General features: G+C 44.9%; 50 protein-coding genes and 1 tRNA gene (2 of these 51 only partly in view). 30 read left to right on the forward strand and 21 right to left on the reverse strand.

The window, feature by feature from the left end:
• The 6 genes from RTJ53_RS03475 to RTJ53_RS03500 form a co-directional block, all read left to right on the forward strand.
• Positions 1-177 carry the final stretch of an alpha,alpha-trehalose-phosphate synthase (UDP-forming) gene (locus RTJ53_RS03475; RefSeq protein WP_312275846.1) on the forward strand. Its footprint begins 1,239 nt before the window's first position, so 177 of the gene's 1,416 nt are visible here — the last part of the coding sequence; its start codon lies beyond the left edge, outside the window; it ends in the stop codon at positions 175-177.
• A gap of 54 nt (positions 178-231) precedes the next feature.
• Positions 232-1,329 (forward strand): acyl-CoA dehydrogenase, encoded by a 1,098-nt coding sequence (locus RTJ53_RS03480; RefSeq protein ID WP_312275847.1) that lies wholly within the window; start codon positions 232-234, stop codon positions 1,327-1,329.
• On the forward strand, positions 1,317-2,138 hold the full coding sequence (locus RTJ53_RS03485; protein WP_312275848.1) for a PIG-L deacetylase family protein: 822 nt from the start codon (positions 1,317-1,319) through the stop codon (positions 2,136-2,138). The genes RTJ53_RS03480 and RTJ53_RS03485 overlap by 13 nt, the downstream gene beginning before the upstream one ends.
• Positions 2,131-2,733, forward strand: coding sequence for a class I SAM-dependent DNA methyltransferase (locus RTJ53_RS03490; protein ID WP_312275849.1), 603 nt, complete (start codon positions 2,131-2,133; stop codon positions 2,731-2,733). The genes RTJ53_RS03485 and RTJ53_RS03490 overlap by 8 nt, the downstream gene beginning before the upstream one ends.
• A 14-nt stretch (positions 2,734-2,747) precedes the next feature.
• Complete coding sequence (locus tag RTJ53_RS03495) at positions 2,748-3,455, forward strand: glycosyltransferase family 2 protein (protein WP_312275850.1); 708 nt, start codon at positions 2,748-2,750, stop codon at positions 3,453-3,455.
• Between the two features lie 298 nt (positions 3,456-3,753).
• Positions 3,754-3,966 (forward strand): cold-shock protein, encoded by a 213-nt coding sequence (locus tag RTJ53_RS03500; RefSeq protein ID WP_050324216.1) that lies wholly within the window; start codon positions 3,754-3,756, stop codon positions 3,964-3,966.
• A 198-nt stretch (positions 3,967-4,164) separates the two neighbouring features.
• On the opposite strand, the gene RTJ53_RS03505 is transcribed toward RTJ53_RS03500, so the two are convergent.
• Entirely contained in the window at positions 4,165-4,725 is a 561-nt protein-coding gene (locus RTJ53_RS03505) for a response regulator transcription factor (protein ID WP_312275851.1), read from the reverse strand.
• A gap of 9 nt (positions 4,726-4,734) precedes the next feature.
• Entirely contained in the window at positions 4,735-6,042 is a 1,308-nt protein-coding gene (locus RTJ53_RS03510) for a sensor histidine kinase (RefSeq protein ID WP_312275852.1), read from the reverse strand.
• Between the two features lie 315 nt (positions 6,043-6,357).
• On the opposite strand from RTJ53_RS03510, the gene msrAB reads away from it, so the two are divergent.
• Positions 6,358-8,091, forward strand: coding sequence for a bifunctional peptide-methionine (S)-S-oxide reductase MsrA/peptide-methionine (R)-S-oxide reductase MsrB (gene msrAB, locus RTJ53_RS03515; RefSeq protein ID WP_312275929.1), 1,734 nt, complete (start codon positions 6,358-6,360; stop codon positions 8,089-8,091).
• A gap of 102 nt (positions 8,092-8,193) precedes the next feature.
• Here msrAB and RTJ53_RS03520 read toward each other — a convergent pair whose 3' ends face one another.
• From RTJ53_RS03520 to RTJ53_RS03540, 5 genes are all read right to left on the reverse strand, one after another.
• Positions 8,194-9,006: an SDR family oxidoreductase gene (locus RTJ53_RS03520; protein WP_312275930.1), complete on the reverse strand. Its 813-nt coding sequence runs from the start codon at positions 9,004-9,006 to the stop codon at positions 8,194-8,196.
• A gap of 413 nt (positions 9,007-9,419) precedes the next feature.
• Positions 9,420-10,223: an SDR family oxidoreductase gene (locus RTJ53_RS03525; protein WP_312275931.1), complete on the reverse strand. Its 804-nt coding sequence runs from the start codon at positions 10,221-10,223 to the stop codon at positions 9,420-9,422.
• A gap of 100 nt (positions 10,224-10,323) precedes the next feature.
• Positions 10,324-11,088 (reverse strand): histidine phosphatase family protein, encoded by a 765-nt coding sequence (locus RTJ53_RS03530; RefSeq protein WP_312275853.1) that lies wholly within the window; start codon positions 11,086-11,088, stop codon positions 10,324-10,326.
• Between the two features lie 8 nt (positions 11,089-11,096).
• Positions 11,097-12,164, reverse strand: a complete 1,068-nt coding sequence (locus RTJ53_RS03535) for a phosphotransferase family protein (protein ID WP_312275854.1) — start codon at positions 12,162-12,164, stop codon at positions 11,097-11,099.
• A 139-nt stretch (positions 12,165-12,303) separates the two neighbouring features.
• The gene (locus tag RTJ53_RS03540; RefSeq protein ID WP_312275855.1) at positions 12,304-13,542 is read right to left on the reverse strand and encodes an acyl-CoA dehydrogenase family protein; all 1,239 of its coding nucleotides are present in this window, start codon (positions 13,540-13,542) and stop codon (positions 12,304-12,306) included.
• A 173-nt stretch (positions 13,543-13,715) separates the two neighbouring features.
• Between RTJ53_RS03540 and RTJ53_RS03545 the strand changes: the two genes are divergently transcribed.
• Positions 13,716-14,663, forward strand: a complete 948-nt coding sequence (locus RTJ53_RS03545) for a LysR family transcriptional regulator (RefSeq protein ID WP_312275856.1) — start codon at positions 13,716-13,718, stop codon at positions 14,661-14,663.
• Between the two features lie 39 nt (positions 14,664-14,702).
• Here the strand turns inward: RTJ53_RS03545 and gmk are convergent, their stop codons facing one another.
• Positions 14,703-15,320 carry a guanylate kinase gene (gmk, locus tag RTJ53_RS03550; RefSeq protein ID WP_007116269.1) on the reverse strand — a complete coding sequence of 206 codons (618 nt, stop codon included), beginning with the start codon at positions 15,318-15,320 and terminating at the stop codon, positions 14,703-14,705.
• 196 nt (positions 15,321-15,516) lie between these two features.
• On the opposite strand from gmk, the gene ispH reads away from it, so the two are divergent.
• Together ispH and htpG are read left to right on the forward strand one after the other, a co-directional pair.
• Positions 15,517-16,485 (forward strand): 4-hydroxy-3-methylbut-2-enyl diphosphate reductase, encoded by a 969-nt coding sequence (gene ispH / locus RTJ53_RS03555; RefSeq protein ID WP_312275857.1) that lies wholly within the window; start codon positions 15,517-15,519, stop codon positions 16,483-16,485.
• Positions 16,486-16,722: 237 nt separating this feature from the next.
• Positions 16,723-18,693: a molecular chaperone HtpG gene (htpG, locus tag RTJ53_RS03560; protein WP_312275858.1), complete on the forward strand. Its 1,971-nt coding sequence runs from the start codon at positions 16,723-16,725 to the stop codon at positions 18,691-18,693.
• Positions 18,694-18,834: 141 nt separating this feature from the next.
• On the opposite strand, the gene RTJ53_RS03565 is transcribed toward htpG, so the two are convergent.
• Entirely contained in the window at positions 18,835-19,782 is a 948-nt protein-coding gene (locus tag RTJ53_RS03565; protein WP_312275859.1) for a pilin, read from the reverse strand.
• Positions 19,783-19,906: 124 nt separating this feature from the next.
• Here RTJ53_RS03565 and trmB point away from each other — a divergent pair, with 124 nt between their 5' ends.
• Entirely contained in the window at positions 19,907-20,746 is an 840-nt protein-coding gene (gene trmB, locus RTJ53_RS03570) for a tRNA (guanosine(46)-N7)-methyltransferase TrmB (RefSeq protein ID WP_312275860.1), read from the forward strand.
• 209 nt (positions 20,747-20,955) lie between these two features.
• Positions 20,956-22,443, forward strand: coding sequence for a sodium/proline symporter PutP (gene putP / locus RTJ53_RS03575; RefSeq protein ID WP_312275861.1), 1,488 nt, complete (start codon positions 20,956-20,958; stop codon positions 22,441-22,443).
• A gap of 205 nt (positions 22,444-22,648) precedes the next feature.
• On the opposite strand, the gene RTJ53_RS03580 is transcribed toward putP, so the two are convergent.
• Positions 22,649-22,725 (reverse strand) — tRNA-Met (locus RTJ53_RS03580).
• Positions 22,726-23,071: 346 nt separating this feature from the next.
• Between RTJ53_RS03580 and RTJ53_RS03585 the strand changes: the two genes are divergently transcribed.
• The 6 genes from RTJ53_RS03585 to RTJ53_RS03610 all read left to right on the forward strand — a co-directional run bounded on the left by RTJ53_RS03585 (position 23,072) and on the right by RTJ53_RS03610 (position 28,936).
• Positions 23,072-24,241: a PhoH family protein gene (locus RTJ53_RS03585; protein ID WP_312275862.1), complete on the forward strand. Its 1,170-nt coding sequence runs from the start codon at positions 23,072-23,074 to the stop codon at positions 24,239-24,241.
• A 3-nt stretch (positions 24,242-24,244) separates the two neighbouring features.
• Positions 24,245-24,856 carry an rRNA maturation RNase YbeY gene (ybeY, locus tag RTJ53_RS03590; RefSeq protein ID WP_312275863.1) on the forward strand — a complete coding sequence of 204 codons (612 nt, stop codon included), beginning with the start codon at positions 24,245-24,247 and terminating at the stop codon, positions 24,854-24,856.
• 8 nt (positions 24,857-24,864) lie between these two features.
• Positions 24,865-25,959 (forward strand): asparaginase, encoded by a 1,095-nt coding sequence (locus RTJ53_RS03595; protein WP_312275864.1) that lies wholly within the window; start codon positions 24,865-24,867, stop codon positions 25,957-25,959.
• Between the two features lie 60 nt (positions 25,960-26,019).
• Positions 26,020-26,826: a tRNA pseudouridine(38-40) synthase TruA gene (gene truA / locus RTJ53_RS03600; RefSeq protein WP_312275865.1), complete on the forward strand. Its 807-nt coding sequence runs from the start codon at positions 26,020-26,022 to the stop codon at positions 26,824-26,826.
• 128 nt (positions 26,827-26,954) lie between these two features.
• Positions 26,955-27,176, forward strand: a complete 222-nt coding sequence (infA, locus tag RTJ53_RS03605; RefSeq protein ID WP_007116282.1) for a translation initiation factor IF-1 — start codon at positions 26,955-26,957, stop codon at positions 27,174-27,176.
• Positions 27,177-27,421: 245 nt separating this feature from the next.
• The gene (locus RTJ53_RS03610) at positions 27,422-28,936 is read left to right on the forward strand and encodes an outer membrane protein transport protein (protein ID WP_312275866.1); all 1,515 of its coding nucleotides are present in this window, start codon (positions 27,422-27,424) and stop codon (positions 28,934-28,936) included.
• A gap of 133 nt (positions 28,937-29,069) precedes the next feature.
• On the opposite strand, the gene RTJ53_RS03615 is transcribed toward RTJ53_RS03610, so the two are convergent.
• On the reverse strand, positions 29,070-30,161 hold the full coding sequence (locus tag RTJ53_RS03615) for an energy transducer TonB (protein ID WP_312275867.1): 1,092 nt from the start codon (positions 30,159-30,161) through the stop codon (positions 29,070-29,072).
• Between the two features lie 133 nt (positions 30,162-30,294).
• Entirely contained in the window at positions 30,295-30,465 is a 171-nt protein-coding gene (locus RTJ53_RS03620) for a DUF2256 domain-containing protein (RefSeq protein ID WP_007116285.1), read from the reverse strand.
• 233 nt (positions 30,466-30,698) lie between these two features.
• Here RTJ53_RS03620 and RTJ53_RS03625 point away from each other — a divergent pair, with 233 nt between their 5' ends.
• Entirely contained in the window at positions 30,699-32,258 is a 1,560-nt protein-coding gene (locus tag RTJ53_RS03625; protein WP_312275868.1) for a cryptochrome/photolyase family protein, read from the forward strand.
• 191 nt (positions 32,259-32,449) lie between these two features.
• Here RTJ53_RS03625 and RTJ53_RS03630 read toward each other — a convergent pair whose 3' ends face one another.
• Positions 32,450-34,939: a glucose/quinate/shikimate family membrane-bound PQQ-dependent dehydrogenase gene (locus tag RTJ53_RS03630; protein ID WP_409418130.1), complete on the reverse strand. Its 2,490-nt coding sequence runs from the start codon at positions 34,937-34,939 to the stop codon at positions 32,450-32,452.
• 508 nt (positions 34,940-35,447) lie between these two features.
• Here RTJ53_RS03630 and RTJ53_RS03635 point away from each other — a divergent pair.
• The 4 genes from RTJ53_RS03635 (at position 35,448) to pncB (ending at position 39,342) form a co-directional block, all read left to right on the forward strand.
• Positions 35,448-36,425 carry a DUF1852 domain-containing protein gene (locus RTJ53_RS03635; protein ID WP_312275869.1) on the forward strand — a complete coding sequence of 326 codons (978 nt, stop codon included), beginning with the start codon at positions 35,448-35,450 and terminating at the stop codon, positions 36,423-36,425.
• Between the two features lie 49 nt (positions 36,426-36,474).
• Entirely contained in the window at positions 36,475-37,530 is a 1,056-nt protein-coding gene (locus RTJ53_RS03640; protein ID WP_312275870.1) for a methionine synthase, read from the forward strand.
• A gap of 20 nt (positions 37,531-37,550) precedes the next feature.
• Positions 37,551-38,057 carry a flavin reductase gene (locus RTJ53_RS03645; RefSeq protein WP_007116291.1) on the forward strand — a complete coding sequence of 169 codons (507 nt, stop codon included), beginning with the start codon at positions 37,551-37,553 and terminating at the stop codon, positions 38,055-38,057.
• A gap of 88 nt (positions 38,058-38,145) precedes the next feature.
• Entirely contained in the window at positions 38,146-39,342 is a 1,197-nt protein-coding gene (gene pncB, locus RTJ53_RS03650) for a nicotinate phosphoribosyltransferase (RefSeq protein ID WP_312275871.1), read from the forward strand.
• 103 nt (positions 39,343-39,445) lie between these two features.
• Here pncB and RTJ53_RS03655 read toward each other — a convergent pair whose 3' ends face one another.
• On the reverse strand, positions 39,446-40,900 hold the full coding sequence (locus RTJ53_RS03655; protein WP_312275872.1) for an NAD-dependent succinate-semialdehyde dehydrogenase: 1,455 nt from the start codon (positions 40,898-40,900) through the stop codon (positions 39,446-39,448).
• 339 nt (positions 40,901-41,239) lie between these two features.
• The gene (locus RTJ53_RS03660) at positions 41,240-42,184 is read right to left on the reverse strand and encodes an alpha/beta hydrolase (protein WP_312275873.1); all 945 of its coding nucleotides are present in this window, start codon (positions 42,182-42,184) and stop codon (positions 41,240-41,242) included.
• Positions 42,185-42,340: 156 nt separating this feature from the next.
• On the opposite strand from RTJ53_RS03660, the gene RTJ53_RS03665 reads away from it, so the two are divergent.
• Positions 42,341-42,787: a BLUF domain-containing protein gene (locus tag RTJ53_RS03665; RefSeq protein WP_312275874.1), complete on the forward strand. Its 447-nt coding sequence runs from the start codon at positions 42,341-42,343 to the stop codon at positions 42,785-42,787.
• Positions 42,788-42,948: 161 nt separating this feature from the next.
• On the forward strand, positions 42,949-43,524 hold the full coding sequence (locus RTJ53_RS03670) for a BLUF domain-containing protein (protein WP_312275875.1): 576 nt from the start codon (positions 42,949-42,951) through the stop codon (positions 43,522-43,524).
• Between the two features lie 154 nt (positions 43,525-43,678).
• On the opposite strand, the gene RTJ53_RS03675 is transcribed toward RTJ53_RS03670, so the two are convergent.
• The 6 genes from RTJ53_RS03675 to RTJ53_RS03700 form a co-directional block, all read right to left on the reverse strand.
• Complete coding sequence (locus RTJ53_RS03675; protein WP_312275876.1) at positions 43,679-44,251, reverse strand: BLUF domain-containing protein; 573 nt, start codon at positions 44,249-44,251, stop codon at positions 43,679-43,681.
• Between the two features lie 252 nt (positions 44,252-44,503).
• Entirely contained in the window at positions 44,504-45,244 is a 741-nt protein-coding gene (locus RTJ53_RS03680) for a hypothetical protein (protein ID WP_312275877.1), read from the reverse strand.
• Between the two features lie 107 nt (positions 45,245-45,351).
• Complete coding sequence (locus RTJ53_RS03685) at positions 45,352-46,638, reverse strand: ammonium transporter (RefSeq protein ID WP_312275933.1); 1,287 nt, start codon at positions 46,636-46,638, stop codon at positions 45,352-45,354.
• Positions 46,639-46,900: 262 nt separating this feature from the next.
• Positions 46,901-47,113 (reverse strand): cytochrome bd-I oxidase subunit CydX, encoded by a 213-nt coding sequence (gene cydX / locus RTJ53_RS11875; protein WP_144917410.1) that lies wholly within the window; start codon positions 47,111-47,113, stop codon positions 46,901-46,903.
• 32 nt (positions 47,114-47,145) lie between these two features.
• Positions 47,146-48,282, reverse strand: a complete 1,137-nt coding sequence (gene cydB, locus RTJ53_RS03695) for a cytochrome d ubiquinol oxidase subunit II (RefSeq protein ID WP_312275934.1) — start codon at positions 48,280-48,282, stop codon at positions 47,146-47,148.
• On the reverse strand, positions 48,275-49,903 hold the full coding sequence (locus RTJ53_RS03700; RefSeq protein ID WP_312275878.1) for a cytochrome ubiquinol oxidase subunit I: 1,629 nt from the start codon (positions 49,901-49,903) through the stop codon (positions 48,275-48,277). The genes cydB and RTJ53_RS03700 overlap by 8 nt, the downstream gene beginning before the upstream one ends.
• Positions 49,904-50,359: 456 nt before the next feature.
• Here RTJ53_RS03700 and cydD point away from each other — a divergent pair, with 456 nt between their 5' ends.
• From cydD to RTJ53_RS03725, 5 genes are all read left to right on the forward strand, one after another.
• Complete coding sequence (gene cydD, locus RTJ53_RS03705) at positions 50,360-52,057, forward strand: thiol reductant ABC exporter subunit CydD (protein WP_312275879.1); 1,698 nt, start codon at positions 50,360-50,362, stop codon at positions 52,055-52,057.
• 4 nt (positions 52,058-52,061) lie between these two features.
• Positions 52,062-53,873, forward strand: coding sequence for an amino acid ABC transporter ATP-binding/permease protein (locus RTJ53_RS03710; RefSeq protein WP_312275880.1), 1,812 nt, complete (start codon positions 52,062-52,064; stop codon positions 53,871-53,873).
• A gap of 221 nt (positions 53,874-54,094) precedes the next feature.
• The gene (locus RTJ53_RS03715; protein ID WP_312275881.1) at positions 54,095-54,970 is read left to right on the forward strand and encodes a PepSY domain-containing protein; all 876 of its coding nucleotides are present in this window, start codon (positions 54,095-54,097) and stop codon (positions 54,968-54,970) included.
• Positions 54,971-55,081: 111 nt separating this feature from the next.
• Positions 55,082-55,750 carry a response regulator gene (locus RTJ53_RS03720; RefSeq protein ID WP_312275882.1) on the forward strand — a complete coding sequence of 223 codons (669 nt, stop codon included), beginning with the start codon at positions 55,082-55,084 and terminating at the stop codon, positions 55,748-55,750.
• 68 nt (positions 55,751-55,818) lie between these two features.
• Positions 55,819-57,671, forward strand: the 5' portion of a protein-coding gene (locus RTJ53_RS03725; protein WP_312275883.1) for a sensor histidine kinase. 10 nt of this gene lie beyond the right edge of the window; only the first 1,853 of its 1,863 coding nucleotides appear in the window; it begins with the start codon at positions 55,819-55,821; its stop codon lies beyond the right edge, outside the window.

Raw genomic sequence — 57,671 nt, forward strand, 5'->3', positions numbered from 1 at the left:
GTCGACCCTACGAACAACGACAGCATGATAGAGGGCTTATACCAAGCATTGACCATGACCAAACAACAACGGGAACAACGTCACCAATCGCTACTAAAGAGCATCTATGAAACCGATATTGACACGTGGCGAGCGCATTTTTTGGCAGATTTAACCCACATGGACAAAACCAAATAAGTCAATAAAACAGATAATAAAATAGACAACAAAACAGCCAATGAGAAACTTATAATGACACTAGTGTTGGATTATGCTTTACCTACCGACTACCACCAATCGGACTTGGGCAAATTAATCACCGCTATTTTGCAAGACTTTCGCAGAACGGTTGATACATCACCTAAACTAAGCGATGCTGCTTATGTCACACAATTAAAGCAAACTTTGTCGCAGTTGGTGCTTTTGTCCGCTCAAATTGCCTTGCCTGCTGACGGTCGTACTTTACAGCGCTGGCAAGTATTGGCACAGGTTGCGGCTTGTGATTTGAACTTGGTCAAATTTTTTGAGTCGCATCTTGATGCATTGGCGATTCTGGCAGAATTGGGCGTGGACGACATCGCTGAAGGCCTATGGGCAGTATGGGCAGCAGAAGGCGGTGATGACCCACTGCGTTTTGATGGCGAAAAATGCACGGGACAAAAACTGTGGTGTTCGGGTGCGACATTTGTCGATCATGGCTTGGTTAGTTTCCGAGATGCCCATAATAACGCCCAATTGCTGATGTTAGCCATGAACCAACCGCAAGTGACCATTGATGACAGCGGTTGGTATGCGGTAGGTATGCCCTACACGGCGACAGCCACGCTCCATCTAAAAGGCGCTAACGCCACCCAAGTCATATCAAATGCGATTGCTAAAGGAAGTAGCCCTTATCTCGACCGCCCAGGATTTTGGCAGGGTGCAGCAGGGGTAGCGGCTTGTTGGTATGGCGCGGCAGCCCAGTTGTCACAGTTTTTATTGGATAGTTATCAGCAAAAACCCCAAGCCTTTAAAGCACTTTATCTTGGCGAAGTGTCGCAAGCACTCAGTGTCACCCAAGCGTACTTTTATCAAGTTGCGCAATTAATCGATAGTGAACCTAGCCAAAGTCATGCACTCGCCATCCGTATCTTAAGAGCACAAGTGGAGACTACCGCCATGCTAGTGCTTGAAAAAGTTGGTAAAGCGTTGGGCGCAACGCCTTATTGTAAAAACGCCCATTTCGCACGGCTGTCGGCAGATTTATCGGTATTTATCCGTCAAACCCATGGCGCATTTGACAGTGAAGCGATTGGCAAATTGACTGCCGAACAGCTTGGCGATTCACAGGGGGCATTATGGCAACTGTAGATTCTAAGCCATCCCCATTGCATCCGATTGTGGGTGACCGTTTAATTGCAGGCGACGGCACATCTGCACAAGACTGGCAAGCGTGGCAAGGGTTGGACAGTCTCACCAGACTCGATATATCGACCCATTTTCCCGCCCATCGGCGTGTGTGTATTTTTGCGCCGCACCCAGATGATGAGATTTTGGGCTGCGGTGGGCTGCTGCAAGCGTTGGTGGCTCAAGGCAATCAAATATTGATTGTTAGTGTCACCCAAGGCGAGAAAAGCCACCCCAACTCAGCGCTGTATCCGACCGACAAACTGGCAAAAATCCGAGCACTTGAAAGCCAACTTGCGCTTGAAACGCTCGATAGCAGTTTGGATTTGCCCAATGTGTCGATGGCGAGCTTAAATTTTCCTGATGGCGAAGTTTTTGGGCGACAAGCGGATTTTTTTGACAAGTTAACATCGCTGATTCAGCCCGCTGATATTTTAATCACCCCATTTGCGTACGATGGTCATCCCGACCATGAAGGCACTGGGCAAGTGGTACAGCGTTTTGCCCATGAATTTAAAAGTCGCTTAAATTTAACCTGCTATCAAGTGCTGATTTGGGCATGGCATTGGGCAAAGCCTGGCGATAGCCGTATTCCTTGGCACAAGGCATGGCGATTTGATCTAAGCGAATTGCAGGCTCGGCGAAAAAGTTATGCCATGCGCTGTTTTAGCAGTCAAATCTATGCTGACCCAACAACGGGAACAGCGCCTATTTTGTCAGATACTACATTAACCAGGCTTAGCCAACCGTTTGAGGTATATCTTCATGACTGATGTGTCAGCGTATTTTGCCCAAATTTATGCCGATAGTAGCGACCCCTGGCAATATGAAAAACGCTGGTATGAAGTACGAAAACGCGCGATTTGCTTGTCATTGTTGCCCTACCCGCATTTTGCCAAGGCGATTGAACTGGGCTGTAGCAATGGTGTATTTAGTGAGCAGTTAGCCCAGCGCTGCGATTATTTGAGGTGTGTGGATGGGCAACTTGAGGCAGTCAAACTTGCCAGTGAGCGTCTGCAGAACCAGGCGCATGTGCAAGTTGTGCAAGGCTTGATACCGCAGGATTTGCCCAGTGAGCGATTTGATTTGATTGTAGTCAGTGAGATTTTATACTACTTGGCGCCTGACGCACTGGCCGAAGTCATCGCTTGGCTCAACACTACATTGACCGACAATGGCGTGATTTTAGCCTGTCATTGGCGCTATCCGATTGACGGGTTTCAACTGACAGGCGAAACAGTCCACGACTGTTTGCAACAACAGCTGCACTACCTTCAGCAAAGCCATGTAATTGACCAAGATTTTTTGTTGACCATTTGGCAAGCCAATCACCAAAGCCTTGCCAAGCAAGAAAATCTAGTAGAATAACTGAGAAAAACGTCATGCCAAATACTACCACCCCACAGCGGCGACCCAAAAAAATCGGCATAGTCATCCCTGCTCATAATGAAGCTGATAGTATTAGCGCGTGTTTGGATGCGATAAAACAGGCGATTGCTCAGCTATCAAGCGACATAGCGGTACAAACGGTGGTCGTGCTAGATAGCTGTGATGATGATACCTTATCAAAAGTACAAAACGCCCACGTAGACTGGCTGTGCTGTGAGTTTCGCTGTGTGGGTAAAGTCAGGGATTTGGGCGTGCGCTACTTGATTGAACAGGGGGCTGATTGGATTGCTTGCACCGATGCCGATAGTATGGTGGAAGCTGATTGGTTAATGGCACAAATCAAACACCTAAAAGCCGAACCCACAGCTATGATATGTGGCGTAGTGAGCATCGATTGTTGGGATGCGTTGTCAGAGAGTACCAAACAACAATACCTCGCCCATTATCAAGATTGTATGAATCATCGCCATATTCATGGGGCAAATTTGAGCTTTGCCAGTCAAGATTATTTGACGGTGGGTGGTTTTGATGAATTAACTTGCCATGAAGATGTGGGTTTGGTGAAAAAATTTGAGCAAGCCAATTTACCCATTATTTGGAGTAATTTGGTACGTGTGGTGACTAGCAGTCGCCTTGATGCGCGCGCTGAGGAAGGATTTGCCCATTTTTTAAGGGGTTTAGAGAATCAGCCTTTGGTTTAAATAAAGGTAAAAAGTTGGGTTTAACACAGTTCACTTACAAAACTATTGTGATATTCCTTGCTATCTGTCGGTATTACTATATACTGGACAACAGCTAGAAAGCAGTCAGAAGTTTCAATCGCATTACATTAAGTCTATTCTAAGTTCGTTTCCATTACGCTTGTGTCCTAGATTTTAAGTCAATCGTGTATCAAAACTGCCGCAATTCTTTCATACCGAATAGAATCGTGTTGTGGCTTAGTTCCAGCTTTAGGGTCAGATGACCACTTTTAAAATCTATCTAATCAAGGACAATCCTATGTCAAATACTGTAAACGGCACCGTAAAATGGTTTAACGAATCAAAAGGCTTTGGCTTTATCGAACAAGACAATGGCGGCAAAGACGTTTTCGCACATTATAGCCAAATCGCAAGCTCAGGTTTCAAAACCTTAGCGGAAGGTCAACGCGTATCTTTCGTTGTGACCCAAGGTCAAAAAGGCGACCAAGCTAGCAATATCGTTGCTATCTAAGGTTAGCTAAGCCTACTATCGTAAATGGTCTGATATCGTGACTGCGTGAATAACGCTGCATTGATTGATTAACCATTTGCATAGATATCAAAAAAGCGCTTATTTTATTATAAGCGCTTTTTTTGTGTTTTGTGCTCACCCAACTCTTTGACTGACTCGGCTGACAATGTGTGGGCTGCTGTGTGCGGTTAAAAAAGGTTATTGTGCATCCACTTTACGTTTTTTTTGTAGTTTGCGCTGTAGTGTGCGCCGGTGCATTTTTAGTATCCTCGCCGCTTCACTGATATTGCCTTGGCATTCCTCTAATACTTGGTGGATGTATTCCCATTCGTGATGTTCAAGTGATAAACGTTCATCTGTTGCACTACTTAGTGACTTTGTAGGGGCTGCTACAATATCCAATACTTTATAGATTTCATCCAGACTACAAGGCTTAGGCAAATAATGATACGCGCCCATTTTGACCGCACTGACGGCGGTAGCAATGCTGGCATAGCCAGTAAGCATTAAAATTTTGGCGTTGGGCGTAATAGCGAGTAATGGCTTAATCAGATGAATGCCGTTGTCATCACCGATGTTGAGATCCAATATAATAAACTTGGGTAACTGCTTCTTTGCCAGTTGTAGCGCGCTATCGGCATTGCTGGCCGTCAATACCTGATTGCCCTGCTTTTCCAACGACTTTTTTAAAATACGGCAAAACACCTCATCATCATCAATGATAAGCCATGTCTCTGCTAACAGGGGTGGGTGTTGCAAACTAGTCTCCTACAACAAACTGGCGGGGGCATGAATTACTGGTAACGTTATCTTCACGCACGTACCTGAATCATTTAACCTTTTTTGCAGGGGTGAATTTTGCTTATTGGTCAGCTCAAGGTGTCCGCCAACATATTCTATAACTGTTTTGGCAATCGTCAAGCCAAGCCCTAAGCCATGATCAGATTCGATGGCGGTTTGGTGTTGAATACGCTGTACCATGCTACTTTCGATACCCTGCCCGTTGTCTTCAATAATCATCACCACGTTTTGAGCAAGCTGTACATTAATAGCAAGCCTTGTGGCTTGTGCCTGCATGGCATTATTGAGCATATTCATCATAATAGAATACAGCTGTTCTTCACTCAACGGGACAGCGATCGGTTGTGGTGGTACATTGAGTGCTACTTCAACATGGGGGTTGATAAATTGCCAATCATTGACGACTTTGGGCAGTAGCGTTGGTAAATTTGATGACGTTACCCATGCCAATGGCTCAGATTGCACTGGTGGTAGGGCATTGGATTGGATGTGGGATTTGAGCTTGTGCAGCGATTGGCGGCAGACGTCGATTTGTGACTGTAACAGTTTTATGTCATCCAATAACTCATCGTCTTCATCTAATTGCTGGGCAATGTCATCGCTCAGTAATTGCATCGATGCAATCGGCGTGCTCATCTCATGGGCGATATTGGCAGCCAGACTACTGATGGCAAGCAACCGACGTTGTTGGTGAATGGCTTGCTGCGCTTGCTCAAGCGCCTGATAGCTGCGGCTCATCGCTTGTTTAAAATAAACCGTTAAGGCAGTTAACATGATGGCCGCAAAAATAAAAACCCCAAACATACCCAGTAAATGGAGTTTTTGACCCACCGCATGATCATGGTGGCTAAGGATCAGTGGCACATAACAATACCATAACAGCGTATACAGCCCAACTGACAGCACCGACAAGCTGATGATGTGCACGGTGCGCATCACCATAGACGCCACAGCAATCACCGTCAAAAATAAGGTAATCAACGGATTGGCGGCCCCACCTGAATAATAAATAAAGGCTGACCACGCCAGTAAATCCCCGATAAACCCCGCCAATGTGACCCAAGAGTGTTGTGGGTTAAATTGTCGAATAGCCATTAGGCGTTTAGTTAGCTCAACGCTGACCCCATACATAATGGTAATCGTGAGCAGATGATTGATTTGCTGTTTGGCAACGCCCCATTGGTCGGCACAAATCATGGCGGCGACCATAATAACTAACCAAGTATAGCGAGCAATCATGGGGGCTTTTGCGACGTTCTTGATGGCTTGATGCATGGGCAAACTTTTGACGAACCATAAAACAAGATTTTAGCATGAAGCAGCCGCACTTTGAGCGAATTAACGTGTCAAAAGTGAATCAATGGCTAGTCAATACTATGATAACCACAAATACACCAAAAATTTTCTCTTTAAACCCTATGGATGATGGCATAATTTTTTTAATGTTAATTTTTAAAACTTTAAAGTGTGCTTATTTGCTGATTCAATTACAATCAGATAAAGGCTCACTTTATGTTTGTAATTAAAAATTTATTTGAGTGCCCACTCACAGCTATCTTTGATGCTTTACAAATAGATGAGAAATGTACCATGGTCAATTTTCCTCAAAGTGCTAAGAATTTAACCGCTACCCTATTAATCAGCAGCCTGCTGTTGCTAGGTTGTCAAAAAATGAATGCCAAAGAAAACGCTGGCTCTGCGCGTGCTGCTAGCAAATCAGATGTATTGCCGACTGATACGTTAGCGACCTTACAAGGTTTGAGCCAGATCAATCCCAAATTAGGCAAAATGGGTCGTCATGTGATTGACCCCAATAAACCAACTGTGGTGAAATTTTGGGCAAGCTGGTGCCCGCTGTGTTTGGCAACGCTCCAAGAAAGCGACGCATGGGCAAAGCAGTATCCCAATATGAATGTCGTCAGCGTGGTCAGTCCAGGTCATTTGAGTGAAAAATCCCCCCAAGATTTTCAAACTTGGTACACAGTGCTTGCCAAAGACTATGCTAACCTACCGGTGCTTATGGATAACAATGGCAAGCTGATTAAACAATTTGGCGTGCAAGTCTATCCAAGTTTTGCGATTTTGGATAAACAAGGCAATTTATTAAAACTGGTCAAAGGCAATCTTACCTCAACACAAATCCAAGCCTTATCAGACAATGCTAGCAACGACTTTGCAGAACTCAAAGCCATGAATGAAGCAAAAAACCCGCCTAGTCAGACTGCCCAAGCTGATGAGCTGGCTAATAAACAAGCTAGCAAGCAAGCCGCTAGCATCAAAGCCTTAGTACCGATTAACCGTAACGGTGTGTATTATCAAGCAGATGGTAAAACCCCGATTCGCACGCGTACTATCTATCTGGCGGGTGGCTGTTTTTGGGGGCTAGAAGCCTATATGGAGCGCGTGGATGGCGTGGTCGATGCGATATCAGGTTATGCCAATGGCAATAGCGCGAACCCGAGCTATGAGCAGGTAATAGCAGGCTCAGGGCACGCAGAAACCGTCAAAGTTATCTATGATATCGATAAAACCAATCTTGCAACCCTCTTGGCGTACTATGTGCGAGTGATTGACCCGACCAGTCTCAACAAACAAGGCAATGACCGCGGGGCGCAATACCGCACCGGTATTTATTATACCGATGCCAATGATAAGCCAATCATTGATAAAACCCTTGCCGATTTGGCAAAAAAATATCCGCAAAAAATTGTGGTAGAAAATAAACCCTTGGCGAATTTTTATGACGCAGAAAATTATCACCAAGATTATCTGAGCAAAAATCCCAATGGCTACTGCCATATTGATATTAGCCTTGCCAATCAAAAAATCCCCGTTATCAAATCTTTAGCGCCTGCCACGACAGTCACCGAGGCACTCAATCCTACCCGCTATCAAAGCTACGATAAAAATGTAAAAAGTCGGTTGACCCAAGCGCAGTATGACGTCACCCAAAACGCAGCTACAGAGCGCGCCTTTAGCCATCAATACGACCATTTACTTGCTAAAGGTTTATATGTGGATATCGTCAGTGGCGAACCGTTGTTTTTATCTACGGATAAATATGATTCGGGGTGCGGCTGGCCGAGTTTTACCAAACCCATTAGCGCAAACGTCATTACCACTTCAACCGATAGCAGTTTTAACATGACACGAACGGAAGTGCGCTCGCGGGTCGCCAACTCACATTTGGGGCATGTGTTTGATGATGGTCCCAAGGATAAAGGCGGATTACGCTACTGTATCAATGGCGATGCGCTACAATTTATCGCTTTGGCAGACATGCAAGCGGCAGGCTATGGCGCACTTATGCCATTGGTCAAATAAGCAGCACTTTGACTGGTAACGGTATTAAAAACGCTTTGACGAACCATCAGCTGCCAAAGCGTTTTTGATTATGCTAAGAGATTAAAATTTTTAAATATGCGCTTATAAAAATTTGGTCATCACCCTGAGCGGCAATATTTTCATACCAATCCCAATCGGTAGCCAAGGCCATGCCGGGACAAAGGCTTCATCCACTTTGGCTTCAATTGCTTCGACAATCGCTTCGACGCCCTCTTCTTCTGTACTTTCAAACGGCAAATATTTGGCACCGATATTAAGCTCAGTACGGATATAACCGGGATAAATGGTGGTGACAGTAATCGGACGTTTTTCCTGCATCATATCAGCGCGAATGCCTTCGGCTAAATTTGCCAGTCCCGCTTTGGCAGCCGCATAGGTAGTGAGATGACGGGGCAAACCGCGCACCGCTGACATACTTGAGATGACCACCAACTGACCGCTGTTTTGCTGGCGAAAAATCTTCATCGCCGCCTCACACTGGGCAATCGCTGCGATAAAATTGACTTCCGCGGTATGGCGATTGGTCTCAAAGCGTCCATGACCAATGACGCGGCTATCGCCCACCCCTGCATTGACGATAATTTTATCAATGGTTTTCCCTTGGGTTTTGCAGTCACTCACAAAGCTATCAAATACCGTAAAAATCTGATTATAATCGGTGACATCCAAAGTTTTGACAGAGACTTTGACAGGGTACTTGCTTTCAATGTCTTGCTTTAACGCATTTAATCGCTCTTCTCGTCTGGCGCAAATTGCCAAATCATAGCCTAGATAAGCAAATCGGCGTGCCATCATCGCGCCAATCCCTGAGCTGGCACCGGTAATCAATACGGTTTTGCCTTGACCGATACCTTGTAGCTCTGCTAATGAGCGGCGATTGACCAGTTTTTTCATCACAAATTGGCCGTATTTATCAATTTTTTGTAGCGCGTTTTCAAGTTTTTTCATCGTTTGCTTGCCTGTACCACTCAGTTATCGTAACAATAAAGAAAATTCATAAAAGAGATGGTGATTTTATCATTTCGACCCTTGTCTAGCCTACTGCAAATATCATTATAGGCGTTAAATACATAAGATAAACAAGGATGGCGATAGGGTTAATGATGACTGATACCCTTTAGCCTTTCATACTCATTATTTTTTATAACAGCCTTCTACTCGGTGATGTCAAATCTGTCGCCAAAGGCAAATATACAGGCTGGCAATGCGCTATATTAGGACGCCCTATATCAAGACACCCAATGTGAAGACAATAAAAAACCCAAATCAGCGCAAGGTCTCATTTGGGTTTTTTAGAAATTTTTGGGTTATGCCAAACCATTGACCCATGTCAGTGGGGCGTTTTTCATCCAATCACTCATCAGTGTCCACGGTTGTTCAGGGACACATGCTTCATCAGGCTCGCCTTCAATCGCGATTGCCAATGCTTTCGTGCCGATCTCTTCACTCACTTCAAAGGGTAACGGTTTAGCGCCTTCGTTAATCTCAGTGCGTATGTACCCTGGATAAATCGTTGACACTTTAATCGGTAACTTAGAGAGCAGCATATCGGCGCGAATCCCTTCAGCAAGCTGTGCAATCGCTGATTTACTTGCTGCGTATACTGACATATGTTTTGGCAGACCACGGAACGCCGACATACTTGAGATAACCACCAAATGACCGCTATTTTGGGCGCGAAAAATTTCCATTGCCGCTTCACACTGGGCAAGACCTGAGATAAAATTGATTTCGGCAGTTTTGCGATTAATATCAAAATTACCCTTGCCAATGCGGCGTCCCTCACCGACCCCTGCATTGATGATGATACGATCAAGCTTGCCAAACTCTTGGGCAAATTCATGAAACACTTTAAAAACCTGCGTATAATCAGTCACATCGAGTGCCTTAACACTGACTTTAATCGTCGGATTATCCGCTAATAGGTTGGCTCTGAGTTGTTCTAGGCGTTCGGTGCGTCGCGCACAAATTGCCAAATTATAGCCCATGCGAGCAAAATGGGTCGCCATGCCTGCCCCCAGGCCTGAGCTTGCGCCAGTAATCAAGATAGTTTTACCCTTGCCCACTTGGTTATCTGTAAAAGGGGATAAGTCAGTGTTCGGGGGTGTCATTGTGGTTTGAACTTGCTGCAGTAATTCCGGTAGTGTTTGCATTATTTTTTCCTTAATTATTTATTAAATTTTTTTAAACGTTAAACTGGTAAGCTAAACCTTAGCGCCAAGTCACCATCTGCTCACCTTGTTGGTACAAATAGCTAAATTCATTAAAGGTCTGTAAAAAAACACCTTGGTCACTCACGCGAAATTGGTGAACACTGGCGTTGGCGATATGCCAGTTCAAATCAAAAGCTTGCACATCCGACAGCTTCATCACTTGCTGCATGATACTGGCAATCACGCCACCTGAAGTAAATACCATCGCGTGTTCATGCTCACCAGTTTGGGCAATTAAACGCTCAAAACCGTTCCAAGTGCGCTGCAAAAAGTGTTGCCAACTTTCATCATAATCACTGTCGTATTGACCGCTTTGCCAACGGCTCATGGCTTGGGTAAAAATCTCAGTAAAGCTAATTTCAGGGTGTGTTTGACTGGACAAATACGCCATAAAACTGGCTTTATCCGCAAATGGCAATCCAGCTTTATAAAGAATTTGCTCATGATTAAACTCATTAAAACCCTCTTCTTCACCCAACAATAGCGGCATGGTCAAACTGGGATTTGCTATGTTTTGCATATGGTGAGTGATTTCGGTTAGTTCAATGCCTTCACGGGTGACATAATAATGGCTCAAAAAATGCTTGAGACTGTCCTTTTGGCGCGCCATGCTGCCTGACATCAGCGCGTGCACTTGCCGACCTGACTGGCGAAAACTATCACCAAGCCATTGGGTCTGAGCGATACCTTTTGGGGACAGTTGGTCATAATTGTCTGCGCCAAATGACGCTTGCCCATGACGGACAAGGCTGATGAGTTTCATGAAAATCCCTATGATTTATTGTTATTTTTTTCGATAAGTTCGACGCATCGCTCGTGCAAGGCATTGACAATCACGCCAAAATCTTTGAACGCCGGGTTGTCGGTCTGCCCATGATAATAACGGTAATAAATCTGCTGCGCAATCGCTGCCAAGCGAAACACCCCAAACACTTCGTAAAAGCGCCAGTTGTCCACTTTCAGCCCCGTTTTTTGCAGGTAGTACTCGACCACTTCGGCACGGGTCATCATGCCTGGCAGATTGGTCGGCTGACGGCGCGTAGCTTTCATCACCGCATTGTCATCGGCTTGAATCCAGTAAGCTAACGCACAGCCCAAATCCATTAAAGGGTCGCCTATCGTTGCCATTTCCCAATCGAGCACGCCAATGATGTTGGTTGGATTGTTTGGGTCCAAAATCACATTGTCAAAACGCCAGTCATTATGAATCACGCTAGTTTTGACATCTTTTGGGATGTTGGCTTTTAACCACTGGCGCACATCGGCGAAATCAGGCACATCAGGCGTGCGGGCTTGCTCATAGCGTTTATCCCAGCCCATGACTTGACGCTCGCAGTAGCCTTCGCCTTTGCCAAGTGCCACCAAATCAGGGTTTTGGGTATAATCGACCTTGTGTAAATCTATCAGTGCATCGACCGCCTGCCGGCATAGCTCGCTGACTTGCTGTTCGCTTAACGTCAACGCTTTGGGCAAATTGGCGCGGGGAATAATGCCTTCGATGCGATCCATGACATAAAAATCGCAACCAATCACGCGGTCATCGGTACACAGGGCGACCATATTGGGGACGCGTGGGTATTGTGATTGCAGCGCTTTTTGAACTTTGTACTCACGCACCATATCATGGGCGGATTTGGCTTTGGTACCTTTGGGTGGGCGGCGTAAAATCAAATCACGGTTGGCATATTTTAGGCGGTATGTCCAGTTGGATGCGCCCCCTGAAAATTGGGTGACTTCTGGCTGACCTTGCAAAGCGATGCCTTGGCTCATTAAATACTCGGTGACCGCGTCGCTGTCAATCTCTTCGCCTTTGCGTACTGGGTTCGCAGTATCAAGCATAATTTCATCCTTGTTTTTTATCTTGTTTTTTAACTTGTATTTTTAACTAGGTCAAATAGCAAAACGACGTAACTCAACATTACGCCTATTTTGTTAGCTAGCTATCTTTTTTGTTAACTAGCTATTAGCTATCTAGTAGTTATTTGGTCGTCGCTTGTTGGCGTTTTTTCACTTCCAGTTTGGCAATCATGCCTTTATGCACTTCGTCAGGTCCATCGGCAAGGCGTAGGCTGCGGGCTTGGTTAAAGAACATCGGCAACAGCGTATCTTGGCTCACACCCATCCCCCCATGCAGCTGAATCGCCATATCGACGACTTCTTGGAGTACCGTTGGGGCGACCACTTTAATGGCTGAGATTTCGGTCAACGCCGCTTTGGTGCCAAGTTTATCCATTTTATAGGCAGCATACAGGGTTAATAGACGCGCTTGGTCAATTTTGACACGGGCGTCAGCGATACGTTCACGGTTGCCCCCTAAATCAAGCAGCGGTTTGCCAAATGCACTACGGCTTAGACCCCGATCGATGGCAAGTTCCAGCGATTTTTCTGCCGCGCCAATACAACGCATACAGTGGTGAATCCGACCCGGTCCTAAGCGCCCTTGTGCAATAGCAAATCCCTCGCCTGCCCCGCCGATGACGTTGCTAAGCGGCACACGCACGTTGTCAAAAAGCATTTCGCCATGTCCATGCGGTGCATCATAATCATTAAACACTTTGAGCATACGTTCAATCTTGACGCCTTTGGCATCTATAGGTACCAGTACCATGGTGTGCTGATGGTGGCGATCTTTGCTCTCATCTGGGGTGTGTGCCATAAAAATAATAAGTTTAGCGTTTGGATCGCCCAAACCTGATGACCACCATTTGCGACCGTTGAGCACAATTTCATCGCCTTCGACAATCGCTGTGGCTTGCATATTGGTGGCATCACTACTGGCCACTGCAGGCTCTGTCATGCCAAACACGGAGCGAATCTCGCCTGCCAATAACGGCGTTAACCATTGCTGTTTTTGGGCGTCGTTACCGTAGCGCCAAATCAATTCCATATTGCCACTATCTGGGGCATTACAGTTAAACACATGGGGGGCAATAAGACTTCTGCCAGACAACTCAGCAATATGGGCGTATTCTTGCACGCTTAATCCTTGACCCAGTTGCTGGTCTGGCAAAAACATATTCCATAAATTTTGCGCACGGGCTTTGGTTTTTAATTCTTCAAGTTTGGCAGGCCATTGCCAAGTCGTCCAATCGCCTGTGGGATTAAGCTTATGCGCCGCTTGCCAAAATTCTGCTTCAATCGGTTCGATTTCGGTTTGAATAAATGCTTTGGTACGGGCGATGTAATCTTTTGCTTTATCGCTAAGTTGGAATTCCATTGGGCATTGTCCTTTATTGGCTAAAACAATCATTGAATCAGCTTAACGGATTTATTATCATGAATAAAATGATTTTAATTAGTAGAATACTATGAATGACATTCATATAACTGAGGTATATTAGGCAAATTATTAATCAAACAACCGCCCTCTATTTGTACGGTATTATCCAAATGTTGCATAAAAATCCGTTAAAGCAGCTTGACTTAAATTTGCTTAGGCTATTTATTTATATTTTTGAGCTTAAAAATCTTACCCATACCGCAGAAGCTTTGCATTTAAGCCAATCGGCGATTAGCCATGCGTTAGGTCGTCTTCGTCAGGCGCTCGGAGACGAACTTTTTTATCGGGAAAAAGGTGAGCTGCACCCCACGCTGTATGCCAAACGGCTTTATCCCACCGTCAAACAAAGCTTTGAAAATCTCGAACAAATATTTCAAACTAACCATTTATTGAGCGAGGGCAAACTTGGCGAGATGGCGCAGCAGAGCTTTGCCACGTTGACGATTGCCATGCACGATGAAATTGAATTGATTGTGTTTAACAAATTGGTCAGCCAAATTCATCAAGTCCTGCCCAATTGCCAAATCACCAGTAGCCGGCTCAATCGCTCAGCGCTTGCGCATGAACTAAAAGTTGGAAAGCTGGATTTTGCCATTGATGTGGCGCGGGTGGTGGATAGTGAGATTATGCATCAACCCTTGTTGCGAGATGAGTTTGTGCTGGTGTTGTATGCGCCAAATTTTGCGGCTGAATTGGCGAATCAACCGACTATCACCCAAGCCCAGTATTTTGCCAGTCAACATATAACTGTGTCATCACGGCGACTAGGTCTGTCGATTGAAGATAGTTTATTGTCCAAAGCAGGTTGGCAGCGGCAGAGTAAAATCCGTTGCCAACATTATGCCACTGCTTTTCAATTGCTAAAACAGGATAAGTTATTGCTCACCTTGCCGCGCCAGTTAGCCACCACATTTTTGCCACCCGCCCAAGGCTGGCAGATTTTGGATTTGCCAATTGAGTTAACTCATATCGAGTTACACGGGTATTGGCACCAACAACAACAGGTTGACCCGCTGTATGGGTGGCTAAGACAGCAGATTTTTAGTGCGTTTTATTAGCTCGTTGCGCTTATTGATTATTTATAGGCTATTGATGATTTATTCAGACAATAGCTGCTCAATACGGCCAGCGTGGCGCTCTTGCTGTTTAGCCAGTGTCAAACGATTGGCGATGATGATTGATTTTAACTCCGCTAATGCCACGTCGAAATTGTCATTAATCACCACATAATCAAAATTCACGTATTGCGACATTTCATTGACCGAACCGGCAAGACGTCTTTCAATCACCTCTTGACTGTCTTGTCCGCGATTGGAAAGCCGCTGGCGCAGCGATTGGCGGTCGGGCGGTAGGATAAAAATGGTCGTGGCATCGGGACGCAATTTTTGCACTTGCAGCGCGCCCTGCCAGTCGATTTCTAAGATGACATCTAAGCCATTGCTCAGCATAAATTCCACTGTGGACTGGGCCGTGCCATAGTAGTTTTCAAACACCTCGGCATGCTCCAAAAACTCACCTTGCTTAATCATATCAGCAAATATCTCACGGCTGACAAAATGATAATGCTGCCCATCAATCTCACCAGGACGTGGCTTGCGAGTCGAATGCGAGATACTAACCGCCAAGTCATTGGTCGTTGCAATCAGCTGTTTGACCAGCGATGTTTTGCCAGTACCGCTTGCTGCGGTGATGATAAATAATGAGCCTTTGGTCATGACGTATCCTTAGGGGTTTGATGAAGTAAGTAGTAGCCATTTTCGAATCGGCTATTTTAGCAATTTTTGCTAACAATTTCTGCGTAATTTAGCCTTTCAATACCGATTCGCTGATTTTTTACGTTTAACATATTTTGCGTGTATGAACTCATGGTAAACTAGCCACATGAATCATCAATGACTGAAGAACTGCGTTATGAAAATTTTACTCGCCAATCCCCGTGGTTTTTGTGCTGGGGTCGATAGAGCCATCGAAATCGTTAATGTCTGCCTTGAGCGCTTTGAACCGCCTATTTATGTGCGCCATGAAGTGGTCCACAACAAGTTTGTGGTGGAAGACCTGGCCAATCGCGGTGCGGTATTTGTCGAAGAGTTGGATGAAGTGCCCGATGGGGCGATTGTGATTTTTTCAGCGCATGGCGTCTCTAAAGCCGTGGAAGATGAAGCCGAACGCCGTGATTTGACCGTGTTTGATGCCACTTGCCCACTGGTTACCAAAGTCCATATCGAAGTCAATAAATTTGCCAAAACAGGCGTAGACGCGGTGTTGATTGGTCATGCCGGTCATCCAGAGGTAGAAGGCACGATGGGGCGCTTCGATCCACAATACGGTGGGCGTATTCACTTAATTGAAGATGTGGTGGATGTTGCCAATCTTGACCTACCGACGGATACTGATTTGGCATTTGTCACCCAAACCACCCTATCGATGGATGACACCGCAGAAGTGATTGATGCGCTAAAAAATAAATTCCCCAAAATCCATGCGCCTCGTAAAGATGATATTTGTTATGCCACCCAAAATCGTCAAGATGCGGTCAAGGAGCTTGCAGCGCGTTGTCAAGTGGTGCTAGTGGTCGGCTCACCCAACTCATCCAATTCCAATCGCTTGCGTGAACTCGCGGAGCGCTTGGGCGCCAAAGCGCATTTGATTGATAATGCAGGCGAAATGCAAAAAGACTGGTTTGCAGGCGTGGATACGGTAGGCGTGACTGCGGGTGCATCCGCGCCTGAGGTATTGATTCAAGAGGTATTAGATACCTTACAATCCTGGGGCGGCGAAAAACCTGAAGAATTATCAGGTATTTTGGAAAACGTGACCTTTAGCTTGCCCAAAGCGTTACGCTCACCCCAACTGTCTAATTCTAGTGAATCCAAGATTTAAAAGAGATATAGTATCGGATAGATAGCAAGTAAAGCCGGGTATAAGTCTACTCGGCTTTTTATTGGTCATTTAATTATTGAATATTTAAACACTGCTTGCATCATTGTTTTCATTATTTAAAAATTAAAAAATTGTGCCGCTTATGCTTGAAATAGTTTTGCATTCACCCTAACTATGACAACGAACCATCATAAATTGGGTTAATTATTTTTATTCTTATTTTAGGAGTTACTTACTATGGCAGATTCAAACAAACCTGAGCCAAAAAAACATAGCTTTGAAGCTGAAGTCGCGCAACTATTACATCTAGTCACCCACTCGCTTTATTCAAATGCGGATATCTTTGTGCGTGAGCTGGTTTCAAATGCGTCTGATGCCTGTGACAAGTTGCGCTTTGAAGGCAATCAAAACGACGCGCTGTATGAAGGTGACAGTGAACTACGCATTCGCATTGATATTGATAAAGATGCCAAAACCATCAGCTTTATTGACAATGGTATCGGTATGAACGAAGCCGATGCCGTAGAGCATTTGGGGACTATTGCCAAATCAGGCACCAAAGCTTTCTTAGAAAAATTATCTGATGCGCAAAAACAAGACGGCAATTTGATTGGTCAATTTGGGGTGGGTTTTTATTCAGGTTTTATCGTAGCGGACACCATCACGGTGGAATCTCGTAAAGCAGGTGAGCCTGCCAGCCAAGGCGTACGCTGGGTTTCAGACGGCACCGGTGAATTCACCACCGAAACCATCGAAAAGCCTACCCGTGGCACGACAGTGATGTTACATGTTACCGATGAACACAGCGAATACCTTGACCGCCACAAAATCAAATCTTTAGTCAATAAATACTCTGACCATATCAGCTTGCCAATCCAAATGCGCAAAGAAGTTTGGCAAGAAGAAGAACTCACTGACGCGCAAAAAACTGCTAATTCAGAAGCAGGGGGCGAAGCTGCCAAAGGTGAGATGCCCCAAGGTCAAATGATAACCACCGATGAATGGGAAACCATCAACCAAGCCAATGCCCTATGGACGCGCTCACCTTCAGAAATTGAAGATGAAGAGTATCAAGAATTTTATAAAAATCTTACCTATGACTATGATGAGCCGCTAACTTGGACGCACAACCGTGTCGAAGGACGTCTACAATATACCCAGCTGCTATATATCCCTAAAAAAGCGCCGTTTGACCTGTACCAACGTGAGCAAAAACACGGTCTAAAACTGTACGTCAAACGTGTATTTATCATGGATGATGCCGAGCAGTTATTGCCGATGTATCTGCGTTTTGTCAAAGGGGTGATTGATACCGCTGATTTACCGCTTAATGTCAGCCGTGAAATCCTGCAAGAGTCTCGCGATGTCAAATCTATCCGCGATGGTAACGCCCGCCGTATATTGACCGTGCTAGCTAGCCTAGCCAATAGCGATGAACCTGAAAAGCAAGAAAAATATAAACAGTTTTATGCTGAATTTGGCAACGTCTTAAAAGAAGGCTTGGGTGAAGACCAAAGCAATATGGATAAAATTGCCAAATTATTGCGCTATGCCACTACCACTGATGACAATGTGGTCACCAGCTTTGACGACTATAAAGGTCGTATGAAAGACGGTCAGAAGGCGATTTATTATCTAACCGCTGAAAACCTTGCCGCCGCCAAAGCCAGTCCGCAACTTGAAGTGTTCAAGAAAAAAGGCATTGAAGTCATCTTGATGACCAACCCGGTTGATGAATGGGCAATGAACTTTATGTTTGAATACGATGGCACACCGCTACAAAACATCGCCAAAGGCGCGGTAGACTTGGGCGATTTGACCGATGAAGCCGAGAAGGAAGAAGCCAAAAAAGCGGAAGAAACCTTCAAGCCTGTGGTAGAAAAACTCAAAGGCGTGTTAGGTAGCCGTGCTAAAGACATACGAGTATCCAACCGCCTTGTCGATAGCCCTGCTTTGCTAGTGACTGCAGATGGTGAGCTATCACCACAGATGATTCAAATGCTCAAACAGATGGGGCAACCTGTGCCAGAGAGCAAACCAATTTTGGAAGTCAATCCAAACCATCCGCTCATTCAAAAATTGGAAAGCGCGGAGCAGTTCGATGACCTTGCGCAAGTGATTTTTGACCAAGCATTACTTGCTGAAGGCGGTCAGCTTGAAGACCCAGCCGCTTATCTCAAACGCGTCAATGCGTTGTTGATGAAGTAAGTTATTTTGCTGGCTTCAAAATAAAACCGATAAATGAAAGCTGATAAATAAAAACCGAAGCCTAGGCTGTTGCTTAGGCTTCGGTTTTTTTGAAAACCACCGCCATCGCATCGTCTAGTGGTTGTAAACACAACGATTTTATCAGCGCTCGGCAAGCATACACTGTTTGGGGATTTGCTTGCGATTGAGTGAGGTGATACAGCCCCAACTACCATCGACTTTACTATCACCAATGCGGTACATGGTCAGCGTTTGACCATTGAGCCAGCGATTGGGAAACGGCACGCCTCGTACTGTCGCTTGGATCATGCAATGACTGTCAGTTGGAATACTTTCTGCTTGGGTCAGCACTTTTAGCACCACTTTTTGGTTATCTGTGCTTAGCGGTGTATTGACAGGACATTGACCGGTGGCTTTGTAGATGGCATCGACTCGTCCCTGTGCGCTTTCTACGATATCAAGCACCTCAAACAGCGTGGCATTGGCTTTTTGTTTGGCATAAATCGGCAAAAACTGCACTTGTATTACAAACAAAGAAAACGCATAAAACCCAAACGCCAGCGCCAAACCCACCAAACTTACCCCGCCGTGCCTGCGGATATGAGCCAGCTGTTTTTCCTCATCCCGCGGATACATTTCAATCGCATCGGCGATTTCACGGCGCGCCATCCGATAATAATAAGCATCGCTCCAACGTGCCACCATCACCGACCAAAACAGCCATATCGCAAGCCCAATGCCAATACGTAGCGGCATACGAATTGCTTCATCAAGATTGCGTATCAATAAATATTCTATCGCCACCAAAATGATGGTGACATTAAGCTGAATAAATGACCATCCCGCCACTGAATAGACAATGCTATCTAAGAATCGCTTACGGTATAACAGCCAAGGAAACGTCATCAAAAACCCTGCCCAATGCCACTTAGCCGTCAATCGTCTTGCCTGATCAAACTGGGCAAAACGCTTGAGATAATACGCCTGCGAGCGATTGCCGATAAAGGCTTTGTCATACATCAGGCGCTGTTTATCAGTTAGCTGTGGCTGCCAAAATGGCGGCGGTGATGTTTTTTCAAGAAATAACATGGCGATTAGGGATTATCCATTGGTTGTTTTCACTTGTTGAGGTTTTCACTTTTTGGGGTTTTCACTTATAATAGCCGAATTTTATCACAACTACCCTTTATCACACCAACTACGATTTTTGCAAATGATGACACCCCAACATACCCAAACTTCTGAGACAGTCGATGCGGCTAAACCCGATGCCCAATACCTTTCTCCCAATCTCTCCACTACCCCACAACCGAGTGATGAAAACCTTGATTCATCCCCGCACTATCGCGCCATTCAAACTTTTATGAAACGCAAAACCCATGTGGGCAAAAAGGCAGAAGCTGGGTTACAGTCAGACTTTGCCCATTTTTTTGTCCAGCCCAATTTGGATGCAATACAAGCAATGGATATCGGTGGCATAACCAATTTGCGTGAGCTATTTTCAAACCCTGATGCGCCTTTGACAGTTGAAATTGGCTTCGGTATGGGCACAAGCTTGGTGGAAATGGCAAAAAATGACCCGACACGAAACTTTGTCGGCATTGAAGTGCATGAGGCAGGACTGGGTAATTGTGCATTTTTGGCAGGGGAACTGGGTCTAAATAACCTCAAACTCATCAGTGGCGATGCCATTGCCCTGATGCAGCAATTACCAGCGGAGCATATTGACACGCTGCAGTTGTATTTTCCTGACCCTTGGCAAAAAAAGCGCCATTATAAACGCCGTTTTGTCAGTGCTGATCGTATGCGGGTGGTGGAACGGGTGCTTAAAAATGGCGGCATATTTCATGCTGCTACAGATTGGGAACATTATGCCCACTGGATGATTGAAGTCATGGATAGTTTAACCGCGTTTGCAAATGTCGAAGGCAAAAACAGCGAAGGTATAGGTAACTTTTTGCCGCGTCCCGATTTTCGCCCACTGACTAAATTTGAAAAACGTGGTATGGAGGAAGGTCGCGCTATTTACGATATTATGTATCGCAAAGTCTAGCGCGTTGACAATTTTATGCCATAAACAGGATAATCAAAGCGATTATCCTTTTTTTATGCCTAAAATTTTTCTACAATGTGACTTTTCGTTATTAGATGGTATCTATCAGGATGTCGATTAGCGTGTGATGCCACGTAAAATCTCTATGACTGCTATCAATTTTTAGTGGTTTTATTACCTTGAATCGGGATGACCTTAGGAGTGATGGGATGACACCCGTTTATATTACATTTACGTTGTATTTGATTTTGGTATTGGGCATCGGGTTTGCGGCATATTTTGCCACGCGTAACTTTGATGACTATATTTTGGGTGGCCGTAGTCTAGGCAGTTTTGTGACCGCGATGTCGGCGGGTGCTTCAGATATGTCAGGATGGCTGCTGATGGGGTTACCTGGGGCGATTTATGTATCAGGGTTGAGTGAATCTTGGATTGCAATTGGCTTGGTGATTGGTGCGTATTTTAATTGGCTTTTGGTGGCGGGTCGACTGCGGGTGCATACTGAGTTTAATAACAATGCGCTAACTTTGCCTGAATACTTTCACCACCGCTTTGGCGCCAACAATAAATTAATTAAAATTGCTTCGGCGGCGATTATTTTGTTTTTCTTTACCATTTATTGCGCCTCAGGCATTGTTGCAGGTGCGCGGCTATTTGAAAGCTTGTTTGAAATTGACTATGCCACGGCTATGTGGCTAGGGGCATTTGCCACCATTATCTATACCTTTATTGGGGGATTTCTGGCAGTAAGCTGGACGGATACTATTCAAGCAAGCTTAATGATTTTTGCGCTGGTATTCGCACCCATCATGGTTTATTTAAACTTAGGCGGTATGGATGAAATTCATGCGGCGGTCAGTATGGCGGCACAGGCAAATAACAAAAACTACGGTAACTTGCTGTTTGGTACGTCATTCGTCGGTATCATCAGTGCGGCTGCTTGGGGCTTGGGTTATTTTGGTCAGCCGCATATTTTGGCGCGTTTTATGGCGGCAAATTCGGTAAAATCACTCAATAATGCCCGCCGTATCGGTATGACTTGGATGATTTTATGCCTAGCAGGCGCGGTGGCGGTCGGTTATTTTGGGCTTGCCTACATGACGGTGCATCCTGAGCAAACTGCCATTTTAAAAGATAACAACGAGCGTATCTTTATCGGTTTGGCACAATTGTTATTTAATCCTTGGATTGTCGGTGTGGTATTGTCGGCTATTTTGGCGGCGGTCATGAGTACCCTCAGCTGTCAATTATTGGTATGCTCAAGCGCGATTACAGAAGATTTTTATAAAGGGTTTATTCGCCCTACTGCCACGCAAAAAGAGCTGGTTTGGATTGGTCGATTCATGGTGCTTTTGGTTTCAGCAATTGCCATTGTCATCGCCCAAAACCCAGATAGCAAAGTATTAGGATTGGTCTCTTATGCTTGGGCAGGTTTTGGCGCGGCGTTTGGTCCTGTGGTGTTGATGTCGTTATTTTGGCGACGTATGACTGGCACAGGTGCGTTGGCGGGCATGCTCGTAGGCGCGTTGACGGTCATCGCTTGGAAACCATTAACCGGTAGTAGTCTTTATGAAATCGTACCAGGCTTTATTTTAGGCATGATTGCCATATATGTGGTGTCGCTATTAACGCCCGCATCTGACAAAGTCATGGCACGTTTTGATGATGCCAATAAAGCCTATAACGCTGCTCGTTAATATTGAATAACAATTTAAATAGTAATTTAAATGACAAAAGGGTGATACAGCTATCGCCCTTTTTTTGTTTTTTCTTTTTCGTTATTTTTTTATCGTCAAATGACAAACAACCAAATGACAAACAACAAAAAAACCAAACATCAAAATGCTTGGCTTAGCAAAATACGGGACTTGTCAAAATAGCGTGCGTTGAGTTATTTGCAAATGGTGGCGATGAAGAGACTTGAACTCTTGACCTCACGATTATGAGTCGTGCGCTCTAACCAGCTGAGCTACATCGCCATGTTTGGCAAATTTGCAAGATTTAGGCAGAATTTTGAAAGTATTTCTTGCCTGTCATGGGGTGCATATTATGCGTATTTAACCCTATGTCGTCAAGCATTTTGTCACATTTTTTTTCATTTTCTCAAAATTTAATTTTTTGCCCGTTATGGCTGAGCATTGCCTGACTGTTGGCTTCAAAATCACTTGAAATGACAAAAACCCGTGAACGTCACTTGAATTTTTGCATATATTTACCATAATAGTATCAACGTGCCAAAATATTATATTGGTTACTGTCATACTCCCCTAATCTCTCAACATTATGATTTATCACAACTATAAAAACCCATAAAAGGAAGCACTCTTGAGCGATACCATCAGCAGAACGGTCGATTTATCATCTCTAAAAGCCCACCAACTCAAAACCCTATTGGGCGAATACAATAACCACATTAAGTACCTTGAACATCGCCTGTCAGTGCACATTCACCAGCGCAAAACTGATTTTGTGATTTCAGGTGAGCTTGATTCAGTCACACGTGCTGAGCGTATTTTGGTACAGCTTGCCGATGAAGCACAAAGCAACGACGTCATCTCGCCAGAAGATTTGCACCTGCTCGTGCAAACGAGTTTTAGCCGTGAGCAAGATTTAGCGCTAGAAAATGATGCCGCTAGCGAAAATGGCAGCGAGCGCGCAGATAGCACTGAATTTACCCCGATTAGTTTGAGAACCCGTAAAGGAAAAATCATCCCACGTGGTTACAACCAACAGCAATATGTCAAAAAAATCTTGCTCTCTGATGTCTCGTTTGGCGTAGGCCCTGCAGGGACGGGTAAGACTTACTTGGCGGTGGCTTGTGCGGTGGACATGCTAGAGCGCAATGAGATTGAGCGTATTTTGCTTGTACGCCCTGCGGTAGAAGCAGGGGAAAAACTGGGCTTTTTACCGGGGGATTTGACCCAAAAAATCGACCCTTATTTACGCCCACTTTATGACGCTTTATATGAAATGCTAGGGTTTGAAAAAGTGGCAAAACTGATTGAAAAACAAGTCATTGAAGTAGCCCCTCTCGCCTACATGCGCGGTCGTACCTTAAACAACTCGTTTGTGATTTTGGATGAAGCACAAAACACCACCCCTGAGCAGATGAAAATGTTCTTGACTCGTTTGGGCTTTGGCTCCCGTGCGGTCATCACGGGCGATATGTCACAGGTGGACTTACCTCGCGGCACCAATTCAGGCTTGCGTCATTCGCTAGAAATCTTGGCGAATATTGAAGAAATTCATGTGACGCGGTTTGATAGCAAAGATGTGGTACGCCATCAATTGGTTCAAAAAATCGTGCAAGCCTACGATAAATACGATGAAGCGCAAGAAGCGATTAAAGAAGCCAAAAAGCAATCGCGCCTACTTGAACAAAGCCAAGCACAGTCACAAGCCGCAAGTTCGGCTATCGGGGTAACGGATAACAATGCACCGGTTGATAAAGCTCCGATTGATAACGCACCCATTGATATAGGTATCGTGGAGTAACTTATGTCATCAACTTTGCCAACCCAAATTGATTTAACAGATGATTTAGTAGGCGCTTTGCCGCAAGCGCCAATGAGTCAAGTGATAATTAGCTTTGCTGAAAGCTTAATTGCGCTGCCAAATTTTGGCGAACTTGAAGCCTTGTACCAACAAGACAAGATTGTCGCTATTTTGCAGCAAGTGCTGCAGTATTTTGAAACCCATCAAGACACCACCGAAATACCTAGTCAACTGGGTGAATTTATCTTCCAAAAAACCGTTGAATTAGAAATTTATGTCACGGAGTCTGTGGAAGCTCGCGCTATCAATTTGGATGCGCGTGGCAAAGACTACGCCACCAATATTTTATCCTATGCCAGTGAATTGCCTGAAGCTGTGCTAGACTTGTTGCCCGCATTGCCGCTAGGTGAACTAGTGATTTGCCATGCGGTGGTGGTCAGTCAAGCCGCTGAGCAAGGCAAGACCATTGAGCAGCATCTGACCCACTTGCTGGTGCATGGTATGCTACATTTGCTGGGTTTTGACCATGAACTTGGGCAAGCTGAGCAAGATGAAATGGAAGCGATTGAAATCGCTGTCCTTGATAAGTTATCCGTTGCCAATCCTTATGAGTAAAATTTCAATTGAGTAAATCTATCACCAAATCAGGTATTGGCATCATCTACGCGGGCGGCACTTTTGGCAGTTATGGCAAACCGCTTGCCAGCTTAGATGCTGATATTTTCTTACCTGTGTTATCACAGATCTTACAGACCCATTTTGCCACTTACCCAAACCATGCACACGACCCTGTGGATTGGCGGATACTGGATAATGATATCATTAAAGACAGTAGCCAGTTAACGCCTGCCGATTTTGCGCATTTTTATCAATTGATACTACAGGCCATTGCGCAAGGGCTTCGCCAATTTGTGGTGCTAACAGGCACGGATACGCTCAGCTACCTCGCGGCTTTTTTGGCAGAGTGTTTTGCTGGTAGTCATATCAGTATTGTGGTGACAGGGGCAATGAGACCTTTGCTTGATAGCAATGTGTTAACCGATTACCTTATCGACGCGCAGAGCGATGCCACGCAGAATTTATTTGATGCTTGCAAACTAGCCCGTCATGGTGAGCCTGGGGTGCGGGTGTGTTTTTCTGGTGAAGATTGGCCTGCGCAAACGGTGCAAAAAATTCATAGCCATGATTTAATGGCGTTTGTGGGGCACCACCGTGCTGGTTATCCCGCCAATAGCTATACCTCAAAAATCACCCAGGCTCAGCATCAACTTTGGCTAGAAGATCGGTTTAGTCAATTGCCGCAAGTCTTTGACAGCTTGTCCCATGCCAACATTGCCACACTCTATTTGACGCCCGTAGATACGCATTTGCTCGCCACTCGCTTGGATAATTTATTGGCTGAAAAACCTGATGCCATCATTATTTTGGCATTTGGTGCAGGCAATGTGCCGTATGCCGAATCCATCAAAACCCAATTATTACAGGCGAAAAAACAAGGCTGTCTGGTTGCAGCAACCACCCAATGCGCGTATGGCGGCGTCAGCCAAGCGTATGAAGCGGGGGCATGGCTGGCTCAGTGTGAGGTTTTGATGACGGGGCGGTTGACCTTACCTGCAATATTTGCGCGTCTGCTTTGGTTGATTGGCAGTTATGATACCCCTGCTCGCCGCCGTCAGCGCTGGGCGCATTGTCTAAAAGATACCCACACCGTCGCCTAATAACTGATTAGTTGTTATACTAGGCTTTTTATCGTATGTTTTGGCAAAATTGGCTTTTTTATGACTGTAAATACTTATGCGATCAGCATCGAATTTATTGGTACTCGCTATCGCGGCTGGCAACGCCAACAAGAAGTTGATAGTATTCAGCAGCATGTTGAAGCAGCGTTATCAAAGATAGCCAATGAACCCATAGAAGTCATCGCTGCGGGTCGTACTGATGCCGGCGTCCATGCGTCAAATATGATTGCCCATTTTCAAACCAGTGCCACACGTCAGCCTTATAATTGGCTGCGTGCCGCAAATTCTCTGCTACCTGATGATATCGCAGTGCGCTGGATACAAGTGATGCCTGCTGAGTTTCATGCGCGCTTTTCTGCGATTGCTCGACGCTACCGCTATATTACCCTCAACCACCCCTTTCGACCTGCGATACTCAATCAGCAAATTACCCATGAATATGCCCCGCTTAATGTCCAACTGATGCAGCAGGCAGCGACCTATCTGGAAGGCACTCATGATTTTACCAGTTTTCGTGCCGCTTCCTGCCAATCTAACCAGCCTGTCCGCCATGTCCATTTTGCCAAATTAATTCAGCATGGTGAGCTGTTGGTACTGGATATCCAAGCCGATGGTTTTTTGCATCACATGGTGCGAAATATTATGGGTACGTTATTTGAAATTGGGCGCGGTGAACAGCCAGTCGCATGGATTGAAGCATTGCTACTGAGCAAAAATCGGTCACTTGCCGCAGCGACGGCTTCTGCCGATGGGCTGTACTTTATCAACGCGCTGTATCCACCCCAATTCCAATCACTGTTACCGGCAACAAGGCTATCCCCTATTTGGCTAAATTTGCCTGAATAATATGAATTTTCGCCTACAACTTTCAGCTATTTTTTTTCAATTGATTGATTTAGGGCTTAAAAGTTGCGATAACACACGCATCAGCGTATAATCTGCATTTATAAATTTGACTCATAGATATAGGTATTATGGCAAAAAAAGACGATGTAATTGAATTTGAAGGCGAAGTGGTCGATACTTTACCTAACACATTATTTAAAGTGCGTTTAGAAAATGGGCATGAAATTATTGCGCACATTTCTGGAAAAATGCGTAAAAACTATATTCGTATCTTAACAGGCGATAAAGTTAAAGTTGAAATGACACCTTACGACTTATCGAAAGGACGTATTACTTACCGCGGTCGATAGTTGTTTAGCTAGATATAGTCAGTAAAAAGAGGGTGTTAACTCATTGGGTTAACACCCTCTTTTTTTCGTGACTGCTCAGGTCAATAAATTCTTACAAAAATGTGATTCTACGGTTGTCAATTGTTAAAATTTTGATTATTCTTTACCTAACCAAAGGAAGGTATTACGTCAATTCTAATTTATTGATAAGTTTTTATTAAATTAGCTGTTAGACGTGATGATTAAAATCAAACAGGGAGCTTCACATGTCATTTAAAATTTCTTCTCTTGCGCTAGCCGTTGCTACGCTTTCTACTGTTTCTATCGCAAACGCCGCTGGTCTAGACCGCTCTACCCAACCAAGCTGGGCTTTTACCGAGCAAGGTACTTTTGCCTATGTTGAGCACATTACTATTGATCCAACAATCGAAGGTAAAGATAACGCAAAGGTTGCGACGACTGACGCAAATTTTACCGCTGGTCGCAATGTCCCTGACATGGCCGACGATTACCAGTTTTTAAATTTTGGCGCAAAAGCCGATGTCAATGACACCATCAGCGTAGGGGCATTTTTTGACCAGCCTTGGGGCGCAGATGTTGAGTTTTCTGGCGATAACAACTTTGTTGGCACGCCAACTGCGGTTATTGGTGGTATCTATGCTCAGGCAGCAGCAGGATTGCAAAATGCAGGTATTGCACTGCCTGTTACCAATGCTACAGAACTACAAACCGCTATCTCAACCATCCAAAATCAAGTTAATGCAGGGCAAGCGCAATTAGAGGCAGCAAATACTCAATTAGCGAGAGCTCAAGCCGCTTTGGCTGCTAACCCTGCATTAGCACCTGTTTTAACACCACAAATTACTGCACTTCAACAAGGGATTGCTGCAGGTACTACCCAAGTTGCGGCTGGCACACAAGCAGTTAAGACTTTATCTACCGCACAAGCGGCTTCACAAAATTTATCTAACGTCACAGGTGCAACCAACGTTTCTATCAGCAGCCAAAATTTCACAGGACTGTTGGGAGTAAAACTGGGTGAAAAGAAAAATATTCAAATTTATGGTGGTCCTACGATTCAGCGTTTAGAAGGTGATGTTCACTTACGTGGTAACGCTTATAAAACTGCCTCTGGGTATGATGCAAATATTACGCGTGATACGGCTTATGGCTGGATGGCTGGGATTGCTTATTTAAAACCTGAAATTGCCCTTAAAGCCGCGTTAACCTATCGCTCTGAAATCGACCACGATGTCACTATGACGGAAAATCTTCCTGCACTTGGTGCAGCGGGTGTGGGCACCAATGAGATTACTATCACCACGCCAAAATCTGTTAACTTAGATTTCCAAACAGGTATCAATCCAACAACCCTTTTAACCGCAAAAGCACGTTGGGTACCTTGGAGCGATTTTGCGATTAAACCAAAAATCTATGGTAGCGCAAGCGGTTTAAATTTAGTTTCTTATGACGATGACGCTTGGACTGCTGAAGTCGGTCTAGGTAAAAAACTATCGCCACAATTAGCTATTTCGGGCGCTGTGGGTTATGACTCAGGTGCAGGCAATCCCATCACTTCTCTAGGACCTGTGGAAGGTAACTGGAATGTGGGCTTGGGAGCAAAATACAATTTGACACCTGAATGGGCTATCTCAGGCGGCGTTAAATACTTAATGTTTGGTGATGCCAAAGCAAAACTACCCGATGGTAGCATTGTTGGCGATTTCCAAGACAATGATGGCTGGGTATACGGCGTACGTTTATCCTACCAAAAGAAATAAGCTAAGTTTCAATAACATGAAAGCCAATCTGTTCATCAGGTTGGCTTTTTTATGTGTCTAGTTAATCAATATTGACACAGTAAGCCATTAATGATCATTACATAGATGCCGCTTCAACAACATATTGTAGGGTTTAATTTGCAAGATTGGTTAGGGCTATCGTGAGATTACCAATGCTTGGTGCCGTGACGCCATTGGCTTTTCTTGGGTAAAGTTTGGCTTTTTGCACTTGTTGGCAAATAAATTTATCTACCTCTTGATCACCCGATGTTTGAGTAATTCTGCATTTTTCCACGCCACCTTGGGCATTGACATTGAGTTTTACTTGTAGGCTTGATAGCTGTTTTAGTGTCACAATACGGGACAAATTGGGTGGTAACTGCGTATTAGGTTTTTTCTGCCAACTTGCATCCGCATTGCCAAAGGTGATGGGTGTTGCTGATTTTGGTGACGAATTAATAGCTGGGCTAACGGGCCGATTTGGCGTTTTTTGTATTTGAGGACGCATTGAATCTTCAGATGATTTAGCACGCTCATCGTGAGTTATAGGTTTTAAAGCATTATCGGCATTGGTATGGCTTTGGTTGGTAGTAGCTGAATTGATAGTAGCTGATTTGGGTTGAGCAAGAGATTGGCTATTATTTGAATTTATTTTGCGTTCTATTTGCGTCCCTTGCTGTTGTTCATAGTTGGCGTTATTTTCACGCACGTTCATTAATGGCTCGCTAGGAATATCTTGTGATTTTTTTTGAGATTGAGTTTGGCTTTGACTTTGACTTGCTGTAGATAACGAAGTTTTAGGTTGACTGGCTTTTTTTTGGTTAGTCGAATTATCTATCGTTGGACTGAATTCGATTGGCTTGTGGCTACTATTTTTTGCTGGATGATTCACCAGTTTAGCGGGTGTAGGGTTTGGTGTTGATAACGATTTTTCCTTAATATCAGCCGCTTGTGTGTTATCGCTAAGATAAGGTTGTATGGCAGGGTCTACATGATGGATAACCACAGGCGGTTGTGAATAGTAGGTCTGTGAGGGGTGTTGAGGCTTTAGCTGGATAAAGCTAATTTCAAGCGGCTGTATGGTTTGCGGTTTAATCTTTAATTGAGTTTGGTACTGAAAAAATAGATACAGCAGCAGCCCATGTAACGCAGTAACGATTCCGACCACCACTACCCTAATATATAGTTTTGACGATTTGTTATTGGATGATGGGGTAGATAGCATAACAGGGAAATCGCTTGATGCACGCTTTAATGATGGGAGATGACATTGCAATCTTAATATAATTGTGCCATAAATCAAATAGTTAGTTTGCTATTTGATTTTGGGTACACCTGTCATTAATGAGTTTTTAGCGTTATTTTTTTAATTTGCTGCTACGGCTATTACCTTGACAACGCTTTGAGCAATAAATGACATTCACCCAATCTTTTTCCCATTTTTTTCGCCAGGTAAATGGACGCTGACACACTGGGCAGATTTTGCTCGGTAAATCAGATTTTTTAACGGTTTTATTAGAATTTTTCATTATCCCTTTCTATAGATTTACTTAATCGCTGGCTATTTAAGGCGCTTACATCTATTAGCTATTATCTAGTTTAGTTTAGTTGACTTTTTATGTGGGTCATTGCACATTTTTGCAACGGGATAACTGGCTTTTACCGTTATGATGGCGCAATAAACCTGAAAAAATGTCTTGGGAAGCCAAGCCTTTGTTGACATAATACCCTAACGATAAACTGTTGTATTGGGGTAAAGATAATGAGCAGCAAAACGAACTTGATGTGGTTTCGCCAAGATTTGCGCACCTTTGACAATACCGCTTTTGCGGCCTGCTGTGAGCATGCACAGCAAAACCATGCTGGCGTCATCGCCGTGGTTTATTTGACACCCAAGCAATGGCAATCACACCGCAAATCGCTGTGGCAAATTGACTTGATACTGCGGCAAATCCGCGCACTTGAGCAGAGTTTATCTCAGTTAAATATTGGTATTATCATCAGAGTGGTGGATGATTTTGCCTTGCAGGCGACGAATGTGCTTGAGCTTTGCCAGCAGCTTTTTATTAGCCATTTATTTGCCAATCTGGAGTACCCAGTTAATGAAGTTGCCCGCGATCAGTATATCGCCCAGCAGGCGCAGTCGTTAGGCATAGTTACCCAATGGTTTGATGATAGTCAAGTGGTTGCCCCTCAGCGTATCGTCACGGACAAAGGTATGCCGTACAAAGTCTTTACCCCTTTTTACAAGCGTTGGCTTGCGATGATTGAAACTGGCGGTTTAACCCTATCGCCCACCCCTGCTGCCATGGCTATAAATACCACACAACTTGCCAAAGACAGCCGCAATACCAATACCAATACCAATACCAATACCAATGACTATATAACGATTGATGCATTTTATCGCGCTTATCTTACCCCCACCGCTGCACTTGATAAACAACTCAATCACGTGAGTGAGTTAGCACAATTGTTATACCCTGCCGGTGAAGCGGCTGCCCAATCACGACTGGATGATTTTTTAAAAAAACATATCGCTGATTACAATACCGCCAGAGACGTGCCCGCTTTGAATAATCACTTAGGTGCGACCAGTCGTTTATCGCACTATTTGGCCATCGGTATGCTATCGCCAAGATTATGCTATCTCAAAGCCAGACAAAAGCTGAACAGTCAACAAGGACTGGGAAGCGAGAAAGACATTATGCGCTGGATTAGCGAGCTGGCTTGGCGCGATTTTTATTATGATGTTATGGTTAACCGTCCAGATATCGTTAAAGGCAAGGCGTTTTTGACCCCACTCGATGAATCTGTGGCTTGGCGTTATGACCTAGCCGACTTTGAAAGCTGGTATCAAGGTAAGACCGGCGTGCCGCTGGTGGATGCAGCGATGCGCTGTCTCAATGCTACAGGTTTTATGCACAATCGGCTGCGTATGGTCGTGGCGATGTATCTGAGCAAAAACCTACTGATCGATTGGCGTTGGGGTGAGGCGTATTTTATGCAGCATTTGGTAGATGGTGATTTTGCCAGTAATAATGGCGGATGGCAATGGTCAGCTTCCGTCGGTACCGATGCCCAGCCTTATTTTCGGGTGATGAATCCATTTAGTCAGGCGGCAGCGCATGATCCTGACGCCAGCTATATTCAACACTGGGTACCCGAGCTTGCAACAGTGCCAGCTAACATCATCAACGCTGAGCAAAAACTCCAAACCTATCTAAAACAACATCCTCATATCGCCTATCCAAAGCTTGACACCCCAACAAAAGTCTCACGGGCGATGGCGATTGAGGCGTTTAAAAAACCAGTTGAGTAAGCATTAGCGTTAATCAATTGATCATATTAAGGGTTTGCAAGGTACACTATTTAAACGCTCGCTAAAAACCGTGTTGTGTAATTGCTGATATAAATTATGACTAAATACAATTCTCCTTCATCTAGGGTCATAAAAAAAACCACGTTAAGGTGTTAACGTGGTTTTCTTAAAGCCTCAATAAGCCTCAATGACTAATTAGGTAACGCATAGGCAACCATGTAGTCACCCATCTTGGTGCCAAACGAGCCATGCCCGCCTGCCATGATGACCACATACTGTTTGCCATTAATCTCATAAGTCATTGGCGTGGCTTGCCCACCAGCCGGCAAACGTGCTTCCCAGAGTTTGTCGCCGTTGCTGACATTAAAGGCACGGATATAATTATCTTGGGTCGCCGCGACAAACATCACATTTCCCGCTGTCGAAATCGAACCACCCAGTCCAGGTACACCGATTTTTAATGGCGGTAACTGCATCAGTTTTGGCAAGCTATCACGGATAGTACCGATACGTTTTTTCCACACGATTTGATGCGTGGTCAAGTCTACCCCTGCCACATAGCCCCAGCCAGGTTGTTTACAAGGTAATCCGACAGGTGATAAGAAAGGTTTGATTTCAACACCATAAGGCGCACCATACATAGGCTGGACGCCTTGTTCAGTGCCTGCACCTTTTTCTTTTTGTGGACGGTTAGGATCTTGTGGAATCAAAGTACTGACAAAGGGGAGCGCTAATGGATTCATCACCGCGACTTGGCGATCAGGATTGACTGAAATACCGCCCCATTCAAATACCCCTAAATTGCCTGGGAAAACCAAAGTACCGTTTTCTGACGGTGGCGTATAGATACCCTCATAATTGAGTGATTTAAAATACGCACGGCAATATAGCTGGTCAAACATGGTCGCGCCCCACATATCTTTATCCTGTAGCGGATTTGGTGGCGCAAGGTTTAACTCAGAAAATGGCTGAGTGGCAGAGTATTTTTCACCTTTGGTTTGGTTACCGCGTTTGACCGTTTGCGGTACGGCACGTTCTGTCACCGGTACCACAGGTTTACCAGTACGGCGGTCAAGGACAAACACATTGCCCGTTTTGGTGGTGACATAGACCACCGGCGTGGTTTTGCCCGTTTGATCGGTCAATTCTGCAATGGTCGGCTGCGAGGGTACGTCCATATCCCACAAGTCATGATGCGTGGTCTGGAAGCTCCACAGCACTTTACCTGTGGTGCCATTGAGCGCAACAACCGAGTTGGCAAAACGCTCTTGTAGTCGGTCACGATTACCACCCCAAATATCTGGCGTCCCAACACCAACAGGCACATATACGACGTCGGCTTGACTATCATACGCAAGCGGCGCCCATGCATTTGGCGAGTTGTGTACAAATTTTTGCCCAGGTGCTGGGATGGCGTTGGGGTCTTCTGCGCCTGTGTCAAATACCCACATTAGTTTACCCGTATTAACATCATAGCCACGGATAACGCCCGAAGGCTCTTTGGTAGAGAGGTTGTCAGTCACAGACCCACCGATGACAATCGTCGTCCCTGTCACTACAGGCGGTGACGTTGGGTTGTAGCCACCGGGATATGGGTATGGCATATCTTGTTGCAGATTGACTTCACCATTGGTACCAAAATCGCTACAACGTTGACCCGTATCGGCATTGACAGCGACGAGGCGACCATCATTGACTGGCAAAATAATTTTACGCGGGCAAAGCGCCGATTTGGTTTGGCGCGCTTGCAAACTGGCAGCATTTTTACTGACATTGGCGTCATCGTGATACGACACCCCACGGCAGGTCAAATGTTGGAAGGTTTTATCTGATTTGAGTTTCGGATCAAACCGCCATTTTTGTTTACCTGTGGCAGGGTCAAGCGCAATCAAAAACTGATGCGCTGTACAAAAATATAAGGTATTGTTGACTTTAAGCGGGGTGACTTGGTTGGTGGTTTCCCCAGAATCATTGGCAGTTTTAAAGTCGCCAGTACGAAACGTCCATGCTTCTTTAAGATTTTTGACATTGCTATCATTAATTTGGGTCAAAGGTGAATAGCGTGTACCTTCAGGCGTACGCCCATAATCGGTCCAATCGCTAGGAGCAATGCCTGCTAGTGGTTTTGGCGTAGGCTGCGCACGGGTGATGGTACCTTTAATCTCTTGGGGGTCATGAAAAGCGGCATAACCCATCAACGCAAAAATTGACAGAATGACTAAGCCCAAGCCATGTCGAACCGGAGTTATCCAAGTATGATCAAATAACGTTGCTTTAGGCGTTGATAATGGAGTTGTCTGGTTAATTGGCTGATGAGATTTAACATAGCGGGTGATATGTGGCAACCATAGCCAAATCCCCATAAAGGTTAAAATATCCAGTCTAGGTGCGAGCGCCCAAAAATCGCTGCCCACTTCCCATAGCGACCATACTGCTGTCACAACCAATAAGGCAGCAAACAGCCACAGCGCCAATGCAGCGCGTTTTTTAAGTAACACCGCCGTGGCTAATATCCAAAGACCGGCTACCAAGTAGTACCACGAGCCGCCCAAACTAATGAGATAAATCCCGCCAAACAATAATACAAAGCCTATAATGGCAAAAATCGCCATGGTGATATAGGGTGGTTTTACCGTATTGAGTGTTGACGAGGGTATATTTTGATGATTGCTTATTGTCATATCACCCTCCTTATTTTCCCGTGATTATAGATTGGGCTATTCACTCTTTAATGCTACAGACTTGTAGCGTAATGTTGGTAATTGGTAATTTAACCTTTCTGATAAATAATTACTTGTTTTATACCTACAAAATTTATTAATTCGTTGCATAAATTATTTTTTGACTATCAACTTTTATTGAATGTGCAAAGATGCTAACAAAATTAATCTTCATTAACCTCAAAAATACACAGCATCACTAGGTTTTCTGAATCTATGTTAGGGAATTTTGACATCGCTAATACCAAATCTCAGCGCTGCTAAAAAACGGTTAGACACTTTACTAGCCGTTTTTTATTCAAGGAAAAACCTAAAATGAATAAAATTCATCATTTTTAAATTTTAATTCGTTTTTATTCATCTTCATTTTAGCGTATAACTGTCTTTGTACTTTTAGCAGTGACGATTTTTAGTAATCGTAGGGTGCTAAAAGAAAATTTTTTGCACTACTGTTACGGAGATTATATACATGACTTTACCGATTGATTGTCATATCAAAACCATTGCATTTGATGAAAACTACCAACCCGCCAAAGATACTAGGCTGACTACCAACTTTGCCAATCTGGCACGGGGTGAACACCGCCAGCAAAACTTACGCAATACCCTGCAAATGATTAACCGTCGATTTAATGACTTGGCACATTGGGACAATGTGACTGGCGACCGCTATCAGGTCGAGCTTGAGATTGTGTCTGCCAATCTTGAGATAGCGGGCACGGGAGATAGCTTTCCGGCTATTGAGATTTTAAAAACCGTTATCTTTGACACCCAGACCCAGCAGCGAATCGATGGCATCGTGGGTAACAGTTTTTCTTCCTATGTGCGCGATTATGACTTTAGTGTATGGCTGTTGGCGCATAACAAAAACCAGCCATCGTTTAGCGTGCCTGAGCGGTTTGGGGATTTGCATGGTAAGTTGTTTGATTATGTGCTGAACTCGCCTGCCTATCGTGAGCAATTTAACAAACCCCCGGTGATTTGTCTCAGTGTATCGACCACCAAGACTTATACCCAAACCGCCAATTGTCATCCGATTTTGGGCACTGAATATGTACAAGACGCGTATTCGCTGACAGATGAGTACTTTAGCAAAATGGGGTTATCGGTGCGTTATTTTATGCCGCCAAAATCAGTAGCGCCTTTTGCATTTTATTTTAAAGGTGATTTGCTCAATGACTACACCAACCTTGAGCTTATCAGCTCGATTAGCACGATGGAAACGTTCCAAAAAATTTATCGTCCTGAGATTTATAACGCCAATACTGTGGCAGGTCAAAGTTATCAGCCCAGTTTAAATCATGAGGATTATTCACTGACCAAAATCGAGTATGACCGTGAAGAACGTAGCCAGCTGGCGATTCAACAAGGTCAATACACAGAAACCCACTTTATCAAACCCTATCAAACCTTATTACAAAACTGGTTAAATTCCCAAGTAGCTTAATAAGTCGCTTAAGCAGTTTTGCTGACGCCAAACAATTAAAGAGAAAACAATGACTACACTTTTTCCAACATCAACGGCAGGTAGCCTGCCTAAACCAAGCTGGCTTGCCGAACCTGAACAACTTTGGTCACCTTGGAAGCTGACAGACAGTGCCCTTGTCCAAGGCAAACAAGACGCATTATTGGTATCATTGCAGCAGCAACTAGCGGCAGGCATTGATATTGTGAGTGATGGCGAGCAGACCCGCCAACATTTTGTCACCACCTTTATTGAGCATCTAGATGGGGTTGATTTTGCCAATCGCGCTACAGTAAAAATTCGCAATCGCTATGAAGCCAGTGTGCCGACTGTGGTGGGTGCAGTGTCGCGCCCACAGTCGGTATTTGCTGAGGACGCCAAGTTTTTACGTCAGCACACAGACAAACCTATCAAATGGGCGCTACCTGGACCCATGACCATGATTGATACCTTAAGTGACCAATACTACGGCAGCCGTGAAAAGCTGGCTTGGGAATTTGCCACCCTACTCAACCAGGAAGCCAAAGAACTCGAGGCGGCAGGGGTTGATATTATTCAATTTGATGAGCCTGCCTTTAATGTATTTTTTGATGAAGTTAATGATTGGGGCATTGCGGCGCTCGAACGTGCTATCGAAGGGTTGAAATGTGACACTGCCGTCCATATCTGTTATGGTTATGGTATCAAAGCCAATACCGATTGGAAACAAACCTTGGGCAGTGAATGGCGACAGTATGAAGCCATCTTCCCCAAACTACAACAATCGGCGATTGATATGGTGTCGCTAGAATGTCAAAATTCGCGCGTACCGATGGAACTTATTGAATTGATTCGTGGCAAAAAAGTGATGGTGGGCGCGATTGATGTGGCGACGCATCAGATAGAAACGCCTGAGCAAGTGGCAGAGACGCTGCATAAAACCTTGCAGTTTGTGGATGCTAAAAATTTGTACCCTTGTACCAATTGCGGGATGGCGCCGCTACCCCGTCATGTAGCACAAGCCAAGCTGTCTGCCTTAGCACAAGGCGCCAAGCTCATCCGAAATGACTATTTAGCCACGCATCAATTGGACGACCTAATAATTTAAAAAGTACTTTGGAAAACACAATGGTTGACGTTACTGATTTTAGAAATGCCATGTCGATGTTATCGGCTGCGGTCAATGTGGTCACTACCGATGGCCCTGCGGGTCGTCATGGCTTTACTGCATCGGCGGTGTGCAGTGTAACCGATACCCCACCGACCTTGCTTGTATGTATGAATACCGCCTCACGCTCGTATGAATATTTCGTGCAAAACAAGGTATTGGCGGTGAATGTGCTGGCTGATCATCACGCACCATTATCTGCGGTTTTTGCATCAAAACTCGAAGCGCAAGCGCGCTTTGAGCATGGCACATGGCATACCTTGATGACCCAATCACCGATTTTGGACAATGCGTTGGCGAGCTTTGATTGCCAAATCGAGCAAATCCAAGAAGTCGGCACACACGGGATTTTTATTTGTCGTATCGAAGCCATACAACAAGGCAAAGACCAGACAGGCTTGGTGTATTTTAACCGTGAATACCATGCCGTCAATAAAATTAAAGTCGAAACGCCCAACCAACCATAATGCCAAACACTGAGTCAGATTTTGTACAATCCAAGCGAATTAATGCTAAAGTAGTCACTCATATCGATAGTTACAGAATTTAGGATGGGTGATGGCGATTATTAAGTCTTTGCTGGACACGGATTTATACAAATTTACCATGCTACAAGTGGTGCTACACAAGTTTCCACAGACGCATAGCGTATATGCGTTTCGCTGTCGCAACCTTGAAGACACCGCCTATCCCCTATCAACGCTACTCGATGAAGTCAATGCCGAACTCGATGCGCTTTGTGAATTGCGTTTTACAGCTGATGAGTTGCAATATCTTCGTGGTCTGCGCTTTATCAAAAGTGACTTTGTTGATTATCTTGAATTATTTCAACTCAAACGCCGTTTTATCAGAGCGACCCTTGATGCTGAAGGTCGGTTAGACATTCGTATTGAAGGCCCGATGATTCAGGCAATGATGTTTGAAATCTTTGTGTTGGCGATTGTCAATGAACTGTATTTTAGTCACCTTGATCAGCAATCGGCTTGGCAAGTCGGTGAACAACGGCTAAACGATAAAATCATACTGTTACAAGACTATCGTCGCCAAATGGCGGATTATGACGTTCCGTTTTTGCTATCAGATTTTGGTACGCGTCGACGTTATAGTGTTGCTTGGCAAGAGCAAGTGATTGAGCGATTGATGGCAGTGCCGGAAATATTTCGCGGTACTAGCAATGTATATTTTGCCAAACAGTTTGGTATCACCCCGATTGGCACAATGGCACATGAATTTCTGCAAGCCTTTCAGGCGCTCGATGTGCGCTTGCGTAATTTCCAAAAAGCGGCACTCGAAGCTTGGGTTCAAGAATATCGAGGTGACTTAGGTATTGCGTTGACTGACGTGGTCGGGATGGACGCTTTTTTGCGCGATTTTGACTTGTATTTTGCCAAGCTATTTGATGGGCTGCGTCATGACAGTGGCGACCCGTATGAATGGGGCGAAAAAGCCTACGCGCACTACCAACAACTCAAAATCAACCCAAAAACCAAAATGTTAAATTTTAGCGATGGGCTGACGTTGCAGAAGGCATGGGCGTTGTACTTGCATTTTAACGACCGTTTCCAACTTGGGTTTGGTATCGGGACTCACTTGACCAATGATATGGGGCAAACACCGCTCAACATCGTCCTTAAACTGGTGGAATGTAACGGGCAATCGGTTGCCAAAATATCTGACAGCCCGGGCAAAACTATGACCGATAACGATACCTTTTTGGCATACCTGCGCCAAGTATTTGATATTGCTGAGTAAAAGTTCTAAAGCGCTAATTGCAAAAACCAATAAGCTAAATCACCACATTCAATCTTACGCCCAATCATGGCAATGTATGCCATGAATTTGGACGATTTAACTATTATTGCACATCAATACACCAATACTTGGTAGTCACATAATCTTCAATCCCATACTTTGAGCCTTCACGACCGAAACCGGATTGTTTCACACCGCCGAATGGTGCAACTTCGGTTGATAACAGCCCGGTGTTTTGGGCGACCATACCGTATTCGAGTCCTTCACACACTTTCCACGAGCGCGCAACGCTTTGGGTATAGAAATACGCTGCCAGTCCATAAATCGTATTATTGGCATGAGCAATCACCTCATCATCGGTATCAAAAGTAAACACGGGTGCAATCGGACCAAAAATCTCTTGAGTAGCAATGTCCATATCATCGGTGATACCCGTAATAACGGTCGGCTCAAAGCTTAAATCTGACGCGCTGTGTTTCTTTCCACCGGTGACCACGGTCGCGCCTTTATTTACCGCATCTTCAAGTAAATGTTGCACTTTATCTATGGCGTCTTTATTAATTAGTGGACCGACTTCCACACCATCTGTCATGCCGTTACCGACTTTTAGTGCTTCGACTTTTTGTTTAAAAATGGCTAAAAATTTGTCTTTAATACTTGCTTGCACATAGACGCGGTTTGCACAGACACAGGTTTGTCCGGCATTACGATATTTGGAAGCGATAAGACCGCTTGCTGCTTTTTCTAAGTCGGCATCATCAAAGACGATAAAGGGCGCATTGCCGCCAAGCTCCATCGAGAGTTTTTTAACCGTGGACGCGCATTGTGACATCAGCACGCGACCAACTTCGGTAGAGCCAGTGAATGACAATTTGTGGATACGTTCATCTTGGGTGAGCACTTCACCAATCACTGAGGATTTACCGGTGACGATTTGTAGCAAGCCTGCAGGTAAGCCTGCTCGTACCGCTAGTTCCCCTAGCGCCAGTGCGGTCAAGGGTGTTTCAGTGGCAGGTTTGACAATTATGCTGCAGCCAGCGGCTAAGGCAGGGGCCACTTTACGTGTAATCATGGCGGCGGGGAAATTCCAAGGGGTAATCGCCGCACATACGCCAATCGGTTGTTTTAACACCACGTAGCGTAGGTCTTTGTTGGTGGTGGGGATGACATCGCCATAGATGCGTTTGCCTTCTTCGGCAAACCAGCGGATAAAGCTATTGGCATAGCCGATTTCACCACGCGATTCGGTGATGGGCTTGCCTTGCTCAGCGGTCATGATGGTCGCTAAGTCTTCTTTATTTTGGTCGATTAAATCCGCCCAGTTGTTTAAAATAGCGGCACGCTCGTTGGCGGTTTTTTGTGCCCAGTCTATTTGTGCTTTGTGGGCGATGGCGACGGCGTCAACGACTTGGGATTTTTCTAGACTCGGTATATTGGCAATCACTTGGTTGTCAAATGGATTGGTGACATCAATGGTAGTACGATCCGTCGCATCTACCCATTGGTTATCAATGAGGGATTGGGTTTGCAGTAATGAGGGGTCTTTGATTGGTAGCATCAGGATGTCCTGTTCGTTATGTTGTTATGAGGATATTGAGAACTTTTTTATGATAAGCGAGTCAATGCCGTTTATTATAAGCGGATAGCAGCTACCTGCAATAGCGTCATTATGTTGCAGCAGCTGTCTATGAAGTAAAAATTTCAGCAAAGATTGGACAGCAAATGGCATAAATAATTGGATAAAATGCAAACCGAGTCGGTTACGTCAACTCGGTTGTGATTCTCTGATCGCATTTGAGGCTACTGGCTCAGCAGCGGTATGCATCGGATTGCGTTAGGCGCTATAATTTACCGCTACTTTAAAGTTTGTCTTGAAAATTTTTATTAGAAATTTTTCTCAGCGCGCTGTTGGCAAATGCCGCTGCATAAAATCATTGACCTTGTTAAAGGTGGGATAAAACGACTGTAACGGTGTTGCCAGACCAATTACGACGCCTGCATGAGTGGCAGGGACTTGCACCCGTTCCACGTTGCCGCCTGTTTGAGTCAGCGCTTTTTGTAAGCTATCAGCATTTTGTGGGTAGACAAGCATATCTTTATTACCTGTCACCAACAAATGCGGGGGTGCATCTTGACGGATATGATACACAGGCATCACTTGCTGGCGGGTGCTATTGGCTGGAAAGGCAACTTTGGTAGTACCGGTACGAAAATCATAATCATAGGGCCCTGCTAGTCCAATCACGCCTAATATTGCCTTGTTGGGAATGCCGGTGGTTTTCCAAAAACGGTTATCATCCACCGCAGATACCACGTTAAACGCCCCTGCCGAATGCCCCATGACAAACAGCTGATTAGGATTGCCGCCATATTGAGCGATATTGCGATACACCCACCCCATGGCGCTGGCTGTATCGAGCACATAATCTGGGAATACGTTTGCCGGGGCTAAGCGATAATCCACCACCACTGTGGTATAGCCTGACTTGGCAAACTGCTTACCGACAAAGCCATAGGTTTGGCGTTTGCCATGTTGCCAGCTGCCCCCGTATACAAATATCAACACAGGGTGACGCTGACCGTCTGCAGGGGTATAAATATCGAGTTGTTGGCGAGTATCTGTGCCATAGGCAATGTTTTTGACGGTTTTAATACCATTTGATACCGTGCTAGTGCTATCAGCTTTTGCGGCGATTGGTGCGTTTTTTGTCGCCATGGCCTGACAGCCTGTCAAACTTAACCCCACAAGGGCTATAACCGCAGCAGCTCCAAGTTTGTATTTATTTGAGCGGACGGTGGCGGATGACGGGTGTTTTGTAGCGTGGGTCGATGAATTCGGCATAGCTTTCTCTTTTTAAAGTCAGGACGTTTTTAAGTCAGTAAGTTAAATTTGAAATGATTAAATATTTATGTAAGAAAATGGCTTTTTGTTAAGTATAATCGCTTATAAGCGTTAATCAAATGCCCGCTGTAGTGAATTGGTAACAGCGGTAACCTTATGTTGGATATCGTTATGTGTGATGCTATTTATTATTTAACCTACACCAGTAAAATCACCTTACTGGGCGCGATTAATCCGTTTACTTTCAAAACTATCGAGCAGATTTCTAGGCAAAACAATAACGCCCAACACATCACGGGATTTTTGCTATTCAAAAATGGGCATTTTTTTCAATATTTGGAAGGGGATAAGGCATTGGTCAATCACCTGTACCAAAATTTACTTAAAGATTATCGCCATAAAAAGTTAAAAATAATTACTGAGGGTCATCGAGAGCAGCCGCGGTTCAAAAAATGGGATATGTACTGTCTTGACATTGATAAGGATGTGAATAATTTATCCATTAGCCGACTATTTCAAGCATTTACTCCCACCGATTGGCAGTCATCGGAGGTGAACGAGCTAATCACAGATATGCAAACACAGCATCATAAAAATAATTAAATTTTTTACCCTAAAAAGATTTATAAACTTTAATTTATTTTTGTATGAATTAAGGGTTATACTTTAGTTTAGACAGATGATGCTAAATTAATCATAACATTAAAAAATTATTATGCTACACTCAAAGTAACATATAAAGAGTATGGCTGAGGAGTTCTACGATGATGTCTCCCCCTACTTATTACCTGACTTATACCAGTTCGCTTACTTGGTCAGCCGCTTTAAAGCCCAGCACATTTACCCAAATTTATCAAAGTGCCAGAGATAATAATCAAAAAACCGGCATCATGGGTTTTATCCTATTCAAAGATGGTCGCTTTCTGCATTTTATGGAAGGTAGTGAAATGTATATAGCGAATTTGTACCTCGCTATCACCCATGATAAACGCCACCATAAAATTCATCTTATCCATCAAGGTACGACCCATTCTAAACGCTTTAAGCAATGCGATATGCTATGTGTGACACCCGGCATATCCCATACAACCCCAGTGATTAGCGAGCTGTTAGCACAGTTTGAAACCTACCAATGGCAGACCGAACAGGTCGAGCAATTACTCAATGACATGGTCGCATTCTATGAGCGCGATGATGCTGATATTGCCCCCTACCAGGTCAAAACAGGAAGCTATATCGGCGCCATCATCAAACACCATGTCAAAAAATACGTTTTTTTCACGCTTACTGTCATCACGGTGCCATGGTTGGTGATATTTATGTTGTTAATTGAGCTGTAGATTTTTGCCAATCTGATAGTAAAAAAGGCTAACCATCAGACGTTGCGCAAGTTAACGATGCGCTTTTTAAACTCAATTGTTTCGACGTCTTTATTGGGTATTTGGTAGTCGTCACTGTCGGTTTATACCCTATCGCGTTAATCAATAGTTGCTATTAATAGTTGCTTTTTAAGAACAATAAACTGATGAAAAACATAGCTAATATCAGCAGTTGAATGATTAAATATTTTTTATTCTGCTCCATAAAGCGGCGATAAACCACCGAGAAAAAACTGCCTGTTTGGGGGGTCATGGCAAGCAAATGGTTTTTTGCCATTAGTGACATCACTTCATGTACGTGAGCTTGGCTCCAATGATAAATATCAAAGTCGTAAACCATATCTGGAAGATTAAGCAGTTCGAGGGTTTGGGTTTTTTCATCCATGTTATAACAATTCATCAGCCATTGCTGATAATAGCGTTTTTCTAGCTGTCCCTGGTCTAACACCACTATCTCTTTATGTCGTCGGTCTTGCTTTATCGTGTTAAATAATTGTTCACATACCGCTTTTTGACCTTCAATATACTGCAAAAATTTGCCATCCTTAAACAATAAAAACCCCGTAATATGATGGTGTTGATTGTTGGACTGCGCTTGCTCGCGAATATCAATGAATAAATTATGGTCAAAAATTTGGGTCAAATTTATTTTACTGGCGTAGACATAATACTGAATTTGATGATTCATGACATTTTCCGAAAATTTGTGAGGGAAGCCAGTGGCAATAAATTTTCATCGTTTAAAAAAAGCTTAACCTTATAAAACCTAGAATTGGTCTCATAAAATTAAGCTACAATACAGCATCAAGCGCAGTGCTAAACTCTCTAAAATGGACCTGAAAATAAAATGAACTTGAAACTTGCCATTTACCATCTTTAGGTCTGCATAAAAATTGTACTATGATACTGTCAATCCGTAGTAGTTTATATCAATGGCATTCTACATAAATTTTTCAACCAAAGATACGTCAAACTTGGCTTTGGTAATCTTGTTTGCCTGCGCCAAAGCAACATCTGCATCAGTAGGCCCCGCCCATTGACACGCTTGCTGATAAAATAACGATAAGATAGTTCTAAATCCTGCTGTATCTGCATCGGTCAACGACATTGTCAACGCACTTTGTTTATCGCCACCAAAAAACTGATCAAAAAAGTGAATCATGGTTAAGGTTAAAGCCTGATTAGTTTCTGCCTTGCGAGCTAATAGCCCAAAACCACGGGATTTTGATGAATTATGATGCTGATGAATCGTCTGCTTGACACTGTCTAAAATTTGGCTGCCCAATAATGGTGAAAATTGCGCCATAAAACTATCAATCAGTAACTCAAAGGCGGCTATTTGGCTAGATATTGGGTCAGGTTTTTGGTTAGAGATAGCTAATTGACTGGATGATGGGTGAGTTACTGGCCTATTTTGCCCCAAATCAGGGATATCATGGGTCATTGGTTGGGGGTTGACTGCACCCATTTGATAATCACTCAGCGCTTTCATCAAACTTCGACGGATATTTGAGCGATATTCTTTGGTTGCGTTGTCTTGCGTAATTTCATGGACAAAACGCTGGATTTGGTAAGGCGTAATATCGGCATAATCTTTATGAAAAATGTCCATGGCTTTACGTATATCAGCATCTTTTAAAAACGGTGTTAACGCAGATTTGATAGTAGATTCTTTGTTCATGACGGTGCCAAATATTTAAAGTTAATAAAATTACAATTGACGCAAATGACTGTGGTGGGTCGGGTACCTGTGACGACAAAGCATACAGGCACCGCAAAAATTTAAAACTAGTGCCGCTCAGTTAGCGTTTGCTGACTAAATAAGCTATCTTGGAATTCAGGGTAAGCCCCTTCGGCATGTTCGGTAAAGTCAAGCCCGCGTTGCTCATGCTGTGCAAGTACGCGAAGACCGATGGTTTTTTCAATCACAAAATACACCACCATACCCAGTCCAAATGACCAGACAAACATTGCCCCGATGCCCATCAGCTGTACGATGATACGATGGGTGCTGAATAAATCACCTTCATAAAATAGCCCTGCAGCCAGCGTACCCCACACACCGCCGCCCACATGCACGGCAACGGCATACACCGCATCATCCATTTGAACATTATCCAACAAACGCTTCACCGCCAAATACGCCAAACATGCACCCACACCGGTAACAATCGCATACACAGGCGACATGGTCGCACAGCCTGCGGTAATGGCGACCAACCCTGCAAGGCTGATATTGACCGTATCACTCAATAAAATTGCTTTACGCATCACCCCTGAAATCACCAGATAAGCCGTCACCGCACTCACCCCTGCTAGGTGGGTATTTAGCATGATTTTGCCCAAATTGCCTGAGCTGGTCAGTGTAGAACCTGCGTTAAATCCAAACCACGCTAACCATAGGATAAAGCCACCCAATGTGACAAGCGTGAGATTATGACCGGCAATCAAACGCGGCGTGCCATCAGGGGCAAAGCGACCAATACGCGGTCCAAGGACGATAATACCCGCGAGCGCTAACCACCCACCGACAGAGTGCACCACCGAAGAGCCTGCAAAATCAATAAATCCAAGCTCGGTGAGCCAGCCTTGACCGCCATAATAGCCACCCCATGCCCAACTTGCTACGACTGGATAAATCAGTCCGCAAGTCATCAACGTACCAATCAGATACCCTGAAAATTTAATGCGTTCCGCCATCGCACCACTGGCAATGGTGGCGGCGGTGGAAGCAAACATCATCTGAAAAAACAAATGTGCCCATTGCATATTGCTAAGCTGCTCTGGTAAAAACTCGCTTTGACCCACGTAACCTGTGGGGTTGTTGCCTGCCATCAAACCATAGCCCAAGATATAAAAAATTAATCCGCCAATCGCCATATCGGTGTAGTTTTTCATCAACACATTCACCGTATTTTTACTACGCACTGAGCCTGATTCAATGAGCGCAAAGCCCGCCTGCATAAAGAACACCAGCAAACCGCCAATAACCACCCACATCACATTTTGGTAGTCATATAGCTGCTCATTGGTGGGCGTCGCAGCGTACACCGAGGAATGTTGATAAAAAACCATCACGGATAATAGCCATTTATAGACTTTCTTAAGCCGTTTACTGGTATGCCGTTGAACCGTATTGTTTAACTTTCTCATGAAAATTTTGCCCTTATGCCCTCGATAAAAAATTATCGCTCAAGTATTAATCAATTTTGACAAAACAGGGAATGCAAATTGTGTACCAAATGAGAAAATAATTAAAAAATAGAGGGTTTTGAAACCGCATAAAAAAGCGCTTTAAGCCATGGTGACTTAAAGCGCTAATGGTTGAGATTGATAGCTATAAGGACTCGTTATCTGAAGTGTTGCCTGTTTTATGGATATCTTCAGTGGGATTGCCTTCTGTCACCGTACCATCATTGGTGGGATTATCGTCCTGCGCTTTTGGATTAAAGGCTTTATTACGCGCATCGGCATTTTCAAGCCACAGCGCGTTTAAAATCGCCAATAATACCGCAAACCCCAATCCTAATATCCACGCAAAATACCACATTGTGTTCTCCTATTAAGTTGCCTTGATTTGGGTCAGTAAAGTGAATGCTCTTGCTCTCGAACATAAGCCTTGGTCACTTTACCGCGCATCACGTTATATGCCCAGCTGGTGTACCCTACAATCATCGGTAATAACACCACCACGACAACCAACATAATCATCAAGGTGAGATGACTCGATACACTGTCCCAAACCGTCAAGCTTGAACGTGGGTCGCTAGAAGATGGCATGATAAACGGAAACAGCGCCACCCCTGCCGTCATAATCACACTAAGCACAGCAATACTGGAGGCGATAAATGCAGTCAAGGTTTTACGCGCTTTTAGCAATATTGCCGTGACAAGCGGCATGATGACACCAAGTACAGGGAATGCCCATGCCAGCGGATACTGATGATAATTTGCCATCCATGCGCCCGCTTGACGCGTCACCTCTTTATTGAGCACATTTGGTAAGGCTTGGGGGTCAATGGAGCTGGTGATATGATAGCCGTCAATCGATTGTATCCATACCCCTGCCAATACAAACAACACCGCCATCACCATACTACTGATAGCAGCGTAGTTAATGGTACGATTTTGCACCTCATCAAGGGTGCGATGCGCCAAATATGCTCCCCCTTGCATAATCAACATAGACGCACTGATTAAGCCACACAGTACGGCAAATGGATTAAGCAATGCCCAAAATGAGCCTGTGTAAGTCGATACCAAATGGTTATTAAAACTAAAAGGCACGCCTAAAAACAAGTTACCAAATGCCACGCCAAACACCACAGCCGGGATAAATGAACCGACAAACAACCCCCAGTCCCACGCTTTGCGCCAGGTTGGATTGTGTATCATACTGCGATATTTAAACCCCACCGGGCGGAAAAACAACGCCCACAATACTGCCATCAACGCCCAATAAAAACCGCTAAAAGCAGTGGCATACACCATCGGCCATGCCGCAAAAATCGCGCCACCTGCCGTGATAAACCATACTTGGTTACCTTCCCAGTGCGGACCAATGGTATTGATAATCACCCGGCGCTCTTCATCATCTTTGCCGACAAAAGGCAGTAACGAACACACGCCCATATCATGCCCATCCATGATAGCAAACCCAATGAGCAGCGCACCTACCAATAACCACCAAATAATCTTGAGTGTTTCATAATCAAACAACATGATTCACCTCGGCTGTATCTTGGGGCAAATTTAATGAAGGACTCACGTGCACCTTGTGAGTATCTTCGCCATAGTATTTGCCTGTACCTAGACTCGCAGGTCCTTTACGGGCATATTTCACCATCAAGTACATTTCAATCATCAGCAGCACCGTATAAAAACCAACAAATCCCGCCAGCGAGGCATAGACATTCGCCACGCTAATGTTGGAGGTTGAAAAATACGTTGGCAACATGCCATAAATCGTCCAAGGTTGACGCCCATACTCGGCAACAAACCAACCAAATTCAGCAGCAAGCCAAGGCGCAGGCAGCATCAATAATGCCCAGCGTAATAGCCAAGGTTTTTGAATAAAGTTATCTTTGACACTTGACCAAAGACTAATAGTAAACAATGCCAACAATAAAAAGCCCAAACCTACCATGGCACGAAATGACCAAAACATCGGGACAATAGGTGGAATGGTGGCATCGGTGGCTTGTTTAATCATTGCCGGCGTGGCTTTGCTGACATCAGGCGAATAGCGTTTGAGCAATAACCCAAAGCCCAAGTCTTTTTTTACCTTTTCAAATTCAGCCACTGTCACAGGATTTGGGGTTGAACCTGGGGGCGCACTGCGTAATTGATCCAGTAGTACCACCGCTTTTTGACCATTGATGATACGTTTTTCATTGATGATTTTGATGTCATGGATACCCAAAATCGGGGTATCTAGTGAGCGCGTCCCAATCAAACCCATCACATACGGAATTTGCACTGCCCAGTTGTTTTTTTGCTCGGCTTGGTTGATATCTGCAATCAAATTAAAACTGGCAGGCGCAGGCTCGGTTTCCCACATCGCCTCTATCGCCGCCATTTTGGTTTGCTGTGCCAAGCCAATGGAATAACCCGACTCATCACCCAGTACGATGGTGCTACAAATCGACGCAAAACCAAATGCCGCCGCGACTTGAAAGCTGCGTTTGGCAAATTCGACATCGCGTTTTTTGAGCAGATACCACGCTGAGATGGCAAGCACAAAGGTCGCTCCCACCGTATAGCCGGCAGAGACGGTATGCACGAATTTGTTTTGCGCCTCAGGGTTAAATAATACTGCCGCAAAATCGGTCATTTCCATGCGCATGGTTTGGTAACTAAACTCTGCGCCAACTGGATTTTGCATCCACCCATTGGCGATCAAAATCCACAACGCAGATAGATTGGTACCCAATGCCATCAACATAGTCACCAGTAAATGCTGTCCGCGTGACAGTCTATCCCAACCAAAGAAAAACAGTCCGACCATGGTGGATTCTAAAAAAAACGCCATCAAGCCTTCAATGGCAAGCGGCGCCCCAAAAACATCACCGACATATTGTGAGTAATACGCCCAGTTGGTACCAAACTGGAATTCCATGGTGATACCTGTGGTGACACCCAAGGCAAAGTTGATGCCAAATAGTTTGCCCCAAAAACGCGTCATGTCTTTCCACACTTCTTTGCCTGTCATCACGTACATGGATTCCATGATGACCAGCAGCCACACCATGCCCAGTGTGAGTGGTACAAATAAAAAATGATATAACGCCGTGACTGCAAATTGCAGACGGGAGATATCGACGAGATGTTCTGTTATCATGTTGACTCCTTGGTTTGACAACCAATTCAGATGTCAATTACCCTTATGCGAGGTTAAAAAAGGGTAATGTTTTTATTTACAAACATTATATAAATCTATAAATTATTTGTCATGCGGCATAATGTCGCACCTGACTACAAAATACTATGATGAATATTGCGCTGCTGCTACCATCTTCTCATACCCTGTAAAAGATGGTGATAGTTGAATGAGCGATAGTTTATGGGTCTCTTGAGGGTAGTATTTTAAAGTGGGCTCGTTCATCTCTTTACTTATTTAATTGTATTTTATATGGCTTTTTATATGCCTTTATCAAGGTTTTATCAACCTTCATCGGTGGGCACGGTGTTTACACTTTTTTGTCTCATTGTCTTGATGAGCATGATTTGTCGTACCTAACCCGTGCTTGATACGCTATGATATGTCCATTGATTTTGTCACTACTTTTAACCAACCATGTCTGAAACTTCTGCTGTCAACCAAACCCTTCGTCAGTATGCCGCTATGGCAAAGCGACCGATTTATATGGCATGGGGACTGTCAGTTGTGTCCACGCTGGTATTGATCGTGCAGTCTTGGCTGATTGCGGTCATCTTTGCAGATTGGTTAACGCAAATCGTCCCTCACCGCCCTACCACTGACGTATTTTTTGATTATTTGCCGTGGCTGATGGGATGTCTGTTGCTACGTCCTTTACTACACTTTTGCAAAGACCAGCTGGCGTTAGAGGCGGGGCTACAAGTAGCCAGCATCCTACGAAAAACGCTAGTTGAAAAACTGGCACAAGTAGGTGCAGCGCGCGACCAGTATGGCAGTGATGGCGGGCTTGCCAGTATGGCAATTGAGCAATGTGACGCCTTAACGGGCTATGTCAGCCGTTTTTATCTGCAACGACTGATTGTGGTGACCACGCCTATAATGCTATTAGTTGCCGCAGCCACCCAAAGCTGGATAGCGACGCTGATTTTACTGCTGACCGCACCCCTAGTCCCTGTGTTTATGGTATTAATTGGTCATGCCACCGCCCGTAAAAGTCGGCAACAATTTGCCGCGATGGCACAGCTGAGCGGGCGATTTTTGGATTGGTTGCGTGGCACGGCGACACTGCAACGGTTGGATGCTGTCGGGCACGCGAGTCAAGACATCGATGCCTCAGCCGAAGCCTACCGTATGCGCACCATGTCGGTACTCAAAATTGCGTTTTTAAACACCGCAGCGCTAGAACTATTAGCCGCGCTGTCGATTGCGCTACTTGCCGTGTATTTGGGTTTTGGTTTAATCGGTATTTTACCTTGGCAAAAAAACACGGTGCCTGTGCCTTACCAGTCGGCGCTATTTTTACTGCTATTGGCACCTGAATTTTATGCCCCGCTACGTCAGTTGGGCGCGGATTATCATGTCAAAGCGCAAGCCGAAGGTGCGATTGCTGAATTATCACCGTTGTTAGCGTTTGAGTCAGCCGAAAAAACAAAAGCTAACCCCTTTATATTAACTGCGCCCCCTGCCATTGACGCGGATAAGATTTGGGTCAATCATCAGCAGCGCACACGGCTCGCGCCGTTAAGTTTTGCTATTGCCGCAGGGGAACGGTTAGCGATTGTCGGTCAAAGTGGCAGCGGCAAATCCACGCTATTGCAAATTTTTTTGGGTTTTTGTGCCTATCAAGGCGATATCTTTATTGATAACCAAAATTTTAACACCATCAATTCCACGCAATTTCGCCACCAAATCGCCTATTTATCACAGCAAACGATGCTACTGCCGATGAGTATCGCCGATAATTTACGCCTGCCAAACCCAACCGCCAGTGATGACAAATTATGGCAAATTCTTGCGCAAGTGGGTTTAAAACCTTTGATAAAGGCACTACCAAATCAGCTAGATACTCAGTTGGGTGAACGTGGTAGCGGCTTGTCGGGCGGGCAGCAGCGGCGATTGGCAATAGCCCAGTTACTCTTACAAGACGCGCAGCTTTGGCTACTCGATGAACCCACTGAGCATTTAGATAGTGATACCGCAGCCGAGATTAATGGGTTATTACAACAAGTGACTAGGGGGAAAACCGTGCTATGGGTGACGCACGATGCCACAAACCTGCCTTGGCTGGATCGGCAAATAAGCCTTGATATTGCACCTACTTTGGCAAAGGCGTAACGGTATGACAGCCTCTAACAAAGAACATAATAGTGAAAATAAACTTGCTAGTGAAAATAGGCTTATTAGTCAAAATAGTCTTGTCAAAACTCACCCACAAAAAAAAGCAAACAGTCATCAAACCTTTCGTTTAACCCAGCTGTTTAGCACGCAGCTAGATAAATGGCTCATTGCTGCCTGTTTAGGCATAATGACTGCGTTATCCGTGATTGGGCTATTGATGACGTCGGGATGGTTTATTTCTGCGGCAGCAATGGCGGGGATGGTGGCGCTGGGCTCACACAGTTTTAACTATCTGGTACCGGCAGCGATTATCCGTGTGATGGCGATGGTACGTACCGCAGGACGCTATAGTGAAATGATGGTGTCCCATCATGCGGTGTTTGGTTTGTTGCAGCGGCTGCGAGTGCGGTTTTTTAACCAGTTTTCACGCCTGCCACTGGCAAATTTATCAAGTACCCTACAATCTACCCATGCCATGCACCGTTTAACCCATGATATTGAGGTACTCAATGAGTTGCCACTGCGCGTGGTATCACCTTGGCTAGTCGCGACAACCGCTAGCTTGCTAGTAGCCACCTTACTTTATCAGTATGAGGTTAACCCCGTCCTGATTGCCATATTTTTAATCGCGGGTTTGATATTACCTGCCTTGCTGACATGGATCAGTATCAAGCACGCCCGCGCTCATCAGGCATTGGCAGAGTCTAGGCGTGTCAGTTTGCTCAATCCGCTATCCGCCCTTACCCATTTATTGATTTGGCAGCGCTGGCAATCCGAATTGACTGCTTTTAACAGCGTTGACCCTCAACATACGCATCAGCAAAAGCGTATCCAGCGCGCCCAGTCATTGGTCATGCTGATCATGCAGTGGCTGATTGCAGCGGTTTTAGTCGGCTTGTTAGTGGGTTTTTATCACACGCCCCTTGTCATCAGTGTGCCGATGTTGCTTGCGCTATTCCTCGGCATCATGGGCATGACTGACTTGCTAGCGCCGTTAGTCACCCATTCGCTAGCTCTTGGCAATAGTTTGGCAGCAAAACATCAACTCAATGAATTACTCAATCCTTCACTGAAACCTAGCCATCATTTAACGCCTGATTTAACCCATCATTTAAACCATGATTTAGCCCCTTTATCCATTGATGTTGCGCGCCTAGATGCACCACTCACACTCACCATCAATCAGCTAGCTGGCAAAATGCCGCAGGCGATTGTTGGTTTCAAAGCTATCAGCTTGACTGCCACCCAAGGCATCCCTGTATTGATTACTGGGCGCTCGGGCGCGGGAAAATCAACACTGTTACAAGTGCTAGCCCATGAACTAGCACCACAACAAGGCAGCATCGAGCTCAATGGGATGGATTGGCTAGCGTTACACGATACGCCCGCGCTCACAGGTTATCTGGGGCAACAGATTGATATTTTTGACCAGACTTTGGCGACAAATCTAAGATTGGGCAGCACCGATGCCAGTGATGAACAGCTTTGGCAAGTGCTGGACAGCGTTGGACTCAAAGACTGGGCGCGCAGTCAGCCGTTACAATTACAGACGCCGCTAGGGGAATACGGGCAAGCTATTTCCGGTGGGCAAGCCAGACGTATTGCCTTGGCACGGCTATTACTCACCCCCAAGAAAATCTTGCTGCTTGATGAGCCGTTTGCGGGACTTGATAAAAAAAGCCGTGAAGCACTGTGGCAAATGCTGGTAAAACATCAGCAGCAAGGCATTTTAATCATTGTCACCCACCATCTTTGGCAAACTGAGTGTCCAATTAATATCGTGCAATTACCTGAGCCTGGTGTTTTTATTTAACCTGTAGGGGTCAGGTTTGATTTGACAGGCAAAAAAATTGATAAAAACATTTTTGAACATTGCTGCAGGCGCTTATCTAAAGCAAATTTTTTATCCGATTGCTATAACCTACCTAGCCTGATTCTGCGTTATCGCTAAGTTTCTGCTGTCTTAATTTTTGTATGATAGTATTATCCAATCAAGGGTTATCAACAACTATATTAACAACCGCAGGAAAACCTATGAACTTAGCAAAATTTAACCCCTCATTTTTAGCCACTGGGCTTAGTGTAGCCTTGCTTAGTGTCGTTACAGGTGTGACAGTCACCGCCTGTGCGAGTACCTCAGCGGCACCACAAGCGCAAAACATGCAAAAGCGCCATCCAGCCAATGCCAAGAACTTTGAGCAACGCTTACAAGCCATGCAGGCCAACGCCCAAGCAGCCGCCAATGCCAGCATCAGTGCCTCTCAAGCAGTTGCCTTGGTACAAAAACAAACCGCAAACACACGCATCGTTGGCGTACGCTATCATGACAGTAGCAACCGACCCAACCCAAACCCTGCCCGTACCGGCAACAACCCCAATGACAACATCGTCGGCTACCGTGTCATGACCCTTAATGCGAATGGTCAACCACAACTATATATCGTCAATGCGTCTAATGGTCAAGTGACCCAAGCAACTATGCCATCACGCCCATCACGCCCAGCGCGTCCGCAACAAACTAATAACCCCAATAACATGGGCAACCCCAACAATCAACCACCTGCGCCGCCTGCCACCAATATCAGCCTAGAACGCGCCATGCAATTGGCAGCGAACCAAGTGGGTGGTGAAGCCATTGGTGCCCATTTGGGTGGGGATAAAGGGGGTAAAATGGGTCATGGTCCTCGTGGCGGTCACCGCCGCCCTAACAGAGACCCACAAACGGGCAATACAGGCATGCCGCCTGCACCAAACCCTGCTCAAAATCAACCACCTAGAACTCCAAGCTATCAGATTGATGTGGTAAAAGGTCAAGAAGTCTATCATGTCAAAGTTGATGCCCAAACAGGTGCCGTGAGCGATGTCAAATCACTCAACGACTTCAAACGTCTTGCGCCTACTCAGCCATAATTGAGTGCCAAATGGCAACCTTGCCTATGAGCAACACCGTCATTCTTAAAATGGCGGTTTTTTGTGTTATAGTCTATTTATTGAACAGTATTCGTGTATAAAGGTAACCCAATGAGAGTATTACTCGTCGAAGATGACGTATTCATTGCCGACAGTCTGATTGATAGTCTAGAAGAAGAAGCGTATGCGGTAGACTGGGCAAAAGATGGACGAGAAGCGATTTTGACCCTCAAAGTCGAAGCGTATGACGTGATTTTGCTGGATTTGGGCTTGCCAGAAATTGACGGAATGAGCGTGTTAGAGACGCTTCGCAGTGCCAAAATCGATACACCTGTACTGGTGCTGACCGCCCGAGACCAAATCAAAGACCGCGTGAAAGGGCTGGATGCTGGGGCAGATGACTATATGACTAAGCCGTTTGCGATGAGTGAATTACTCGCTCGTATGCGTGTGTTGGTGCGCCGCTCACAAGGCAATAGCCACAACACCCTACAAGTCGGCGACTTAACCCTTGATATCAATGCCAAACGCCTCAAACGTGACGGCATAGAAATCGATATTACCGCCAAAGAATACATGCTGCTCACCACTTTTATGACCGCGCCCGATAAAGTGTTTTCAAAAAGTGAATTGGAAAATTCTATCTACAATTGGGAAGCTGGGATAGAGAGCAATGCCATTGAATTTTTAATCTATGGACTGCGCAAAAAAATTGGTCAAAAACGGATTAAAAACATCCGTGGTTTAGGCTGGTATATCAGTGCCGAATCCCAAGACTAACAAAAAGCAATAGGAAAAAGGCTCAAAAATATCCAGACAATCACCGCCAGATAGCCGCGAAAATGACCATGACTACCCCTATAAAAACCGCCCTATCCTTGCAAAAACCGTTGCCAAAATCACTACAAAAACAATTGCTGGTTTGGATACTTGGCACGTTACTATCGATTGGCATTTTGGTACAGATTGCGGTATTTTGCTATACCTATCAAGAGTTTAATACCTCACAAGAAACCAATCTTAGCTATCTTGCTGAGCTGGTTAGCTCGCGCTCAACCCTGCGACTTCCTCCCCGTGACCTGAAGCCTAATAGGCGGCTATCAAACCCAGATAATGATTTTGCACCGCATGACTTGCCACCGCCTAGACCCCCTATACCAGCTATGATAGCTTCTGCCCCTAGCAGTAGCACGCCGCCTACTGTTTTCTCGCCCAATGATGAAAGCAACGTACTACAGTATCAAGGCGTTAAAGACGGTGTGCAAGTTGATATTTTCCCTGCCCGTTTTGGCAAAATTGACACCAATTTTATTGAGCCAATGGCTCACCCGCAATTGATTAACACCCCTATCGGTTTTAGTGAATTAACCCTTGATGGTGAAATCTGGAAAGTCTTTCGTAAAGACACCCCAAGGCGGGTGATTTTTGTGCGTCAACCTGTCGAATGGCAGAAAAAAATTGCCCTAAAATCGGCTTGGCAATCCATTATTCCAATTTTACTAACGACCCTATTGCTGCTTGCACTATTGCCTTGGGTATTAAAGCGCGTATTGCGTCCGATCCAGTCATTAGCTAAGCAAATGGCAAAACGTCACGGTCAAGATCTTAGCTTGATCGAGCTACCCACTGACAGCCAACATCGCTCAATTCTGCCCAGCGAGCTCATGCCCTTGGTCATTGAAATCAATGCGTTGTTACAACGGGTTGACACGCATATCCAAAACCAAAATCGCTTTATCGCCGATGCCGCACATGAGTTACGCTCGCCATTGACCGCAATCTCACTGCAAGTACAACAACTGCAAAAATACAGTCAAGATGCGGCGATGTATAGCGACCCTGCAAGGCAAGCCAAATTCAAACAAAACATTCATAAGCTCGCTGTGAGAGTGGAACACAATCAACATTTGGTGGAACAGCTACTCACCCTTGCCCGTATGGACGCCCAGCAATCACAGCTGACCGAGCGCACCAACACGCCCACCGATTTAATCGCAGTGCTACGAGAAGCCATCAAACTGCTATTTCCGATTGCCGATAGCAAAGACCAAACCCTATCGATTGACAACCATCTCACCGCGCTCGGTACGTCAGCGACGCAGGTCAGTGTAGATGAAACCGCCTTGTTTATCCTCCTCAAAAATTTACTGCAAAATGCGATTTTATATACCCCAACCACAGGCAATATCGCGGTTGTCATTGACCAGCTGACTATCGAAGACTTAACACAGACATCAAGCAGCACCGATTCGACCCATGCCACTTATGCCACCCATAACAATTTAGCCAACGCATTGACCCCGACCCCTGTGTTGGTGAACAACGCTAGCAACGCACTTAATCATCGCGCAAAACGACTCATCGTCCAAGTTGCCGATACCGGCATTGGCATTGATGCAGCCCATTATCAAGACGTCTTTCAACCCTTTTACCGCGTCAATCAAAATGCGTCGAGCGCGTCACTAGTACAAGGACAAACAAGTAGCACACAAACCCATAGCGATACTGCCAAAAAATCTTTTTCTACCAAAGACACAAGCGCCCATTCAGGTTTCACGGTGATTGGCGGTACGGGATTGGGTTTATCGATTGTTTATCAAATTTGTCAACAAGCCAATATCGATATTTATCTCAGTCCTACGCAAGTGGTTGACAACAACGCCCAAACCCCTGCCACCACCCAAGGCTTAACCGTAACCTT

It is taken from the genome of Moraxella sp. CTOTU46711, assembly GCF_031975715.1.
Classification (GTDB): domain Bacteria; phylum Pseudomonadota; class Gammaproteobacteria; order Pseudomonadales; family Moraxellaceae; genus Faucicola.

Bases quoted from the DNA above. Each gene is read 5' to 3' on its own strand.
- RTJ53_RS03480 (WP_312275847.1), top strand. From the start codon at position 232: ATGACACTAGTGTTGGATTATGCTTTACCTACCGACTACCACCAATCG.
- RTJ53_RS03485 (WP_312275848.1), top strand. From the start codon at position 1,317: ATGGCAACTGTAGATTCTAAGCCATCCCCATTGCATCCGATTGTGGGT.
- RTJ53_RS03490 (WP_312275849.1), top strand. From the start codon at position 2,131: ATGACTGATGTGTCAGCGTATTTTGCCCAAATTTATGCCGATAGTAGC.
- RTJ53_RS03495 (WP_312275850.1), top strand. From the start codon at position 2,748: ATGCCAAATACTACCACCCCACAGCGGCGACCCAAAAAAATCGGCATA.
- RTJ53_RS03500 (WP_050324216.1), top strand. From the start codon at position 3,754: ATGTCAAATACTGTAAACGGCACCGTAAAATGGTTTAACGAATCAAAA.
- RTJ53_RS03510 (WP_312275852.1), bottom strand. From the start codon at position 6,042: ATGCATCAAGCCATCAAGAACGTCGCAAAAGCCCCCATGATTGCTCGC.
- msrAB (WP_312275929.1), top strand. From the start codon at position 6,358: ATGGTCAATTTTCCTCAAAGTGCTAAGAATTTAACCGCTACCCTATTA.
- RTJ53_RS03520 (WP_312275930.1), bottom strand. From the start codon at position 9,006: ATGAAAAAACTGGTCAATCGCCGCTCATTAGCAGAGCTACAAGGTATC.
- RTJ53_RS03525 (WP_312275931.1), bottom strand. From the start codon at position 10,223: ATGACACCCCCGAACACTGACTTATCCCCTTTTACAGATAACCAAGTG.
- RTJ53_RS03530 (WP_312275853.1), bottom strand. From the start codon at position 11,088: ATGAAACTCATCAGCCTTGTCCGTCATGGGCAAGCGTCATTTGGCGCA.
- RTJ53_RS03535 (WP_312275854.1), bottom strand. From the start codon at position 12,164: ATGCTTGATACTGCGAACCCAGTACGCAAAGGCGAAGAGATTGACAGC.
- RTJ53_RS03540 (WP_312275855.1), bottom strand. From the start codon at position 13,542: ATGGAATTCCAACTTAGCGATAAAGCAAAAGATTACATCGCCCGTACC.
- RTJ53_RS03545 (WP_312275856.1), top strand. From the start codon at position 13,716: ATGTTGCATAAAAATCCGTTAAAGCAGCTTGACTTAAATTTGCTTAGG.
- gmk (WP_007116269.1), bottom strand. From the start codon at position 15,320: ATGACCAAAGGCTCATTATTTATCATCACCGCAGCAAGCGGTACTGGC.
- ispH (WP_312275857.1), top strand. From the start codon at position 15,517: ATGAAAATTTTACTCGCCAATCCCCGTGGTTTTTGTGCTGGGGTCGAT.
- htpG (WP_312275858.1), top strand. From the start codon at position 16,723: ATGGCAGATTCAAACAAACCTGAGCCAAAAAAACATAGCTTTGAAGCT.
- RTJ53_RS03565 (WP_312275859.1), bottom strand. From the start codon at position 19,782: ATGTTATTTCTTGAAAAAACATCACCGCCGCCATTTTGGCAGCCACAG.
- trmB (WP_312275860.1), top strand. From the start codon at position 19,907: ATGATGACACCCCAACATACCCAAACTTCTGAGACAGTCGATGCGGCT.
- putP (WP_312275861.1), top strand. From the start codon at position 20,956: ATGACACCCGTTTATATTACATTTACGTTGTATTTGATTTTGGTATTG.
- ybeY (WP_312275863.1), top strand. From the start codon at position 24,245: ATGTCATCAACTTTGCCAACCCAAATTGATTTAACAGATGATTTAGTA.
- truA (WP_312275865.1), top strand. From the start codon at position 26,020: ATGACTGTAAATACTTATGCGATCAGCATCGAATTTATTGGTACTCGC.
- infA (WP_007116282.1), top strand. From the start codon at position 26,955: ATGGCAAAAAAAGACGATGTAATTGAATTTGAAGGCGAAGTGGTCGAT.
- RTJ53_RS03610 (WP_312275866.1), top strand. From the start codon at position 27,422: ATGTCATTTAAAATTTCTTCTCTTGCGCTAGCCGTTGCTACGCTTTCT.
- RTJ53_RS03615 (WP_312275867.1), bottom strand. From the start codon at position 30,161: ATGCTATCTACCCCATCATCCAATAACAAATCGTCAAAACTATATATT.
- RTJ53_RS03620 (WP_007116285.1), bottom strand. From the start codon at position 30,465: ATGAAAAATTCTAATAAAACCGTTAAAAAATCTGATTTACCGAGCAAA.
- RTJ53_RS03625 (WP_312275868.1), top strand. From the start codon at position 30,699: ATGAGCAGCAAAACGAACTTGATGTGGTTTCGCCAAGATTTGCGCACC.
- RTJ53_RS03630 (WP_409418130.1), bottom strand. From the start codon at position 34,939: ATGACAATAAGCAATCATCAAAATATACCCTCGTCAACACTCAATACG.
- RTJ53_RS03635 (WP_312275869.1), top strand. From the start codon at position 35,448: ATGACTTTACCGATTGATTGTCATATCAAAACCATTGCATTTGATGAA.
- RTJ53_RS03640 (WP_312275870.1), top strand. From the start codon at position 36,475: ATGACTACACTTTTTCCAACATCAACGGCAGGTAGCCTGCCTAAACCA.
- RTJ53_RS03645 (WP_007116291.1), top strand. From the start codon at position 37,551: ATGGTTGACGTTACTGATTTTAGAAATGCCATGTCGATGTTATCGGCT.
- RTJ53_RS03655 (WP_312275872.1), bottom strand. From the start codon at position 40,900: ATGCTACCAATCAAAGACCCCTCATTACTGCAAACCCAATCCCTCATT.
- RTJ53_RS03660 (WP_312275873.1), bottom strand. From the start codon at position 42,184: ATGCCGAATTCATCGACCCACGCTACAAAACACCCGTCATCCGCCACC.
- RTJ53_RS03665 (WP_312275874.1), top strand. From the start codon at position 42,341: ATGTTGGATATCGTTATGTGTGATGCTATTTATTATTTAACCTACACC.
- RTJ53_RS03670 (WP_312275875.1), top strand. From the start codon at position 42,949: ATGATGTCTCCCCCTACTTATTACCTGACTTATACCAGTTCGCTTACT.
- RTJ53_RS03675 (WP_312275876.1), bottom strand. From the start codon at position 44,251: ATGAATCATCAAATTCAGTATTATGTCTACGCCAGTAAAATAAATTTG.
- RTJ53_RS03680 (WP_312275877.1), bottom strand. From the start codon at position 45,244: ATGAACAAAGAATCTACTATCAAATCTGCGTTAACACCGTTTTTAAAA.
- RTJ53_RS03685 (WP_312275933.1), bottom strand. From the start codon at position 46,638: ATGGTTTTTTATCAACATTCCTCGGTGTACGCTGCGACGCCCACCAAT.
- cydX (WP_144917410.1), bottom strand. From the start codon at position 47,113: ATGTGGTATTTTGCGTGGATATTAGGATTGGGGTTTGCGGTATTATTG.
- RTJ53_RS03700 (WP_312275878.1), bottom strand. From the start codon at position 49,903: ATGATAACAGAACATCTCGTCGATATCTCCCGTCTGCAATTTGCAGTC.
- cydD (WP_312275879.1), top strand. From the start codon at position 50,360: ATGTCTGAAACTTCTGCTGTCAACCAAACCCTTCGTCAGTATGCCGCT.
- RTJ53_RS03710 (WP_312275880.1), top strand. From the start codon at position 52,062: ATGACAGCCTCTAACAAAGAACATAATAGTGAAAATAAACTTGCTAGT.
- RTJ53_RS03715 (WP_312275881.1), top strand. From the start codon at position 54,095: ATGAACTTAGCAAAATTTAACCCCTCATTTTTAGCCACTGGGCTTAGT.
- RTJ53_RS03720 (WP_312275882.1), top strand. From the start codon at position 55,082: ATGAGAGTATTACTCGTCGAAGATGACGTATTCATTGCCGACAGTCTG.